Source organism: Acinetobacter gyllenbergii (genome assembly GCF_001682515.1).
GTDB classification, from domain to species: Bacteria; Pseudomonadota; Gammaproteobacteria; order Pseudomonadales; family Moraxellaceae; genus Acinetobacter; species Acinetobacter gyllenbergii.
Genome location: NZ_KV575266.1, coordinates 172096 through 229766, shown reverse-complemented (window position 1 = coordinate 229766; position 57671 = coordinate 172096). Strand labels below are relative to the sequence as shown.

The following is a 57671-nucleotide window of genomic DNA, read 5'->3' as shown; positions in this document are numbered from 1 at the left end:
ATAGGTCTATCTTTTCTTGTTGTTTTTTGTTCTTAAGCGACATAAAAAAAGCACTCTCAAAGAGAGTGCTTTCAATTTATCCAGAAGATAAATTATTTAACCATGTCAGCAATTGCTGCACGTTCTTCTTCAAGCTCATTCAACGTGAAGTTGATGCGCTCACGGCTGAACTCGTCAATTTCTAAGCCTTGAACGATTTTGTATTCACCGTTTTCAGTGGTTACAGGGAAACCGAACATTACGCCTTCTGGAATACCATAAGAACCGTCAGATGGAATACCCATTGTTACCCATTTGCCATTTGTGCCCAATGCCCAATCACGCATATGGTCGATTGCAGCGTTTGCAGCTGAAGCAGCTGAAGACAAACCACGCGCTTCGATGATCGCAGCACCACGTTTACCAACAGTTGGAAGGAACACATCTTTGTTCCATGCCGCATCGTTGATTTTGTCTTTTAAGCTTACGCCATTTGCAGTTGCAAAACGGTAGTCAGCATACATTGTTGGAGAGTGGTTACCCCAAACAGTCATGTCTTCGATGTCAGAAACTGCAACACCTGCTTTTTGAGCAAGTTGAGTTAATGCACGGTTGTGGTCAAGACGTAACATTGCGGTAAAGTTTTTCGCTGGAAGATCTGGAGCAGATTTCATTGCGATGTATGCATTGGTGTTTGCTGGGTTACCAACAACCAATACTTTAACGTCACGGCTCGCAACTTCGTTGAGCGCTTGGCCTTGACCGATAAAGATTTCGCCATTCACTTTCAACAAGTCAGCACGTTCCATACCAGGACCACGTGGGCGAGAACCAACTAATAACGCATAGTCAGCATCTTTAAATGCAACTTTAGGATCATCAGTCCCGATCATGCCTGCCAATAATGGGAAAGCACAGTCATCAAGTTCCATCATCACGCCTTTAAGCGCTTGTTGAGCTTTCTCAAAAGGAACTTCAAGCAATTGTAAAATTACTGGTTGATCTTTACCTAACATTTCTCCGCTTGCGATACGGAATAATAAGCTATAACCAATTTGACCAGCAGCGCCTGTAACGGCAACACGAACGGGTTGCTTCATGTGATATTCTCCAATGAGATGCGTTTGCACGATTGAACGCTATTATTATTCAATCGAATTATCATAAACGGCAAAGATTGTACTCTAAAGCGAATACAGATGCATGTAAAAGAGAATGAATTTCAACGAAAGTCTAATAGAAAATACAAATCAAACTAGGTAAATACCTAGTAACTGCCTTTAATTGTAAATTCACTTGGGCAGCCCGTCACAATATGGCTTGCACACTGTTTGTATTGACCATTTTTCTGATAGCAGACCCGTATTTCAGTCAAGACCGAATCAAATCTCGATGACTGGCAAGTAAAGCGAATACCATTCGGCGGTAACGATGGATTGAGCTTGGTAAATTGCTGTCTCAAGCTTTCTTTTTGTACTTCTATCGTATTCGGGCTAGTCAAATCTGCGGGGATTTTTAAACGCTCTGCAAAGTTAATAATGGTTCTAAAATATTGACTGGCATTCATTGGCATACATCCACCCACATCCTGCCATAACTGCACACGTGCATTTTCATCAGGCATGACGCGCGCCACCACCTTGGCTTGTAAAGGTGAGAGTTTGGCAGACGTTTTGGTTGAGCAATCACGATTGGGCGGTACTTCAGGCAATAAACTTGCAATGGTCAGTGAATAGCCTTCTAGACATTTGCGTTGCTTTTGTCTTGACGAATCAAAAGAGCACGCGGCGGGTGTCATCTGCACATGCATCACATAGCCCGTAACATCTGAATTACTCGCAGCATGTAATGGCATAGCAAAAGACAAGACCAAATAACAAGCCAATGCCTGCAAAGATCTCATCAACTGCCCTGTGAGTAATTCGATTGGTTTCATCAAATGCAAAAACTTCATTATTTCACTTAAACATCTTGCTGTGTCTTAAGGCCCACTGCGTACAGGAATCGTGCTCATTCGTTTTTCTAACGATTGTGACCCCTGCCCTAACACCACGCCATAATGCGTGGCGTTGGTCATGACATGTTTAACATAGTCACGTGTTTCCAATAATGGAATGGTTTCAGTGTACTGATCTGCCGCCATATTCTGAGCATCCGGCTGCCAACGGCGCGCACGATTTGGGCCCGCGTTATAGCCTGCTGTTGCCAATACGGCATTACCGCTCAATTGACTTTGAATCATTGAAAGATAATAGGTCCCATAACGAATGTTGGTATTCATCTCACTCAGTGCCGCAGGATTATACGTTTCACCCATTTGTCTTGCGATCAGTTTGGCTGTGTTTGGCATAATCTGCATTAACCCCCCTGCCCCAACATGAGAACGTGCAGAGGTTACAAAGCGACTTTCTTGGCGCATTAAACCATAGGCCCACGCAGGATCAATACCAGCATTGTAACTATGACTGGTGACATTACTACGATGCGGCGTGGCATAGCGATAGGTATCGTTGTGGCGAGACGTGGTTCGATCCGCCGCATAAATCGCACGATCATACCAACCCATATCATGCGCACGTTTCGCTGCTGCTAAAAGCAGACCATCGTCGTGTTGTAAATAGGCCTGACGAACTGCCCAGTTCCATTCACGGTTAGTATAGTTGGCAGGCGCATTGACATCTCTGAGTGCAAAAGCACGTCTAAAATGAATATTTTGATTCAGACGCTGAATATCTTGGGTGCTTGGCTGCTCATTATAAGGCTGATGGTTATAACGTTCGCCTAGACGATCTTTTGCCAACAAATTATGGTAGTCATCCCCAGCTTGTGCCAATTTGCGATAGATCTGCTGCGCCGCTTGTTTAGAACCACCATCTGAACGCTGTTCCGATGCGCGTGCCAACCAATACTGCCAACGGTCTTCTTGCTTTTGCGTCACTGACATGGCATCAATCGCACGAATCAGACTTTCCCAAGCCCCGAAACGAATCGCCTGACGCGCATAAATTTCAGCTTCTTCTGGACTTAATGGATAACCATAACTTTGATCATAGGCATTTAATACTTCACGATTAAAGCCATTCTTCATCACGGTGGTGCCACCGACATAGCCAATGGTGCGATACAAATATTGTTGTACGGGTTGCGGAACATCCTGAGCAGCACGCTGTACATTGCCCAAGGCATTGGTTAAGTCACTATCTGCCACACGTCCCAAGGCAAAAATCAAATAGGCATAATCGGCATCATTGGCTTTCGGCGCACTCCACAGATAACCCAATGGATTGGCTTGAATTTGATTGAACTGTGCTAAAGAAAGATTCAAGCCTATGGTTTGAGCGGTTGCAATCGCTGGCCCAGACTGGCCTGCACGCAGCTGTCCCCATAAACGTTGTTGACGATCTTGGGCCGTCATCAGTGGACTAGACAACATCAGACGACCTAAACCATTACATGATTCAGGTTGGGAATTGGTAGCGAGCCAAATGTCTTTATATTCTGCAAAAACCAGACTATCCCCTGTTTTTGCACGAACTTGCGCAACTGCACAACTTTCTTCTTGATCTGGATTGGTCACATAACTCAGTACAGGCTTGGCATCGGCAAAGCTTCCGAGTTTGACTTTTTCTTCCACATAATCAGCAGAGAGTTTTTCTGCCATTGCCGATTGCGGATAACGTTGCGCAAAGCTGATAATCGAAGCAGCGGGCTGAAAGCCTAAATTGGTATTGAGCTTCCAATATTCGGGATAATAACCCAAAGCATCATTTTGCATGTCAGATTGGTACTGATCGAGCAAAGCAGAATTGCCCGCATTGGCAGCACGCAAAGCATCATTAAATTGTTCATCTAAAGCATAGACAGACGAGCAGGCAATCATTCCTCCCATTGCAATAAAACAACGGAAGCTCTTCTTGTTATTCAATTTACGAGTTAAGGTTGTTCTAAAATTATGCTGCTTTTTCATCTTCATCAATATCTATGCTCAATTTTGCCCAGCCATTATAGTGTAATAAGTCTCGCCTTCCACTATTGTTGTGTTATGTAAATTACTGATTCATATTCATTAAAATTCACGCAATTTTATTCACAAACTGTCCATTTTTGTCAGTTTTTTATTCTCTGCGTTCGATCTAAAATACTGCTATAATCCGCCGTTTATTTAAATCCACCTTGTTTAGGAGCCTGCATGACGGTTCAAACATTCACTCCCAGTGCTGTAAAAGCTGCTTCAGAAAACACTGTTACCCAGCCAATGCACACCACTGATGTTTCGATCAAGAAATTGTTTATTGAAACTCAAGGGTGTCAGATGAATGAGTATGACAGTCATCGTATGGCAGATTTGTTAGGTGATTCACATGGCTATGTGCTCACTGACAATCCAAATGAAGCAGACATTCTGCTCATGAATACCTGCTCGATTCGTGAAAAAGCGCAAGAGAAAGTATTCAGTGGTTTAGGTCGCTGGCGCAAACTGAAAGAACAAAACCCAGATCTCATCATTGGTGTGGGTGGTTGTGTTGCATCGCAAGAAGGTGACAACATTCAAAAACGTGCGCCTTATGTGGATATGATCTTTGGCCCACAAACGCTGCACCGTTTGCCGCAAATGCTAGATCAGCATCACGCTCAAATTGAAAAACCAAAGAAAGAAAAAATCAAATTGGTTGATATTTCTTTCCCAGATATTGAAAAGTTCGACTTTTTACCAGAACCACGTGTGGAAGGCTTCAAGGCATTTGTTTCCATCATGGAAGGTTGCTCGAAGTATTGTTCATTCTGTGTGGTCCCTTATACCCGTGGCGAAGAAGTGTCTCGTCCGTTGGATGATGTGTTGGCAGAAATCGCTGGCTTGGCTGAAAAAGGCGTACGTGAGATCAGCTTACTCGGTCAAAACGTCAATGGTTATCGCGGTGAAACCTTTGAAGGTGAAATTTGTACTTTCCCAGAATTATTGCGCTTAGTGGCAGAAATTCCAGGGATTGGTCGTCTACGCTATACCACTTCTCACCCGCTTGAATTCTCTGAAGATTTAATTCAATGCTACCGTGATTTACCGCAAATGGTTTCGCATTTACATCTACCCGTACAAAGTGGTTCAAACGATGTATTGCAAGCGATGAAACGTAACCATACGATTGATGTCTACATCGATAAAATTGCCAAATTACGTAAAGTCCGTCCAGATATGCATTTATCCAGCGACTTCATTATTGGTTTCCCTGGTGAAACCGATGCGCATTTTGCTGAAACACTGCAATTCATTAAAGATTTGGATTTCGATCATTCTTACAGTTTTGTTTACTCAAAACGTCCAGGTACGCCTGCTTCTGATTTACCAGACAGTACCCCTGAGCAAGTGAAAAAAGATCGCTTGGCTCAAGTACAAGAAGTGATTAAACGTTCGAGTATTGATAAAACGGATGCCATGCTCGGTAAAATTGAGCGTGTGTTGATTGAGAAAGTTTCTGATAAAGATCCAAATGTTTTGATCGGTACAGCAGACAATACACGTTTAGTGACATTTATCGGTGATGCCGCGTGGATTGGACGTTTCGCAGAGATTGAGATCACTGAAATTAAAACTTTGAATTTAGTTTACGGAGAACTCTTGAATCTTGAACCTGACGTGGCGTAATGTAAGGGTATTCCTACAGAGCAACAAAAAGGGTTTATCTTGACTGCAGCGATTCGACGTACAGTAACGTTCCCTGAAATTCAATTGGAACGTTTGAAAAGCATGCTCGGTGCGTATAACGGGCATTTAAAACAAATCGAACAACGTTTAGATGTCAAAATTACTCACCGTGGCGATGCCTTTTATCTCGATGGTGATATAGAAGCGGTCGAAAGAGCCGAAGCACTATTGCAACGGCTCTATCAAGAATCAGAAATTTCCTCACAAATTAGTGCCGATGTGATTCATTTGATGATCCAAGGTTCACAGACGGACCGTGAACTGATGGATGATTCAGATCAAGAACATACAGGCCTCGACAGTGTTTGGTTACAGACCCGCAAAGGGCGAATTAACCCACGTGGCGCCAATCAAAAACGCTATGTGCAACGTATTTTACAAAGTGATATTTCCTTCGGTATTGGCCCAGCAGGGACAGGTAAAACCTATCTGGCGGTTGCTGCCGCGGTTGATATGCTGGAACGTAATGAAATTCAGCGAATCTTGCTGGTTCGCCCAGCAGTTGAAGCCGGTGAAAAGCTCGGTTTCTTACCCGGCGACCTCACCCAAAAAATCGATCCCTACTTACGCCCACTTTACGATGCCCTGTATGAAATGCTGGGCTTTGAAAAAGTAGCTAAACTGATTGAACGCCAAGTGATTGAGGTCGCTCCGCTGGCCTACATGCGTGGACGTACCCTGAATCACTCATTCGTCATTTTAGATGAAGCACAAAACACCACACCTGAACAGATGAAGATGTTCCTGACCCGTTTAGGTTTTGGTTCACGTGCCGTGATTACGGGTGACGTCACACAAGTTGACTTACCACGTGGACAACAATCAGGTTTAGCACAAGCATTACGTGTACTTGAAAATGTCCATGAGATTCATATCACCCGTTTCCATTCACGTGATGTGGTTCGACATCAATTGGTACAAAAAATTGTTGAAGCTTACGAAGGTTGGGACAGTGAACAGCAACGCCTGTCTGCTGAAGCCCGTGCCGAACGCAAAGCCAAACAAGAAGCACTGATCGCAGAAAATGATTCTGCGGCAGATGCGCAACACATTTAGAAAAATCCCCCTCACTCCCTCTAAGATGCTTTAGTCGCATCTTAGGGGGACGATTTTAAGGATCTACTTTGAAAATCAATTTAAGTCTTCAACAAGACTTTCAAGCTGCGGAATTACCACTCAAACGTGGTCAAATCAAAAAAAATATCGAAACTGCACTGCGTCATGTCGGTTTTGATGTCAATTGTGAAATTGGAATTGCCTGTGTTGATCTAGCTGAAAGCCATGAACTCAATCTACAATACCGTGAAAAAGACAAACCGACCAATGTGCTGTCTTTTCCAAGTGATATTCCTGAGGAAATGCTCAGCTTACTCGATGCAGAACCTCTAGGTGACTTGGTCATTTGTATTCCTGTGGTTTTACAAGAAGCTGCAGAACAGCAAAAGACGCCAAGCGATCATTTCACCCATTTACTGGTTCATGGCGTTCTACATCTGCTTGGTTTCGATCATGAAACCAGTGAAACTGAAGCCGAAAAAATGGAAGCTTTAGAAATTGCGATTCTAAAAAAATTGGGAATCGCCAATCCTTACCAAGCCGATGAAAGCTAATCCAAGGTCCTATGTATATCGTTATTTTTAAAGCCACCATCAAACAACTTGATGCAACTTACTCAGAAATGGCACAAGAGCTGAGACATAAAGCCTTGAGCCAATTTAACTGCATCAAGTTTGAAGCGTGTAGTGAAAATGGTTTTGAAATAGCACTGTCTTACTGGAATAGTCTTGAAGATATCAAGCAATGGCAACGCGATGCAGAACATCTGGTTGCTCAGCGTTTGGGTAAAGAAAAATGGTATCAGGATTTTAGTGTCGAAATCTGCACAGTTGAACGTGCTTATTCGAGTCAAAATGGCTTGTGAATAAGCGCGAACTTATCCACATGTTGAATAAAAAAACGGCTGCATTCAGCCGTTTTTTTATTTATCAAATTTTAGAACTGATAACGTAGCGTCAAAGTGACATTGCGAGGTGATCCATAAACCATACTGTTATTCCCGATGCCTGAATAATATTTTTTATCAAATACATTATTCAAATTAATCTGTGCTTTGATATTTGAGTCGATATCATAGCCCACCATTAAGTTTGCTAAAGCATACGCATCTTGATTAATTCGTTGGCTACCTTCTCCAGTATAAAATTTACTCTTATAGTTTAGCCCACCACCAACACTCCATTGATCCCAGGTATATTTGGTAAAGAGGTTGGCGCTGGTTCTTGAAGACATGGTTTGAACTTCATTCCCTTTTGCATCTTTGGCATTGAAATGTGCAACACCAAAACTTAAGTTCCAGTTGTCTCGAATTTCACCGTCTAATTCAAACTCAACCCCTTTGCTTTCAACGCTATCTACACTACGGTAGGCTTTTTCATTCGATGAGCTACCATTGGGATTAGGTACAAAAACACCATCAATCTCTTCTGGGACATTATCCTGTAAGGTTTTAAATACCGACAAAGCCGCATTCAATTTGCCGTCTAAAAACTCACCTTTTAAGCCAGTTTCATAGCTTTTACCTTCTCTTGGATCAAGATATTGGCGATTTGCATCTCGTTTATCTTCTGGCTTAAAGATACTGGTATAACTGGCATACCAAGAGTATTGATCCAGAAAATCAAAAACTAAGCCTGCATAGGGTGTAACTTCATTATTAAATTCCCGATTACCTTCACCATTGTCACTTTCATACTTCCAGTTTGATAAACGTACCCCTGTAATTAACTTCAATGGCTCTAATAAGCTGAACTTGCCGGCAAGATAAGCGCCTGTTTGTGTGGTCTTATTTGGGGGTTGATACAAGTTATTATTCTGAATTGCACCGATTAATGGAATATTGGGATGATCAAAATCGAGCACAGCACCTGAAGCAATTGGAGGCGTTCCTGAGTACCATTTATCTTTCTTGCTTTGGTTATACATAAAGCCTGCAACAACTTCCTGCTTTAAACCACCCAACATAAAAGGTGCTGAGAGATAGGTATCAATATTATTTTCTTTGGTCTGGGTGGCATCAGACCAAGTCATGAAAGAGCCGAGTGTATTGGTTGCTTTATCTAACTTCCCCCATGAATAGAGTAAAGCCGTGTCTTGTTTTACTTCTCGATAAGCATAGTTCACATTCAAATTGATATCGTTAAATAGATTCTGCTTCAATGTCGCAAACGCCGTGGTGGTATCGGTATTCCAGTAAGTCCAATCCGAACTCACCGATTTAGAACGATCGAAATGAGTTCGGGTACCATCGGTGTAAAATGCGGGCAATCCGCCCCAACGAACACCATTTCGCTCCAGATTCTGATAACCCGCACCGACTGAAAGGTACGTCTTATCCGTAATATCCGCATCCACAACCGCATAGACGACATTATTGGTTTTTTCGTAGCGATCCATATAAGAATCCGTATCCTCATGCTTCACCACGACACGACCACGGACACTGCCATCTGCATTTAATGGCGTTGAAATATCTGCTGAACTTGACCATGCATTCCATGAGCCCAAAGAAGTGCTGACATTCCCTGTCAACTCTTTCGCGTTGGCATGTTTTCGAATCATGTTAATTGCAATTGCAGGATTCCCAGCACCTGTCATCAAGCCATTTGCACCTTTCACCAGTTCAACTCGATCATACATGGTTAAATCAGGGTCATTGGCTTCCATCCCCACATTGCTTGGAACGCCATCAAACAGATAATAGTCGACGTCAAAACCACGCGCTGTTGGATATTGACGTTCATCCCACTGATTCACCGTCACGCCCGTGACGTTATTTAACATGTCCTGAAACGATGTAATATTGGCATCATCCAAATACTCACGGGTGAGAACTTTGACAGATTGTGGTGTTTCTCGAAGCGATAAATTGAGTTTAGTCGAAGTATTGGTACTTTTAGCGGTATAGCTTTTCTTTCCTTCCGTTGTAGCCAGAGCTCCTTCATCTGCTTTTACTGTAATCGTTGGCAATTTTGCATTTTCTTTAGCCTCATCTTCTGCAAATGCCAAGGTCGGTAATAAGATTGCAGCCATCGCCAAGACCAAAGGGCGGGCTTTAAACAGATTTAAAGTTGGAGGTTGATGCATGAAATATATCCTTATTGCAAGGGAGCGGTCTTGAAAACATGCATCTCATTCCCCCGATAAATTTTAAGAAGGATGCATTTGTTTTCAAAAGGAGAGTTAACCAAAAACATATTGCAAATGATAATTGTTTTTATTATCAATTCAAGTTTCAAGCAATAAATTTACTTAATTGTTTTTATTGGATTTAAAAAAATATTTAAGACAATTAAAAAGTAATCAAATGATTTTTATGAATATTTATTTTTTAGTTTATCCATCATTATTTTCCAATAAGAAGTGCCCCTTAATTAGTGCACTTCAAATTCGGCATCGATGGGATCAAAACGCCAAGTCCGAATGATACGTAACTCAGAGATTTCTTTTTTCATACTGACATCAAATGCGCCAAAAGGTGCACCACGGCGTACCGATGCTTTAGCTGCTTCATCCAAGATTGCATGACCAGAACTTTCAATTAAGCGGATTGCCCGAATTCCTCCTTCAGCATTCAAAATCACCATTAAACGCACTTCACCCGCCAAGCGTTGTTGTTTGGCTTGATCGGGATAATAGCGATTCCCGTATAACTCGACTTTTTGGCGAAATTTATCTAAGTAAGCAGCAGATGCGTCTTGTTTGGCCTGAATCCCATCAACCGTTTTAATCCGTTGTTTACGGCTAAAATTCTGTTGGCGTTGTAAATATTGCGCTTCTAAGCTCGCCACCATGGCAGCTTTGGCTTGAAACTGACTTTGTAAATCATCCAGCGTCTTTTTACGTTCGCTCTGCTCAGCTTGCTTTTGCCAGCTTAAAACCGTCATGAGCACTTTTTCTTCGAATTTTAATTCCCGTTTTTGCTGAATTTTTTCCAGACTTTCTAACTCTTTTTCACCAGTGGTCGCATCAGCTTGCATCGGTGCAGGCAGATCACTCGACATACGGTGTGCTTCGCGGAAGTCACCAGAACCTTTTTGATCCGCTTGCGCCAAAAAGTCTGCATCTTTCACTTTTTCTGCACTTGGACGAACAGTGACGGCAATTTCTTTGGTCGAGGTGTCAGAGGGTGATGGCATGGTAAATTGAATGGCCAGCACAGCCCCATGAAGCAGCATCGCCAAAGCGACTGCCCCAACAAAAATTGGATCTTGCCACCAATAAGGAGACAGTTCTGAACGCAAATTTATTTTATTCAACATGGCATTTAAGCGACAAAAAATGTCCCATCCCCAACGGTAGCACCGTATAAAAACCCAACCAATATTCAAATTTTTACAAAAATGTGATCCACTTATAGTTACAGTGTTTCCATACCATCATTTTATGAAAATGTAGCAATTAATTTTGCTACACTGCAAGTCAGAAATTTATTTTTATTTTTTAGTGAATACAAAGATTGTGGCATTGCTGTACTTATCAATTCACTTTCTGGAACAACTTTTATGCAAACGCTAATTTCATCCGTTGTTAAACGTCTACGTAAAGTTTACCAAAAAGCAGAAGAATTCATCGAAGAAGAAAGAGAATTTTCACTGTCACAAGTCTTTGTGAATGCCACCATGGAACGTTATGTCACCGAAAATGTGGGCATCATGCAAGACTTGCACGCCGACCTATATGATGGTTGGTTACGCTTATATACCACCCTTGATGTGAAAGGTCTGCATACCACCTTATCGGTTGATTTAAAGTTGATTCAAATGGAAATGAATCAAAATGTGCAACTGATGGTTTTTGAACAAATCAGCAATACCCAAGTGATTGAAGCCAAATTCAAAAATATCTTTCAAAAATGGGGCTTTTATGTGGCGATCTGGTATTACCAGAAATTCCGTGAAGAAGATCCGCTTGGCAAAATCTTAGAACATTTTGAAGTGGTCAAAGTCCAAGATGATTTACTTTATCTGGATTTAAATCGTTGGTTAGGTAAAAAAGCCAGCATTATCGAAACCTTGAGTAAAGTCCATGTCAATCGCGCACGTGTCCGCCCTGCCGAGCTGATTGTTTGGGGTAATGTCAATCTTGCCGCAATTTTATCGCCATCCAACGAAGATGACTTTGACGAAGACGATTTAAATGATACTGAAGTCACTCCGATTCAGCAAAAAGACAAAAAAGCATAAATCAGTTCAATTCAGGTGGCATATCATTGTAGATGAGATGCCACTGCACTACACATCTTCATGATTTATACGAAAAATTAACAAGCGCTTAGTAAAAAACCTGATCTTTTCTTCATAATCTACAGGCATAATATCTTTAAATCGTAATGATAAATGAGTAGTTCAATTCAGGATTGCTCAAAGGATATAGTGTTATGACAAAGAAATTATTGAACGTACTTGGTCTTACTTCAGCTGCCATTTTCAGTGCAAGCATCTCTAGTCATGCCTTGGCAATGGCGCCTTTCCAAGCCAGTTATCAATTTAGCTACAACAATAAAAACCTCGGTTCAGCAACACGCACACTATCTCAGCAAGGCAATAACTGGACCTATCAATTCAGTGCCAAAGCAGGTGGTATTGCTTCTGCATCTGAAACCAGTCAATTTAGTTTTGCTGACAACAAAATCAATTCACAGAAATTTAGTCGTAGCAGTAAAATCTTGATTCACAACAACACAATGAGTATTAACTTCAATCCAAACACTAAGGTTGTGAACACCAAAAAAGATGACACGGCTCGTTCATTTGCATGGCAAGCGGGTGCCTTGGATGAACTCAATGCTGAGTTGCAAATTCGTGAAGACTTAAAAAGTAATGCATTGAAAACCAAATATCTGATTGCCGATGCAAAAGCATTGGATGAACGTCGCTTTGTGAAACAAGGCACTGAAAATGTCAAAACTCCTTATGGAACATTCAGTGCCATTAAAGTGGTGATGCAGCATGATAAACCTGAACGCAATACCGTATTCTGGTTAGCACCAAAACTTGACTATTTACCCGTCAAAATGGCGCATAACGATGGAAAATCATCATATGGTCTGCTTTTAACAGGCTATTCAGGTAAAACAAACTAAGCATCTGGTCAATTTTGGCTTGCATTTTTTTTGATGCTTTTTAAAATATGCCTTTGCTTGAACAAGCATCCGTTTAGAGGATTCTCCCGTGTACGCTTTAGAACAGAAAATCTTAAATGAAGGTATCGTTCTATCTGATCAGGTTTTGAAAGTTGATGCTTTCTTAAACCACCAAATCGATCCTGTGTTAATGCAGCTGATTGGTAAAGAGTTTGCCGCTCGCTTTAAAGATGCAGGTATTACTAAAATTATTACCATCGAAGCTTCAGGTATTGCACCTGCAATCATGGCAGGTTTAGAACTTGGCGTTCCTGTTATTTTTGCGCGCAAATACCAGTCATTAACACTGAAAGACGACCTTTACCGTTCTAAAGTGTTCTCGTTTACCAAACAAACTGAAAGTACCATTGCGATTTCCAACAAGCACATTAGTTCAAGCGATAAAGCGCTGGTGATTGATGACTTCTTGGCCAATGGTCAAGCCGCGCTGGGCTTAATTGATTTGATTCATCAAGCCAAAGCTGAAGTGGTGGGTGTCGGTATCGTGATTGAAAAATCATTCCAGCCAGGCCGCGATGTATTGCTGGAAAAAGGCTACCGCGTTGAATCGCTAGCACGCGTTAAATCTTTAGAAGGCGGCAAAGTCACTTTTGTCACTGAATAAGATTCAGCACTCAGAAAAAAGCGGATGAAAACTCATCCGCTTTTTTATTTAACAACAATCCCAGTTGTATAGCACTTTGGAAAAGTCTCGTTTCTTTAGATCTTCTGGATGAATAAAGAAATTCCCCACACCCGAATCACCCCACATAATCTCGTTTTCCGCATCATCGGTATCGAGCTGAAACAGCAGCACATAATCTTGAACTTTTTCATTATATTGACGTGGATCAGTTTGGGTAAAATACGGATAGCCACCTAAACGATGTCCACTTGCGGAAGCCAATTCATCATAAGGCTCGATAAAATCATCTTCAAAATCACCACCGTCAAATTGATCTTCAAAATCATAAAGGTCTTCAACCCCTAAAATTTTCGGCGCAAAAGCGAAATCACCCAAACTGATCGGCTGAGTGCTTAAAGCAAACTCAATCGAGTATTGTCCGGTAAATGGCAAATAATCATCTTCGCCCAATTGAACCTCAGAAAAGTCCTGTTTTAATTGTGATGCATCCTCAAGCACTTGATCAAAGTACAACACTTTAAAACCTGATTGCTGCTGTTGGTCATCAAAGTTCATCCCATACAAATCATCGGCAGCGATATAGAACTGTAAAATCCCCTGATTAGGAAAGTCAGGTAAATTGGGGATTTCGGCAAAATTAAACTGTGCTAGCAAAGCCAATGGATTGCCATTCGAATCGACTGGATAAGTCACATCCAGTGGTAAGTAAGGTTGTCCCCCAATTTTACTTTGCCACAAAGTTAATTCATCGCTGGGGGTGAGTTGCATGGTAACTGTTGGCAGAATAGTCGCCGAGATTTTTTCTAGGTAGGGCTGCACACTGTTCGGCAAAGTTTCTGGTTTAAAATTCATTCTGTTGGTTATCCCTCTACTTATTTATAGAATGTAATATAAAACAAGTAAATAAATTCAGATAGCGGTTAAACATCCTTCTGCGACAATAACTGACGCTCAATTGCAGCATTATTTCTGATAAGATGAGCCCAGGCAAAATCTGCGGTAGGAATGACAATGCGTACATATTTAGACCTTTTACAACATATCCTTGACAATGGCGGCGACAAAGGTGACCGCACAGGCACAGGTACACGTTCAGTATTTGGTCATCAGATGCGTTTTGATCTTTCCAAAGGCTTTCCACTGCTCACCACCAAGAAAGTCCACTTCCGTTCGATTGTGATTGAGCTGCTTTGGTTCCTCAAAGGCGATACCAACGTTCAGTATCTCAAAGACAATAAAGTTTCCATTTGGGATGAATGGGCTACCGCAGAACAAACAGCACGTTTTGGTCGTCCAGAAGGTGAACTTGGCCCCGTCTATGGTCACCAATGGCGTAACTTTGGCGCAACCCAAAATGAAGATGGCAGCTATCAGCAAAATGGTTTTGATCAGATCAAATGGTTGATCAATGAAATCAAGACCAATCCAAACTCACGTCGTTTGATTGTGTCAGGCTGGAACCCAAATGAAGCCGGCAAAGTGGCATTACCACCTTGCCATACCCTGTTCCAATTTTTCGTACAAGACAACAAACTGTCCTGCCAACTGTATCAACGCAGTGCTGACGTATTTTTAGGTGTCCCGTTTAATATTGCCAGCTATGCCCTGCTGACTCATATGATTGCACAAGTCTGTGGTTTAGGTGTCGGTGACTTTGTCTGGACAGGTGGCGATACGCATCTCTATGCCAATCACTTTGAACAGGCACAGTTACAGCTTAGTCGTGAGCCACTAGCGTTGTGTCAATTAAAACTCAATCCTGAAATTACCGATATTTTCGATTTTAAATTTGAAGATATTGAAATTGTTGGGTATGAATCACACCCAGCAATCAAAGCACCTGTCGCAGTTTAAGTAGAGAGATATAAAAATGGCATGGCAAGGCACTGAAGTTGTCCACGTAGTCGCAATGGATAAAAATCACTGTATCGGCAAAGGTAATGCTTTACCGTGGCATATCTCGGCTGACCTAAAACACTTTAAAGCCATCACCCAAGGCGGTGTGGTGATTATGGGACGTAAAACCCTTGAATCGATGGGACGCACCCTGCCGAATCGTGTCAATTGGGTGATTACTCGTGATCCTGAATGGCAATTTGAAGGGGTTAAGATCGCGCATAGTATCGAAGATGCACTCAATGCCGCACTTACAGACGTGCAACATTCAGAAAAAGCCGCCTTATTTATTATTGGAGGTGGAGAGATCTTTACTCAGACACTGGCTATTGCCGACCGCCTCGAGTTAACTCATGTGGATCTGGATGTTCAGGGCGATGCACACTATCCAAAAATCAGTGAAGATTTTCGTAAAGTAAACGCAGAGCAACATACTGATGAAAAGTCTGGTATCGCTTTTGAGTTTGCCACCTATCAAAAATAAAAATGGATTGCATCGGCCATGCATAATATTGGATCACGAGAGTTTTTCATCGCTTTAGGCGTCGGGCTTTTACATAGCCTATTTACTTTATTCGTGGTTCTTTCAAGTGTCTGGCTCTGTCTAGCCTTATGGATTCAACAGCCACTCGGTTCATTCTTTAGCCGAGTCAGTATTATTCTGTGGAGCCTGTTCGCACTCAGCTTAATTGGCGTCTATGTCAGCGGTCATCTAGTGAGTCGCCGCACCGATATCATTATTTATTGTGTCGCCTTTGCGTGTGCCTTAGTCTGGTATTTTTCCTTAGAGGCAAGACAAGATCGGGATTGGAATCCTGAAGTTGCAGAACAACTGAGTTATGAAAAGAATGGGGATCTGGTCAAGCTGCATAATGTACGAAATTTTGACTGGCATGCCGATGGCAGTTATGACATTCATTGGGAAGATCGCAGCATTGATCTGAATAAAATTACGGGCATCAATGTCATTACCTCCTACTGGATGGGTCCACAAATTGCCCACACCTTAGTGAGTTTCGATTTTTCTGATCAAAAACCGTTGGTGTTCTCGATTGAAATCCGTAAGGAAAAAGGTGAAGACTTTTCTGCAATTGGTGGCTTTTTCCGTAAATACGAACTCAGTCTAGTGGCTTCCGATGAAAAGGATCTGATCTATACGCGCAGTAATGTTCGTCATGAACAAGTCTATTTATTCCCGATCAGAATGCCTGCAACTGAGCGCAAAGCCCTGTTTATTGAATATCTGCATAAAGCAGATGAACTCCGTGCAGAAGCCAAATGGTATAACACGCTGACCAGTAACTGTACCACACTGGTCTTTGATATGGTTCAGGCAATTAATCCGCAGCGCTTACCCAAAGATTACCGCCTATTGGCCTCAGGTTATTTACCGAACTATCTCTACGATCTAAAAGCCCTCAATCAAAATTACAGCATGAATGAATGGTATCGCTTGGCACACATCAATCCCCGTGCCGAACAATATGAACAACAGCCGAACCAAAGCAGTGAATATTTTTCGGATGTCATTCGTACAGGCCTTCCCAAGACTGAGTGATTTTTCCACTCATTTTATTAAAAACACCTGAACATTTACAAAAGGATACGCAATATCCTGCTCCACTCCATGTTGTTTTACTCTAATACCGAGCATAGAAACACAATGATTTGGACTTAAATTTTATGTTAAAACCTTTTTTAACAACATGTACTTTGGCAATCGCCGTAGCAATGACGGGTTGTTCAACCACAGAATCTCTCCAAACCTCACCCAATGCGTCTCAAAAAGAAAGCATCAACCTCTATGGCCGTAACTGGATTGCTACTCATATCAATGGTGTCGAGGTCAAAAGCAATGATCTTTCTAGCAAGCGCCCTGCAATTCAATTTGATGCCAAAGGCAAACGTTTCTTTGGTGCAGATGGTTGTAACCAAATTCAAGGTAGCTTTGAAAGCCAAGGTTCTATCTTACGCCTCGGCCCAATTGCTTCAACCATGATGGCGTGTATTGGACAAGATAACAGTGCGCTCTCACGTCAATATAGCAATGCATTGGCAAGCACAACCAACTATGAACTCAAAGGCCATGAGCTTAAATTCATGGATGCATCCGGCAAAGTACTGGTCAGCTTCGTTACCGTAATTCAGCCGCTTCCGTAATTTACAGATCACAAAAAAGTAAAAGCTCGTTGCGAACACGGGCTTTTACTTTTTGAGCACTTCGTTTACTTTAGTAACATTCTTAAAATTAAAAATTGGGGAGTCTTATGCAACAAGCACTATTTGGTGGTGGATGTTTTTGGTGTGTCGAAGCCGTGTTTCTACAACTCAAAGGTGTAGAGAAAGTGGTGAGTGGTTATGCAGGTGGCATTAGTCAAAACCCGACTTATGAACAGGTCTGCCAAGGCACGACTCAACATGCTGAAGTCGTTCTGATTGATTTTGATGAGCAGCAGATCAGCTATACGCAATTGTTAAATGTGTTTTTTACCACACATGATCCAACGACACTCAATCGTCAAGGCAATGATATCGGCACACAATATCGCTCGGTGGTGTATTACTTCAACGAAGAGCAAAAACAGCAGGCTGAACAGGTCATTCACGGTCTAGAAGATGAAGGACTGAATATCGTCACTGAGCTCAGCCCAGTACCGACGTTCTACCCTGCGGAAGAGTATCATCAGAACTTCTTTGCACGTAATCCATCACAAGGTTACTGTAACTTTAGCATTCCGCCTAAGCTATCCAAATTACGCGCCAAGTATCTTGATCTACTCAAAGATGCCTAAGCACAAAAAAAGCAACTCATTGAGTTGCTTTTTTATTGATATCACGTGTTGTCTTAGTTTTCACTGACGAACGCAATATCACTTAAACCTGCTTCACTGGCACGAGACATGACTTGTGCAACCGTATCATATTTTGATTCTTTATCTGCACGTAACTGCACAGTCGGTTTTGTCTCTGCTTGACCCGCTTCTTGGAAACGTTTCTCTAGCTCGTCTAAGCTAATGATCTGCGCATCCCAAGCCACCTCACCTTTATCATTAATACTAATGGTAATGGCTTTTGGTGGTGGATCGACAATTTCAGCAGTGGTCTTTGGTAAACTTAGTGGAATTGATGGGTTAGCAACCGTTGCTGTGACTAAAAAGATAATCATCAATACCAACATAATGTCGATCAGAGGAATGAGGTTCATCTCATTCATGCCACTGTCGTGGTCTTCACCCAATTGAAAGCCCATCTTAAGCTTGACCTCCAACTAAACTTTGTTGTGTGGTTTTAGTTTCAGTCTTTACCGTTGTTTCTTGCTGCAACATGGTATCGATTAACAAGCTATGTGCTTGATCTTGTAAATCATGCGCCAAGCCACGGTTAAAGCGTACACAGATGTTGTAGGCCATCACCGCAGGAATCGCAACTGCAAGACCCAGACCAGTCATAATCAAGGCTTCACCTACTGGTGTGGCAACCTGAGCTAAGCCAGCTTGACCACTCTTACCTACCGCAACCAAGGCATGGAAAATACCCCATACCGTACCAAATAAGCCCACGAACGGCGCAAGTGAAGCGATGGTTCCAAGAACTGATACGCCTTTTTCTGCTTGAGATTTCTCTGCAGAGATTTGGCGAAGCAATGCTTGTTCAGCCACAGCTTTACGTTGTTCAAATGACAAAGGCTGTAACTTCGCTTTGAGCGAAGCCAAAGCTTGTACCAGTTGCTTATAAGCCTGTTGTTTTAATTGGCGTGTTCCTAAAATGCGCAGAATGAAAATAGTCCACGTCGCAATCGACATTGCTAAAAGGATGAAATACAGTGTTTTACTTACTGCATCTGCATGTTGCCAATAAACTGAAAAGTTCATATACGAACTCCTGATTTAATCTGTCGCAAGGACTCAAATTTATTAAGGACTAAGATCAAACGGTTGCTCTGCTCGAATCGGGTAAGCAACACCATTTTCCATATACGGTTTAAATTTCGCACTTCTGACAGCACGTAAAACTTTTTCATCTAAATTCGGGACACCACTGCTACGTGTAATACGTGCATTGGTAATTTTACCTTTTTCATCCGCCTCAATCAGGACCATCACTGAACGTGTTTGGTTATCCAGATCTTTGGCTGTGACAGATAATTTTGGTGAACGACTCCACTGTACGCCTGAACCACCAATCGATACACGTTTTGGTGTTGGATCTGCAGCAGGTTGAGGTTTCACAACTTCCTGAACTGGTTGTGGTTTTTCAACCACTTTTTCAGTCACAGTGGTCACAACCTTGGTTTCCACCTTTGGCTCAATCTTTTGTTCAGTTTTTTGAAGTACAGGTTTTGGCGCCTCTTTGACCTGTTGAACCTTTTCAATCTTCTTCGGTGGCGGTAAAGGTTTTTCAACAACCTTCACTTCCTTCACTTCTTTTTTAGGTTCAGGTTTTGGCTTTTCTTTCGGTTTTGGTGGTTCAGGTTTTGGCGGTTCTTTAATTTTAACGAACTTCACCTTAAGCGGTTCTTTCTCGATTGGTCTTAACTCAATCGTTTTCATGTGGCTCACCGCCCACAGAACTCCTACATGTCCAATCACAACTGCAACTAAGGCAGCGATGATTTTCTTTTTCATCGGGTGTGGCGTGTTGAATGTAGCAGGAGATTGACTCATAAGAATCTAAGTACCTAATAGATGGTGACGCTTTCAAAAAAACGATTTCACTCATCGGATAGAACAATGAAAGTGCCGTAATAATAAATGAGAAGTGTTTTCATTTGCAACTGTTTTTTCTTGTATATTTGCTAGCCATTGAAAAATAGACATAAAAAAACATGCCTTGCGGCATGTTCTCTTTACATACTGTTACATGGCAATTGATTAGAAAACTACGGTCTTGTTGCCATCCACAATGATACGATCTTCCAAGTGCCATTTGACGGCACGCGCCAAGACATTACGTTCAACATCTTCACCCAACTCACGCAATTGCTCAACGTTATAATCGTGGCTAACACGCTCAACATCTTGCTCGATAATTGGACCTTGATCCAGATCAGCCGTCACATAATGTGCAGTCGCCCCAATCAACTTCACCCCTTTCTCATAAGCTTGCTTGTATGGGTTCGCACCAACGAAAGCAGGTAAGAATGAGTGGTGAATATTGATGATTTTCATTTCCCACTGAGCAACAAAGTCTTCACTGAGAATTTGCATATAACGTGCCAAGATTAACAAGTCATTGCCCTGCATCATCTCATTAATCTGCGCATAAGCTTCGACTTTATTGTCTTTATTCACAGGCACCACATGGAATGGGATACCAAAGTTTTCAACCGATTCACGTAAATCTGGATGGTTAGAAATGACTTGGGTAATTTCACATGGTAATGAACCACGCGCATGACGCCATAACAGCTCTAATAATGCATGATCAACTTTAGAAACCAGAATACCGACTTTTTTCAATTCACCGACGAAATTCAATTTCCATTGCATGTTGTAGCGTTCTGCAACATTGGCAGCAAAAGTCTGCATCAATGCTTCTTTACGCGATTGCAAATGATCAAGCTCAAACTCAACACGCATGAAATAACGCCCGCCTTGAGCTTCTGTTGCGTACTGATCAAGTGCGGTAATGTTTGCTCCCTGATGATACAAAAAGCTCGATACGGCTTGCACAATCCCCGGCTTGTCTTCACAAGTAATCAGTAATCGTGCTGTGTGGGCTGTAGTCGTGTTCATTTGGTTAATATCACTTATTCGAATCAAATTAAAATCAAGCCGAGCATTCTAACCCTTTTTTGCTATTGACTAAATAGCTGCTGACGATCTATTCATCATCATTTTTAAGATTGGATAAGCTGGCAAATAAATCTGATGGCCCTAGTGATTTCAGTAATTGCTCATAAGTTTGACGACTTTCACCCATTAAATACGGGCCTTCCAAGAACACCATTTGGCGTAAGGCCTGCCAAACCCACTTTTCTTCAAGGCGGTTATTATCGCTAATATGCCCCGACATATATAAAAAGTTGGTCCAGTTAGTCAGCACAATCCACAAGTTAATGATCAAAGCTTCAATTTCTGAATCCGTCATCTTCATCAGACCAGCATCCACAAAGGCACGATAAATTTTTTGCCCTTGCTGCATCACCTGCCCTGCAAAACGTGGATAGATTTTGCGGAAGTCTTCATTATTTTCAACCAGATGATAGACATCGCGGTGAATAAAACGATAAGCCCACAACTGATTACTCAGCACTTGGAAATAACTGATTTTATCGTTGGCATTCAATGGGCGATCCGTCGGCAAGGCCAACATTTCCAGGGTTTCTGCCTGATACTGTTGTGCCAGCTCCTTAATAATTTCCTGCTTATTACGGAAGTGATAATACAGATTGCCAGGGCTAATCCCCAACTCAGCCGCAATGTGATTGGTGGTGACCGAACGCTCTCCACGCTCATTAAACAACTGCAAACTGATTTGCAAAATTCTATCTTTTGTTTTGTTCGGTTTAGCGTGCGACATTGAGTTTAACCATCTATAACATTATCAATAGGTTATAAAACAAACCTATAAAGCGACTTGACACTTTAGAGTATTTACTCTAAAAATTAAAAAATAATAAGCTTTCTTTTGGTCTACTCCTATGAACAGTCAAACAAAAACAACCGCTATGACACCTCATGTTGATGTAAAACGGCTGCATGATTTGCTTGAACAGCAAAAAGCAGCTTACCAACGTCATCCTGTTCCAAGCGCCAAAGAACGTATTGAACGCTTAGCCCGTCTTAAAAGTATCTTGGTAAAATATCAAGATCAATTTGCTAACGCAATTAGTCAAGACTACGGCAATCGTGCCGTAATGGAAACCAAAATTGGCGAAGTTCTGACTTGTCTAGAGCATATTAAATACTATAGCAAGAACCTAACTGAATGGATGAAACCATCTAAACGCCATATCAGCATGTTACACCAACCAGCCAAAGGGTGGGTAGAATATCAGCCACTCGGTGTTATTGGGGTGATTGCACCGTGGAACTATCCTTTATTACTTTCTGTTGGCCCACTGATCTGTGCCTTGGCAGCGGGTAACCACGCTATGATCAAAATCTCAAGCGCATCGTCAAACTTTGGTTATGTGCTTGAAAATGCATTGGCTGAAGCCTTCCCTCAAGAATTGGTCGCTGTTGTAAACGGCGGTGGTGTTATTTCAGATGCATTCAGTCATCTGGCATTCGATAAGATGATTTTCACAGGTTCAACCTCAGTGGGTAAAACCGTGATGGCTGCTGCAGCAGAGAATCTTGTCCCTGTGATTTTAGAGCTTGGCGGAAAATCGCCTGCACTGGTTCATTCAGCCATGAACATCCGTGATGTGGCGCAGCGTATTGCCGTGGGTAAACTCTGGAATGCAGGTCAGACTTGTGTTGCACCTGACTATATGTTCTTGCCTAAAGGCAAAACAGCAGAGTTCACCAAGCACTATAATGACTTTGTAACCACCATGTATCCGACTTTGCGTGACAATAAAGACTACACTTCAATTGTGAATGACAAACAGTACAACCGCCTGCAAGGCTATTTGGAAGATGCTCGCGATCAAGGTGCGACAATTGTTGAACTAAATGCCAAAAATGAGTCTTTAACAGAAGTTCGTAAGATTGCACCAACCTTATTAACAGGTGTGACCACGGAGATGGAGATTATGCGGAATGAAATCTTCGGTCCGATTCTGCCTATTTTAGAATATGAACATATCGAAGATGCATTGCAATTCATTAATAGTCGCCCTCGCCCCTTAGCGTTCTATTACTTCGACATTGATAGTGCACGTGCGGATTATGTGGCTAGCCGCACTCACTCAGGGCACTTCGGGATCAACCAGACGCTGACTCATGTGGCACAGGATGACCTGCCATTTGGTGGTATTGGCGCATCAGGTATGGGCAAATATCACGGTAAAGAAGGTTTCTTTAGCTTCTCACATGAACGCTCAATGATGTCGAATCCTGTCAGCCCTAAACTTTACAGTTTAAAATTCATCCTTCCGCCGTATAATAAAGCCACGCATAAACTGCTTTTGAAAACACTATTTCGTTAAGCTGGTTAAGGCATGAGCTATCACACCAGTTCATGTCTTGTTTTTACCAAATTCGCTTGTCTTTTAATCGTATTTTTGGTATAAAACGCCCCTTGAATGATTTCATCCGTTTACTTGAATGGCTAGTTGCACGAAATTGTGCTGTATAAACTAGCAATGGAGTTCACCATGTCTAAGGTTTGCCAAGTTACCGGCAAGCGTCCTATCGTTGGTAACAACGTATCGCACGCAAACAACAAAACCAAACGCCGGTTCGAGCCGAACCTGCACCACCACCGTTTTTGGTTAGAAAGCGAAAAGCGTTTTGTACGTCTTCGTCTAACCACTAAAGGTATGCGTATTATTGATAAATTGGGTATCGAGAAAGTTGTTGCTGATCTCCGTGCTCAAGGTCAAAAGATCTAAGGAGTCTGAACAATGCGTGATAAGATTCGCCTCGTTTCTACAGCTGGTACTGGTTATTTCTATACCACTACTAAGAACAAACGTACTATGCCGGAAAAAATGGAAATCAAAAAATTTGATCCAAAAATCCGTCAACACGTAATTTTCAAAGAAGCTAAAATTAAATAATTTTAGTTCTTTAAGAAAAACGGCTTCATTTGAAGTCGTTTTTTTTGCCTAAAAAATAGAAACTACAATTTACATGATTTTTTTTGATAAATAAAAAAATTGTCATCAACAAATTCGATTTTAGTTGTTACACTTTATTTGTTGTTTTCTTGGCATGCTTTATGCTCATTTATTTCTACCTTAACCGCAACGATTAAGGAACTCAAATGCCACATGATGTTGATTTAATTATATTACTTGCTGTTGGTTTTGGTATGGCCCTTATTTTTGGCTATATCGCAGCTCGTTTACGCTTACCTCCTTTAATTGGCTATCTCGTTGCCGGCATTATTATTAGTCCAAATACGCCTGGTGTGGTCGGCGATATCCAACTGGCCAATCAGTTAGCCGAACTCGGGGTGATGTTCCTCATGTTTGGCGTGGGGATGCATTTTTCGCTTAAAGATTTACTGCAAGTACGCCGTATCGCCCTTCCTGGTGCAATTTTGCAAATTGCGGTCGCGACTTTACTCGGCATCGCCGTTTCCATGTTTTGGGGGTGGAGCTTCGGTGCAGCACTGATTTTTGGTTTAAGCTTATCTTGTGCCAGTACCGTGGTGCTCCTGAAAGCATTGGGTGATCGCGGCTTACTTGATTCCGTTAACGGAAAAATTGCCGTTGGCTGGCTTTTGGTTGAAGATCTGGTCATGGTCTTGGCCTTGGTACTGCTACCTGCAACAGCCGTGTTGCTCGGTGGTCAAGCATTACCAGGGACAGATACCTCACAAAGCATCTGGATCACCATTGGCATTACCCTGCTCAAAGTCACTGGTTTTATCGCCTTTATGCTGATTATTGGTAAACGCTTAGTACCAATGATCATGCAGTTCGTGGCACGTTTAGGGTCGCGTGAACTGTTCACCCTTACCGTTGTTGCCGCCGCAGTTTCAATTGCCTACGGTTCTTATGCCGTGTTTGGGGTATCAATGGCACTTGGTGCATTCTTCGCAGGGATGGTGGTCAAAGAGTCTGACTTTAGTCATCGTGCCGAAGAAGAAACCCTCCCCTTACGTGAAATCTTCTCGATTCTATTCTTTGTTTCGGTCGGCATGCTGTTTGACCCGAGCATTTTGGTTGAAGAACCATTACGTATTTTAGCCGTGGTTGCCATCATCATGGTCGGCAAAACACTTGCTGCAATGGCTTTGGTCCTATTCTTCCGTTATCCAATCAACACGGCCTTAACCGTCGGTGCCAGTTTGGCGCAAATCGGTGAGTTTTCCTTTATCTTGGCAACACTCGGCTTATCGTTAGGTTTATTGACGCCTGATGCACAAAACCTGATTCTTGCCGGTGCATTGTTTTCGATTACCCTCAACTCATTTGTGTTCTCTGCGATTGAGCCGGTACAACGCTGGATTCGTGAGCGCTCGCATTTGGCCCGTATGTTAGAACGTAGTGGTGACCCATTGGCCATGTTGCCAGATGAGGTTGATCAAGCTTACCTGCGTGATCAGGTGGTGATTATCGGTTATGGTGGCGTTGGTCGTCGTATCAGTGAAAATCTGATGCAACAAAATATTAAAGTGGTGATTGCTGAAGAAAATCGTGAAATCGTAGAAAAACTACGTGAACAAGGCATTGCAGCCGTCAGCGGTGAAGCGACTGAACCGAATGTGTTAATTCAAGCCCATATTCAACATGCCCGTTTACTGGTGATTTCACCAATGGATATTCTAGACATTCACCGTATTGTCGATATTTCCAAACAGCTTAATCCTGAAATTCAGGTCTTGATCTGTGCAGAAAGTAAAGAAGAAGCAGTGGTGATTCGTGAAGAAAATATTGGTGAAGTGTTCTACGCCAAAGAAGAAATGGCCAAAAATATGAGTCATCATATCCTCAGTCAAATCGAATTGGCGCATCAGTCTGAAGCCCATTAACTGGTTTGAAAGCACAAAAAAGCGTACTTGAAGTACGCTTTTTTGTTTTTGAGATCAGCTCAAATGTGTTGGCTGTTCATCTACCACTTCTGCTTGCCACTGATTCATCTGTTTTTCTAACAGACCAAACAAAGCCGCTTGAATCATGTGCTGTGCAACTGTTGGAGTCTGATCACCCAGAATTGCTTTTACTTCGTCACTAAACTGAATCTTGACCAAAGGTTCATGTTCTTCAGAACCCGCATTGCGCAAAGCCAGCTCACCACCTTCGAGTTGAACCAATTCAAGAACGGCTTCTTGATTACCAAATAATTCTTTTAACTGTTGCATTGACATAAATTTTCTCCATGCTTCAACATGGTGGCAAAGTATTTTGCGCTCACGTCTTATTTATATAAGTACTGTTGGCTTAAATTTCAAGTCATCTTCAAGATTTGACTTAGAACTCCACCATTTCATTACGAAAACCATCAATTAAATGACTTAACTCACGGTGCCATTCACGTAAGATTTTCGCATCAGGTAACCACGCTTGTGGGCTTTGTGTGACTTTAATAATCAGATTTGAAGAAGTTTCATTTTCAGGTTCTGGTGCTGTTGGCTCGGGTGCGTATTGACACATACGGTATGCACGTTTCAACTCTGCCACAAAACCGTCTTTTGCCAATTGCTGTAACACCAGCACTTCCGGTGAAACCTGCCCTTTATCTGCCATATGCTCTTCAATCGACTTAAAGGTGGGCTGCAAATCATTGAGACGGTAATAACGAACCAATTCCTGCAAGAAGGCTAAAATTGCGCCGTGTAAATGAAATACTGCTGCCTCACGGTAAGCCTGTGCCTGCTGAATATGTTCAGTTTGCTCAGCTTGTTGACATGCAAGACGAGCAAAATACAGTTTCTGATTGGTGCGATCAGCATGATAACGAGCAACACGAGACATAATATTTTCCTTCAAGATCCTTTCGCTTGGTTTGGGGTCTGTTGATATTTCACAGATGCGTGCGACAGAGGGCATTTTTTAGATGCTACAAGGCAGGTCTTATGTAATTTAGTTATTCTAAATAAATAAGACATAACGCAGTAGCAGCAAAAAATGTCCCTGTCCCGTAGGGTTATGGCTAAAACATCCATAAACTGCGTTATGAAACTTAACAAGGGAGTCGCCATTGTCTTCGTTTCATGCCTTGTTTATGTCATTTTAGCCGATAACGCAACGCATGGCTGAAATATCAATAGACCCTACTTAAGATTAAATGCTTTAATGATAAAATCAATATCTTTTGAGCCTGTCCATGCGCCATATTCAACAAGCCATACTGAGCTTAATATGCTGTATGGCCATTCCCATCGCTTATAGCTGTGAACCTGCTGGTTTAGACTGGGAAAAGCTCTATGCCGATTACGATCTCAATCGTGATCAAATGATCGATCAAAATGAATGGAAGCAACTGATTCATTTAAAAGACCAACCTGTTGCTTGGCAGAAACAGGTATTCGCAATTGACCCCAAACGAATGAAAATTTTTAAAGCACTCGATCAAGATCAGAATGGCTTAATCGACCAGCAAGAAATCAACAATATCTATGGCTATTTCATCAACCCTTGTCAGGGCTGGGGACAAACATGGGGTAAATAAGATTGAGATAAGTTACTCAATCTCCAGCTCAATCGAATAAAGTTTTCGCTTGGCCATGACTTGAAGCGGTGGATCAATCGGACGAATATTACGAATGACCCAAGCCAAATAGCCTTCATTCCAAGCCGATGCACAAGCGGCTTCCACTTCATCCACTCGCCAAGCATGTACGGTTTCGATATCGACCAAGGCAACGGCCAATCCCAACTCTTCATCCCCATCATTCAAAAGAAAATTTTGATTCTCGACAATCACCACATCTTTCAGTGGCAAAGTTTCAGGTTGCCATGAGCGAATCTCAAGGGTTTTAAGCCCTTGTACAATCCGCTCAGCACTCGGAGCAACAATCGATAAAGCCGTATATTGCTTTAACATTGATAATTAAGCTTTGTCATCCGCAGCTTTGACACGAATACCTTGGCTCTTTACTTTCAAGGTATTTAAACCTTTGATCGCTTTAATCGCTTCACGTGGATTTGGCATTTCAACAAAACCGAAACCTTTCGATTTACCCGTTGCTTCGTCTTTGACCACGACACAAGACTCAACTTTTCCATATGCTTTGAATAAGTCGAGAATTTCTGCATCAGTCACATTACGGTCTAAATTACGAACTAAAATTTTCATGCTAAAGCCTAAAAGATGATTCACTGTTTATGCAATGAATCAAAAGAAATTGAATCTCGCTAGTTTAATCGAAATCAAGGCCAAAACCTAAATTGATTGCGCTAGTACGAGAACGATTGCTTTGTCCATAGGCACGTGGAATATCTCGATGAATCTGAACATCAACTAAATGTTGAGGTAAATCATTGAGGAAGTAGCTTTCTATTTTTCTTCCTAGCTCGTCATATTGATCCTGCGACCATAAATTTAAATTTTGTTTGGTCAAAATCAATTCATCTTCGGCACGGGTTAAGGCCACATAGAGTACACGGCGTTCTTCTTCGACATCATCAAAATCGCCTTGTGCGCGTGCATGAGGATATTGATTCGGAGAAACATGCGGGACATAACAGACTTTTTGTTCAGCCCCTTTGGCTGAATGGATCGTAATGAGCGTGACTAAATCTTGATCTGGGGTTTTATCAATTTCTGAAATGGAAATTGGATCCAATACATATTCTTCTAAGAACTCACCGAGAGAGTTGTGTTTGCGTGCCAATTGCTTAACCAGATCAAAGTCTTTGACACGGCGAGTCCAGTCTTTGGTTTTATAATTATTTTCCAGCTGTTCATTTAATGCATCTAGTGCCAGACCGATACAGGCTTCGACATGTTGCTGTAACACATCCAGTTGCATCAAAATCAAAATCGCTTGTTGTGGCACTTTGCCGTGTCGCTCTAGACGTTGGCAACGTGCTTCGATATCAGGAAGCTGAATCAACTCCTGTGCCAACTTACTGGCACCGACATCGCCTACACCATCCCAGAGTGTTAGGAAACGCATCCAGGCCAAGTCATCCTGCGGGTTAACACTGACCCGCAGCAGACTGAGTACGTCTTTGACATGTGCTGATTCTAAAAGCTTCACCCCACCAATAAAACGATAAGGGATATTGGCAGCGATGAGTGCACCTTCTAGATAACGCCCACTAAAGCCAGAACGCAGCAGTACCATGTGCTCTGCCCAAGCCGCACCCTGCCTATGACGACGATTCAAATCTTGAATAATCCAATTGGCCTCTTCAAACTCATTACTCAAGATATGCAATTGTGGCTTTAGACCTTTACCACGGTATGCTTGCAGATGCTTGTCATATTCAATTTGGCTCTGCGCTAGCAGCCAGTTGGATAAATCTAAAATACCTTGGGTCGAACGATAATTCATTTCCAAAGTCAGGACTTCAGCATCCGGTACGCGTTCTTTAAAGTGATGGATATTTTCGAAGTCAGCACCACGGAAGCCATAAATAGATTGTGCATCATCTCCCACACAAAACAATTTGACCTTGCCCACTAAAGGTTGCAGTAAAGCCCATTGCAGTGGATTGGTATCCTGCATCTCATCGACCAATAAGGCTGAGCAGAAACCCGTGACCCATCTCACCAACTCAGGTGAGTTTTGCAAATGCACTGCCACGATAGATAGGATGTCATCATAATCCAAAAAGCTCCGTTCTTGCTTACGTTGCTCATAGGCTTTCATCAACTCGGCAATCTGCGCCTTATACTCCAGCGCTTGCGGTAACTGTTCAACCAAAGCATCCGAGAGTTTGGTTTTGGTATTCCGCGCATAAGAATACAGATCACATAGCTCCGCAGCCTTTGGCAACACATTGCCCTTATCTTTACCACGCAATAGGCGGAACATCAGCAATTGATCATCTCGATCAATAATACTGAACTGGGTCAAACCAAAAGCGCGTGGGTTACGGCGCAAGAGATACATACAAAAGGTATGGAAAGTTGAAGCACGTAAACCTTTAGCCTGTATCCCCATATGCTGTTCCACCCGTGTGACGATTTCGCTTGCCGAACGTCGGGTAAAGGTCAAGATTTGAATCTGTTGTGCGGGTAAGCCCTGATCAATCAGATATGCTGCTCTGGCGACAATGGTTTTGGTTTTACCACAGCCCGCCCCTGCCAAGACCAGACAATTTTGTGCAGCCGTGGTGGCTGCCTGTTTTTGTTGTGGATTCAGTTCATCAATTAGCTTGGCAAGCGTCATACAGTCGGTCAATTAGAAATGAAGGACTATTTTAGCAGACTAAGGCTATCGAGATGTTTTCCGCTACAAAAACAAAAAGAGCATGTAAATACATGCTCTCGCTTTGGGATGTGTCGCTTAAACTGTAGTTGAACTATGCGGTAATTGTTTAATCGCCCCTGCAAAGGTCAAATAATTAATCCCTTGGAACAAAATATCAATCGCAAGGAACATCCCCAATACCCAGAAAGGTGAATCAGGCGAAGATAAAATCAAAATCCCAGTTAATAGGGTTAAGATGCCTGAGAACAGTACCCAGCCCCAACCTGAAATCGGTCTGAGAATAAAGGCATTCACGCTACGGATAATTCCCGCAATAATTAAGGCAATCGCCAAGAAACTGGTGAGTACCACGGCAGTAATCACGGGGGTGGTAAAAGCAAAATAACCGGCTGCCAGATATAACACCCCAAACAAGGCCCATAACCAGCGCGTGCCCCCTTTAAATACCATAAATGCAGCGACAAAATGCAAAATACCACCCAACATCATCAGCACACCAAATAATAAGACCGCCGATAATGTCGCAAAGGGTAAGGCTGCTAAAAGAACTAAACCAAAAACGACCAATAATATGCCTAAGAGCAGATACCATTTACGATCAGCATGCAGCTGATTGCGAATTAGATCGTTACCCACTGTTTTCATCATTATTTACTCTTTTATCATCAATGTTATATCCCTATATTGATCGTGTTTTTCACTGAGTTCTGTATAAGGCATGTTGAGAATTAATGACGGAATGTCAGAAAACGGAGCCTTTCTCTGATTTTTTTAAGTTGTATCCCTCTTTTCAAAGATATGGAGAAGTTGAAACTTATCCACAATTTATTTGATCCAGCCGATTTCTTGTGCAGTTAGTACGCTAATTACCGTTTGTTCTAAATCATTTGGCATTTTACTTTTGTGCTCGGACAACGGAATCCGTCCCCCCATAATTTCAGCTTTTACCTGTGGATAGAATGGTTGTTTATCCGCCTGCGCATAACCTATCGGGAAAAGAGGTTCACCATTGGCAAGACTATATTTATCGGCCGCACCAAAGCCATGCAATAACTCATGTGCCAACACCACATTATTTTGCTGTGCTTGTTTAACCGAAGCAAATAGATTGACCGATCCAATTCGCCCACGTTCCAGTGCTGTCGAGTGCTTGAGTTCCCGATTCAGTTTCGGGTCATAATAATTCAGATATAAGGTGAGACTGGGTGAACCATCAATAGATTGGTGCTGTTTCCATGCATAGAATCGGAACTTTAAACTCCATAGAATATTATTCAAAATATTCGCTTGCTCAGCCATTTTCGGTGGCGTTTGTTGTAACTCACGTCCTATCTGGATCATGAAATAACTAGGCTGTCCTCGATATTGCTGGCTGTTTTTTTCTAAATATTGCTTGACCTCGGTAAAGTTATCTTGCTGCAAACCCTGAATATACTGTTGTGTACTGGCAAGACCATCGGCATTAATCGGATGCAACAGTACATGAATCGGCTGATTCCAATCCTGATTTTGATCACGATAAGCATTGACTGCAACAACCAATAACACCAGCAGCAAACAGGCAACTCGAATATTTTTCCACATGAATTTCACCCCAATTCAAAATCATTGTTATTTTTCTTTATTCAATAAAAATGCCAGCAATCGCCAGCATTTTCTTTCATCTTAAAAAGTTAGCCTTCTACCCATTTTCCATCTTGGAACACCAAACTCCACTTGGTCTGCTTACCTTCAGCGGTCTCAGAACCTACATATTGCGCTTGATTCTTACGGCTGAATTTCACGACCGTTGGATTACCTTCAGGATCGACATCTGGCGCTGCTAACAAGAACTGGTATTTTGGATCAAGCTGCTCGGCAACACTGCGTAATTCAGCCACTTTCGGTGCACGCGTTTCACGGATTTTCGGGAATTTGCTGGCAGCCAAGAAGAGACCTGCTGCACCATCACGTAACACAAAGAAATCATCATGTTTGGCTGAACGTAAGTGTTCCATTTTGATTGGATCAACACGCGGTGGTGCGGGTTGGCCACTCTTCAATACTTTACGGGTATTGTCACAGCTTGAACAAGCGAAGTACGGACCAAAACGACCTGTTTTCAACTGCATTTCGCCATCACATTTATCACATGGAATGGTCGGACCATCATAGCCCTTGATCTTGAATTCGCCTTCTTCAACTTCGTAGCCATCACAATCTGGGTTATTACCACAGACATGCAATTTACGGCCACCGTCAACCACATAACTGTCCATTGCGGTACCGCATTTAGGACAACGATGTTTCGACATCAAATCAGCAGTTTCAGCACCATCATCATCCGACAAAGCGGCTAAAGACTCGACTGGGGTTAAGTTCAGTGTGCCTTTACAACGTTCTTTCGGCGGCAAGTTATAACCCGAACACCCCAAGAAAACACCCGTGGTTCCAGTACGGACTTGCATTGGGCGTGAACATTCTGGACATGGCACATCCGCCACTTCGACAGGCTGATTACGACGCATGCCGCTTTCACCCTGCGCATTGGTTAAACGCTTTTTGAAGTCACCATAGAACGTATCCAGCAATTCTTTCCAGTTCCGCTCCCCCATGGCAACACGGTCTAACTGGCCTTCTAAATCTGCAGTAAAAGCATAATTCATCAGGTTATTAAAACTTTCATCCAGACGGTCGGTGACAATCTCGCCCATCTTCTCGGCAAAGAGACGACGGTTTTCCAGTTTGACATAGCCACGTTCTTGAATAGTCGAAATAATCGCAGCATAGGTCGATGGACGACCAATGCCTTTTTTCTCTAATTCCTTAACCAAAGAGGCTTCGGTAAAACGCGCAGGTGGCTTGGTAAAGTGCTGGCTCGGATCAAGCTTTTCTAACTTGAGCACTTCACCTACTTTTACCGCTGGCAGTAAAATATCATCATCGGACTTGTTCGCACCACGCACGCGAGTAAAGCCATCAAAAACCAAGGTTCGGCCTTTAGCTTTTAACTCAACATTTGACGCTTCAACGGTTAAAGTAGACGATAAATATTCTGCTGGTGTCATTTGGCAAGCGACAAACTGACGCCAGATCAAATCATATAAACGTTGCGCATCACGCTCAACTCCAGCAAGTTTGTCACCCGTTAAGCCAACATCAGATGGACGAATCGCTTCATGGGCTTCTTGTGCCCCTGCTTTATTGCCGTAACGATTTGGCTTGGCTGGTAAATATTTATCACCAAAATTTTGCTGAATATGATTACGCACCATATTCACAGCGTCATCGCTCAAAAAGGTTGAGTCGGTACGCATATAGGTAATAAAACCACCTTCATACAAACGCTGCGCCAACATCATCGTTTTCTTTACTGAGAAACCTAAGCGTGTACTGGCCGCTTGTTGTAAGGTTGAAGTAATATACGGTGCACTTGGATTAACCTTGGTTGGTTTATCTTCGCGTAATGCAACTTTATATTCCGCATCTTTTAATACGTTCAATAACGCATCAGTTTCTGCTTTATTTTTTAGTTTAAGGGTTTTGCCCGCTTGCTTAACCGCTTCAAGGCGAATGTCATCTTTCTTAGAAATAGTGTCTGCAAACACTTGCCAATATTCTTCAGGAATAAAGGCACGGATTTCACGTTCACGCTCGACCACCAGTTTCACTGCAACTGATTGCACACGACCTGCCGATAAACCACGGGCAATCTTTTCCCAGAGCAATGGCGACACCATAAAGCCCACTACACGGTCAAGGAAACGACGTGCTTGCTGCGCATTAACTCGGTTTAAATCGAGGCGTGTTGGCTGTTTAAACGCTTCTTGAATGGCATTTTTGGTAATTTCGTTAAAGACCACACGATGGTAGCGACTGTCATCGCCACCAATCACTTCTCTTAAATGCCAAGCGATCGCTTCCCCTTCTCTATCCAAATCCGTTGCGAGATAGATTGCATCAGCATCTTTGGCGAGTTTTTTTAGTTCGGCAACGACATGTTCTTTGCCTGGAAGCACTTCATAATGCGCAATCCAATCATGCTCTGGATCAACCCCCATACGGTTGATGAGTGCAGACTGTGCTTTTTCAGCTTTCTGTTCATCGGTGAGTTTGGTACGGGTTACGGGCTTCTTTTCAGTGGATTTCGCCCCGCCTCCTGTCGGTAAGTCACGCACATGACCCACCGATGACTTCACCACATATTGTGAACCCAAATATTTATTAATTGTTTTCGCTTTTGCAGGCGACTCCACAATCACTAAGGCACGTTTCTTTGCAGCAGATGCGGGAGCTGCTGTGCTTTCTGAAGCAGAGCGTGGAGTTTTCGCCATAATAAATCGTTTTTCCTATGTTTAATCAGTGAATTAGCGCTGTGCTAGTTCATGTAAATAAGCTTTCATATCTTCAAGCTGTGTGGCTTTCAGGTCTGTTTCTTCATCCCAATACAGCCCGACACAGTTTGCCTGCATATCAATAGCATAAACTCCTTTTAATGCAATGGTTAAATCATTAAATTTCTGATCACCTTGCACCACCTGAAGCTTGCCATCCACCACTCGAGCACGCATCAAAGCTAAACGAGCATCTGGAATAAGCACACTATAATAGGCCACCATGCTGGCACGCTTTTCCGATGCCATTGGAATCTTGGTCCATTCTGGCGCGGCAATTAAACGTGGATGTAATCCCATTTTACGCGCCTGATCACGCATCATGCCCAATGCCTTTTCTCGTGGGCTGACGCGCAAGCCAAAAATCGAGCCAAGTACAAACAGTACAATCGCTACCGTGATCCAAATTCCAATATTACTCATAAAGTCGCCCAAAACTTCCTTTTATTAGCGTTACATAAGTTGAATCCAAAAGGCAAGTTACAATATAAAAAATAATCTAGATTCAACCAATCCTTTAAAACAAGCCATTTTCAGACTGTTAAAAGGTGAAAACTTAAAATGCTATAACCCACTTATTTTATTCACTAAGCGAGAGTTTTCCGAATTGGTCCAAATGCGCATCACCCCAATGTTTTAATGCAACAATAATTTGTTCCAGACTACGGCCTAAATCTGTTAAGCAATATTCAACTTTTGGCGGGACTTGGGGATAAACCTCTCGATGCAAAATGCCATCCTGTTCGAGTTCACGCAGCTGATTGGTCAGCATTCTCTGGGTAATACTTGGGACACGCTTGCGAATTTCATTGAAACGCAAAGTGCCTTCATTGAATAAATGCCAGAGAATCACGCATTTCCACTTGCCGTCAATCAAACTGATCGCAGCTTCAACTGAACAGCCTGGGGAGCAAGCAAAACTGGAATGTCGCATTTTTGCCATTTTACAGTATCCTTTTTGACACTATGAGCGTTATTTGTCTGTAGTCACCAAAATTAAGCTTAGGTTATGCTGAAACTCGAATCAAGTGGAATCCAATCCAGAGGAAACATAACCATGAAAGCTGTGGCCTATCAACATGCGGGTGACATTACATCAGTAAATGCACTGGTCGATATTGAAATGGATATACCAACGGCACAGGGACACGATTTGCTAGTGCGTGTACAAGCGATTTCAGTCAATCCTGTTGATGCCAAAATCCGAAATCATAAAAGTGCTGAAGCGAATCAGTGGAAGGTATTAGGCTGGGATGCTGTCGGGATTGTTGAAGCGATTGGCGAGCAAGTCACCCAATTCAACATCGGTGACCAAGTCTGGTATGCAGGTGCACTCAACCGACAAGGCAGTAATAGTGAATTACAATTGGTTGATGAGCGTATTGTTGGGCATGTTCCCCAATCACTCAATGCAAGCGAAGCAGCAGCACTGCCTTTAACTGCAATTACCGCATGGGAAATGCTGTTTGATCGATTAGCGGTTCCTCAGCTTGCTACTGAGAAGACCACGATTTTAGTGATTGGCGGTGCAGGTGGCGTGGGTTCAATGGCCATTCAGTTGTTGAAACAATTAACCAACCTCACGGTCATCAGTACTGCATCTCGGCCAGAAACGTCTGAATGGGTCAAGCAATTAGGTGCAGATTATGTCTTGGATCATCGTCAAGCTTTAGCGCCACAAATTCAGCAGCTCGACTTAACAGCCCCTTTATATGTATTTTCAACCACGCAAACCGACCAGCATCTCGCTGATATTGCCGAACTGATTGCAGCACAAGGACATTTTGGATTAATTGATGATCCCGAGCAGCTCGACATTAAAATCTTTAAATCCAAGTCGGTCTCGGTGCATTGGGAATTTATGTTCACGCGCTCTATGTATCAAACGCAAGATATGATCAAACAGAGCCAATTGTTGAATCAGATTGCAAGCTTAGTTGACGAGGGGAAAATTAAAACCACAGTGAGTCAAATGCTCTCCCCCATCAATGCAGAAAACCTGAAACGTGCGCACCAACAAATCGAAAGTGGCACCACCAAAGGGAAAATTGTCTTGCATGGCTTTTAAACGCATCACATTCATACGACTACGATGCGAAGTCTGGGCTTCGCATTGCTCATATCTTAATAATGCGGCGGGCGATTGCTCATCGGATCAAAAGGCGCAATGCCTTCAGCCAAGTCTGAGGCCTCAACACGTTGATAGAGTATCTGCATTTGCTTTTTCAAATCTGCAATTTCTTTGGTCTGAATCGCGAGTTGATCATTCAATTGTTCAACTAAATCGTCCAAAAATGCAATTCGGACTTGCAAATCTTCAATGGGTGCGGAAAATGACGCGTGATCATCAAATTTTTGTGGTTTAGTCATTTCAGACCTCATCTGAACTTTTAGGAAACATTATGGCCTATATTACTTTAAGGGATGTCCATCTCGCATTTGGCGGACCTGCCTTACTCGACGGCGCGAACTTTAATCTGGAACGTGGCGAGCGAGTCTGTTTAATTGGTCGTAATGGCGAAGGTAAGTCTACTTTATTAAAACTGATTGAGGGAAGCTTGTTACCCGATAACGGTGAAGTTTCGATTCAAAATGGTTTAACTGTTTCAATGTTAGCCCAAGATGTGCCAATGGACTCAGGCAAAGTCGCCGACATCGTTGCCGATGGTGCTGGTGAAGCTGCCATTGTGTTGAAAGAATACCATGAAGCCAGTGATGCTTGTGTCTTAGGCGATATGGACGCTTGCGACCGTATGGGTATGTTACAGCACAAACTGGATCAACTGGATGGTTGGGCATTAGAAAACAAGGTTAACTCAATTCTAAGTAAAATGGGACTTGATCCTAATGCCGATCTAGCTGATTTATCAGGTGGTCGTAAACGCCGTGTGCTCTTGGCGCGTGCCCTACTAACTCAACCTGATGTTTTATTGCTGGACGAACCAACCAACCATTTGGACGTGGAAAGTATCGAATGGCTAGAAAAGTTCCTGCTCGATCAAAACAATCTCACTTTATTGTTTATTTCGCATGACCGTTCATTTGTGGACAGTATTGCGACCCGCATTGTCGAACTTGATCGTGGTATTTTACGTGGCTACGAAGGTAACTATTCGCGCTATCTCGAACTGAAAGCGCAGCAAATGGAAGCTGAAGAAAAACAAAATGCTTTATTTGACAAAAAGTTAGCGGAAGAAGAAGCTTGGATTCGTCAAGGGATTAAAGCGCGTCGTACCCGTAATGAAGGTCGTGTCCGTGCCTTAAAAGACTTACGTGAGCAGTCTAAAGCACGTCGTTCACAACAGGGCAAAGTCAGTATGGCAACGCAAGAAGCCAACCGCTCTGGTAAGTTGGTGTTCGAGATTGAAAACTTAAGTGTCGGCTACGACAACAAAGTTCTGATTAATGATTTCTCTGCAATCGTATTACGTGGCGACCGTATCGGTTTGGTCGGTGACAACGGTGTCGGTAAAACTACCTTGATCAAAGCCATTTTAGGCGAGATTGAACACGGTGGGTCAGTGAAAACTGGTACGCAACTAGAAGTTGCTTATTTTGATCAGTTGCGAAATGCACTCGACTTGGAAAAAACCGTGATGGCCAACGTGTCTGAAGGTTCCGACTTTGTTGATGTGAATGGTAACCGTCGTCATATCTATAGTTATCTGCAAGACTTTTTATTCTCACCAGAACGTGCCCGTACACCTGTTAAAGCTTTATCAGGCGGTGAGAGAAACCGTATTCTGTTAGCAAAACTGTTACTCAAGCCATCAAATTTGATCGTGATGGATGAGCCAACCAATGACTTGGATATGGTGACACTTGAGTTGCTTGAAGAAATGCTGTCTGACTACAAAGGCACGTTGTTACTGATCTCGCATGACCGTGCTTTCATGGACAATGTCGTGACTTCAACTTGGGTGTTTGATGGTAAAGGTCAGATTGATGAATACATCGGTGGCTATCAAGATTACTTGGAACAGCGCCCTGACCAAAAAGTGGTTGACCAAAAAAGTGATGTAAAAAAAGCACAAGCCAAAGCTGAAGCAGCGGCTGCCGCAGCAGCACCGAAAAAAGTGAAGCTCAGTTATAAAGATCAGCGTGAGCTTGAACAACTGCCTGCTGAAATTGAAAAACTGGAAACTGAACAAGCAGCATTATCAGAAAAATTGGCGGATGGCTCATGGTTTGTTTCAGATGCCAATGCTGCAACTGCAGCCAGCCAACGTTTAGCAGAAATTGAAGAATTGCTGTTGGAAAAGCTAGAGCGCTGGGACATTTTAGAAAATATGTCGAAAGGCTAAATATGCGTAGATAAAGGCTCCTAATGGAGCCTTTTTCTTATTCAGTATCATGTAAAATCCAATCGAATAGACTGCATTTATCGTAGCTCTTTTGAAGCCGTATAAGTCTTTATTTCATCAACTTCGGATGCCTCGACCAAAGATAGATTCTTGGTTTCAGGGGCCCATAAAATCGAAATAATAGTTCCAAACACAAGAATACACACCAGTATTAGCATCGTGGCAGTCATGCCGATCTGCAACAGACTGATCGGAAGAATAAAGGTACTTGCTGCCGAACCAAAGCGACTCACCGCTGTGGCGATCCCAATCCCACTAGAACGCACTTCGGTCGGAAAACTTTCTGCGGGAAAAACACCAACTAAATTACTCACTGCAGATAAAATCATCGTAAAAGCAGCGAACAAGAGTACCAAGGCCCAATTCAAACTTGCAGGCAATATTGTAATCAACAACAAACTGACTGAAAGCAGCACAAAGGCATAGATTAAAAAACCGCGGCGGGAAAATTTGTAGGTACAGTAAATACCGATCACGGCACCGAGTAGCAGCATCAAATTGAGGATCGTTTCAGTGGTGAAATCATTAGATAACTGCATTAACTCTAAAATCATCGGCAGAAAGGTATAGATTGCAAAATACGGCATCACAATGCAGGTGAAAAAGATGCAGTTAAACAAGGTCCGTTTAAGGTATTTTTGACTAAACAATAATTTAATACTGGAGAAATTATTTTGCTGTGCCACCTGATCTGTTTCACTCTCAATCGTGACATGTGCTCCAAAATATTTATGCACAATGGCTTGCGCTTCTTCTTTTCGTCCATGTTGCATCAACCACCGTGGCGATTCGGGTGTGCCGATTCGCGCAATTAAAATAATTGCAGCAGGGATAGCTGTCGAGGCGAGTAAATAACGCCATGTGTCAGGTCCAATATCTAAATCAATTACAAATTTTGCAATAAATGTTGCCAATACATAGCCAAATGTCCACACCACACTAAATGAGCCTAAAATTGCACCACGACTTTGTTTAGGTAAAAATTCCGCCAACAATGCATGTCCAACGGTATAGTCCCCACCCAGCCCAATCCCCATGAGCACGCGACACAGAAACAGTTCTAAAGGCGTAGAAGCATAGAACTGGGCAATCGAACCAATCAGAACTAAAATGAAGCTAATACAAAAGATCTTCTGCCGACCTAATTTATCTGAAATAAATCCAAAAAATAAACTTCCGACAAATAACCCAATTAGAACAGCACTTCCGATTGCCCCCTGCCAAAAGGAATCTAGCTGCATCAGAGGTGTAATTAAAGTGAAAACCATTCCAATCAAACCAATGATATAACCATCGGTTAAATGTGCGCCGAAAGTTAAAGCCGTTATTTTCAAATGAAATTTGTTCAATGGCACATTATCAATATTTACGGTATTCATATACGCTCCCATTCCATGGAGTAAAATTGAATAATTCTTCTATCCAAACATTTAAAAAGTGATGCTGACTCCAGCAAAGCTAGATCCCAATCCAATTTGATTGAGTTCTAGCCTGATGAGCTGATCAAGCAAGGCCACCCAGCAAGATGTACTTGATGTTTTGATATTCTTCTAAACCATACTTTGAGCCTTCCCGACCAAAGCCAGACTCTTTTACACCACCAAAGGGTGCTACCGCAGTCGAAATAATGCCCTCATTAATGCCCACCATACCGACTTGCAGTTGCTCGGCAACCCACCATGTTCGTTTCAGATCCTTGGTATAGAAATATGCAGAAAGTCCATATTGAGTATTGTTGGCCAGAGCAATCGCTTCTTCATCTGATGTAAAGGAGAAACATACTGCGACAGGCCCAAAAGTTTCCTCATGCGCAACCAGCATTTGGTCATTGGCATGCTGAATAATCGTGGGTTCATAAAAGAGCCCACCGAGCTGATGTGCTTTACCACCCGTCACAATTGATCCACCCTTGGCAACAGCATCATCAATATGACGCTGCACTTTTGCTATCGCAGCCTGATTAATTAATGGCCCTTGCGTTACACCGTCTACAAAACCATGACCGACTTTGAGTTTCTGAACCTCTGCCGTGAGAAGTTCAACGAATGATTCATAGACCTTTTCATGAATATAAAAGCGATTGACACAAACACAGGTCTGCCCCGTATTTCTATATTTTGATGCCATTGCACCCTGAACCGCCGCCTCTAAATCAGCATCTTCAAACACAATAAAAGGTGCATTTCCACCAAGTTCAAAAGAGGTTTTCTTTAAGGTATCTGCTGCTTGGCGCATGAGTAGCTTTCCAGTCGCAGTTGATCCTGTAAAACTAATTTTCTTCACTTTTTCTGAGCTTTGTAAGGTTTTCCCAATCTCTCTAGCATCACCAGAAACAACATTAAATACGCCTGCTGGAACGCCTGCTTGCTCTGCCAAAACAGCAAGTGCAAAAGCTGAAAGCGGTGTTTCTTCCGAAGGTTTTAAAATCATGCTGCATCCTGCTGCCAATGCAGGAGCGACTTTACGCGTGACCATGGCCAAAGGAAAATTCCAAGGGGTAATCGCGGCGACCACACCGACAGGCTCCTTGGTGACCATGATTTTGGTTTGTGCCTTAAATGTGGGGATAATATCGCCGTAATTACGTTTCGCTTCTTCAGCAAACCACTCAAAGAAACTGGCTGCATAGGCTACCTCACCTAAAGCCTCAGCCAGTGGTTTGCCTTGTTCTTCAACAAGAATCTCGGCCAATTGCTGTCGATATTCAAGCATCAATTCGCCCCAGCGTTTCAGGATTTGAGCGCGTTCGGCAGCCAATGTTGTTTTCCATGTCGCCAAAGCTTGGTCTGCCGCTTGAATCGCTTGTTGCGTTTCTTCTGCTCCACAATTTAAAACTTGAGTAATGCGTTGTGCAGTTGCTGGATTAAAAACGGGATAACTATTCGCTTGACTCGCTAACCATTGACCATTAATAAAACTGGTATTTTTCTTTAAATTTAGCATCTTATTATACCCCTACATCCACAAAACAGCCTTTAGCCTCACGCGAAATACGTGGAATCCGTTTCTCACTGGTGTAATCATTAATCAGGTCGCAAGGGGTATAATTACGATCAATTTCATATAATTCATCTTCGTTGAATTGAGTCTCTAAGGCTTGTATTGCGGTTTTAAATTGATCTACGTTATCAGCGCCTACCAACATACTGTGAATGCCAGGGCGCTGCAGTACCCAAGCCTGTGCAACCTGTGCCATGCTCAATTTTTTGTTTTCAGCAACTTTGCCCACAGACTTTACAATTTCAAAACTCACTGCATCGTTATACATCTGCTGGGTAAAGAAATCGGTGCTATTGCGGGTTGAACTCAGTTCACCACTTAAAATGCCACGGGCTAAGGGACTGAATACTGAAACGCCAATCCCTTGATCCATACAGAAAGGAATCATTTCCCGTTCTTCTTCCCTATAAGCACAATTCAATTGCAATTGCATATTGATCGGTTTGACAAACCCATTGCGTTCACATGAAATCAAGATTTTTGCCAACTGCCCAACCGTCATGGTTGAAACACCAAAATAACGTGCTTTTCCAGACTTAATAATTTCATTCATCGCTGACAGTGTTTCATCAACAGGGCTATCGACATCAAAGAAATGCAACATATAAATATCGACATAATCTGTCCCAATACGCTTTAAAGATTGATCGATGCTACTGAGGATATTCTTTCTGGAATGCCCGACTTGATTAATGCCTCCACCTGTTCCATAGCCAACTTTGGTTGTAATCACCAGCTCATCACGATTAACCAGTTTTTGAATGATTCCACCAACCACTTCTTCGCCTTTTCCAGCCGAATAAAAATCAGCAAGATCAATAAAATTGACACCTGAATCCAGTGCATATTTGATGATTGGTGCGCTTTGCTCAGCATTGAAAATCCAGGGTTTCCAAGAAGATGAACCCATATTCATGGTGCCTAAACATAGGCGCGAAACTTTTAAACCTGAATTGCCTAAATTGATATATTCCATGGTCTTAAACCTTAATCTTTAGGGGTATAAAATGGATTTTTGATTGTTTTAAGTGCGACTAAATCATTCTTTAGCGGTAAATGATTCAATGCGGCATGAATCGCCCGAGCACAGGCCTTATAATTATTGCGATACACTTCATCCAAATCATTGCAGTTTGGATTGACCCAGTTCGCAGTGACTATGGCCCACTCATCTTCCGCTTCTACAGGAAAAACGCCTGACACAAGTGCTTCATTGATGGCCTTGGCAATCCCTGCCTGTGAGGCGCCCCATGTTGCATTTGCATGCAAATCCCCTTGGATTTCCGCTTTATTGACATACAAAGTCATTGGTTTTACGGGGATATTCGGTTGTGCAATCACCATAAATGGGCAATGTCCTTGAGAAGGTGAAGAGAGGCTATTTGTAAAAGCCTGACCCACTGGCCCGCCACGCGGACCAATTAAAATATTGATATGTGAGGCATTGACTCCGTCACCTTCAAATCCTTCACCGATATAAACCTCAGCAGTTAACTTATCCATGTACTTTCCTTGAGCAAATAAACTGCTATTACCATCCCTCGTTTTAAATAAAAATAAAATGCAAATTAATTCACAACACTATTAAAAAAACTAATATCAAAAAAACTCACATCACTGTGAATTAACTTCATAGTAAGCATGCAATATTTATTATAAATAACAGTAAAAATATGATTAATTAATCCAAAATCAGGAAATTAAAATTTAATTTATTTTCAAGGATAGAAAATGTTAAAAATAAAATCAGCACAAATTAAAACCCTACTCTTTATAGGTAGTTTAGTGCTAAATCAAACCATTTATTCTGGTATAAAATTTGGCGAACCAACTTCAAACTTGGGGCAGTTAAATATTGGTGGTGCAATCCGTGGTAAGTATGTCTATGACCATGATGCTAACCCGACTAGTAGCAAATTTTCTTTTAGTGATGCCATCTTACGTCTTGATTATGACTCGCCCAAGCTCATTGGCGCGTTAGATTATCGTCTATATGAATATTATGGTCATGTTGGCGATGCCAGCTGGTTAACGGATGCTTGGATCGGATACAAACTAGACCATCACCACAAGATTATTGCAGGTTTGAATCCAGTCCCATTTGGATTGGATCGTTATTGGGGAAATACCTTTTTTCTTGGCATTGCCAATGTGATGGGGCTGGAAGATGTCCATAATGTTGGAATCAACTATCAGTTTAAAACAGCTAAGAATCAACTCTCCTTGGCCTTCTATCCCATTGATGGCGGCAATTTTAGAGGGCATTCAAAAGATGCGCGACGCTTCAGTATTAATATGGTCAATGCAGATGATGCTGTTGAAAACGGAACTAATACCCAAGAAAAAAACATGGTCATTGCCCGTTATGCATACTCTTCAAACTATGCTGACCTCAACTACCAAGTTGGTACATCGGTTTGGTATTCAAGCATTGAAAATAAAAATTATTCCAGCACAGGATCACGTCAAATATGGTCTATTTTTGGCGATTTTAATTATCAAAACTGGAATAGCAAATTGCTGTTTGGTCATCAAGATATTGCCAATAAAGACCGCTTGAGTCCTGATCATATTAGCTTAGGCGGATTTGACTATTCCTATAATTCAGCAACGCAAGGCGACTTTTTTTCTACAGAATTGAGCTACTTACTCCCATACAGTTTTGAATATGTACAATCCATTCGCCCCTATCTCAATATCAGTGGTTATATCAACAAAAGAAATAGCAGCACAGATAGTTATAGAGTTATTCCAGGTATTGCATTTAAATTTAAAGACCTTGCCATTCAAGCAGAACATTTAATCGGTAAATATGACCCTTATCTTGGCGATCAAAATGGTTTAGCACAAGGAACAAATAATAATTGGAATCAAAAAACATATATTTCACTTGCTTATTATTTTTAACTAACCAATAGAATATTCCTTATTTAAATTATAAAAATTATTTTTATAGCTAAAAGCACCTCATACAAAATATACGCTATGCTACACTGAGTACAATGGATTGTGATGAATATGAAGCACCACTTCAGGACAAGAGTGGTCATCTTCATCTTATAAAAATCAGGGATATGATCAAAGGACCTATGGATGCGACAATTACCTCCCATGAACGCTTTACGCATCTTTGAAGAGGTGGTCAAGCATTTAAATTTCTCTCATGCAGCCCAGTCGCTCTGCCTAACGCATGGGGCTGTCAGCAGACAAATCAAATTACTAGAAGAGTATTTAGGTGTTCAGCTTTTTTTGAGATCACCCAAAGGAATCGAACTCACCGCTCATGGCCTTGAGTTCGCAAATGATATGCAAGTTGTGTTTGATCAAATTGAAGTCTCCACCCTCAAATTTAGGGCAAAAAACATTCGAAGCAAACTCAACATCGAAGCGCCACCAACCTGGTGTAATCGAATATTGTCACCAAATTTAAAAAATTTTTTGCTTGTAAACAAAGATTATTCTTTTACCGTAAACTACACTCAGGATGCCGAAAGTCATGAAGTTGCTGTAGATACAGATATTCGAATTCGCTTTGGTCTCGCCCCCTCCAACCATTGTCAGAGCAGTCTACTTTTAAAAGAAGACTATGTGATGGTGGCCAGCCCACAACTCTTTAAAGAGGGGCTCGCCCCGAATATTCAAGATTATCCGCTCATTCATGTCTTATATAATCGTAAAAGGCTAGATACATGGCAGATCTGGTTACAGCAAAACCACGCTGTTAATTTAATCGATTCACATTGCGCCATTGAGTTTTCAACCACAGAGCAAGTGATTCAAGCTGCTGTTGCGGGTTATGGTATCGCCATCATTGATAAACCCATGATTCAAAATGAACTGCATACTGGTCTGCTCAAGGCAATGATCGAGACTGGAATCCAAAGCAAATATGGTTACTGGATTGATATTCCCTTGAACAAAGCCACTCTTCCCAAAGTTCAGATTTTCAAATCTTGGTTAGAAAATTTATTAATACAATAAGTTTCCAAGCCATTCCGGCGGCGATGCTTTATTGCTAAACACCCTATGTTTTATTTTAGTTTTAAAGTCGCCACCTACACTTCATGCTACACTGCTGCAAAATTCAACGTTATTCTTTTTCGAATTTATGAGTCAAAAACAGCCTTATACCCCTGGCGAGTTTCAATGGGCTTTTTTATTGCCCAAATATTGGAAAATCTGGATCGCCATTACGTTTTTAATGCTATTGGCCGTCTTACCTTGGGCAATTCAATGGCGCTTGGCCCATGGCTTGGCGGCTTTGTGCTGGCGCTTACTCAAATCACGCCGTAAAACTACACTCCGGAATTTAGAACTCTGTTTCCCTGAGTGGTCACCAGCTGAGGTTGAAGCACAAGCAAAACAGGTGTTTGTGGATATGATGCTCGGTGTATTTGAAACCCTCAATGCATGGTACTGCCCGAAGTGGTTTAAAGGTCGCCACAGTATTGAAGGTCTAGAACACATCACCAATGCAAAAGCACAAGGCAAAGGTGTGTTGTTACTGGGCACACACAGTACCCTACTCGATGCAGGCGGTTATATTTGTGCTCAATATTTCGAGCCTGATGTAGTGTATCGCCCACAAAACAATCCGTTGTTGGATATGCTGATTTATCGTTGCCGCGCCACCATTTATCAACATCAAATTGACCACGATGATATGCGGGGTTTGATCCGCCGACTCAAAGATGGCGGTGCGATTTGGTATAGTCCCGATCAGGACTTTGGTTTAAAACAAGGCGTGATGGCACCCTTCTTTGGTGTTCCTGCTGCAACAGTGACTGCACATCGTCGTTTACTCAAAATCTCGAAAGCCGTTGCGATTCCCTTATATTTCTATCGCTATGGTGATGTACGTAATCCACAATATAAAGTGCTGATTGAGCCAATTGTGGAAAATATGCCAAGTGAAGATGAAGTCGATGATGCGATTCGCGTAAATCAAATCATTGAAGCTCAGCTTCGTATTGCACCAACACAATGGATGTGGTTCCACCGTCGTTTTAAAACCCGCGCCGAAGGTTACGACAAAATCTATTAAGTTAAAAAAAGCCACTTTATTCATATATAAAGTGGCTCTTTTCTAAAGCAATAACAACAATTAATTCGGGAAAATCACCCCAGTATTTAAATCAAAATAGGTTGGGGTATTGCTATACACTGAACCCAATTTGACATTAATAAACCAGCCTAAATTGCCTTGATCTTGTAAACGGTTTTGAATCTCACTCGGAAGATCAAGCTTATAAATCGCATCTTCTTTAAAGACTTTTGATTCAATGCTCGTCGTACTAACGCTATCACGTTCAAATAAATAACCTTTGGTGTTAAAGAATGCAATCGCATTGTCCTTATCAATCAAATGATAACCCTCAGCCGCTTGTTGCTTCAGTAGCAAATCAAGCTTAGTTGGGTTGTCATCATAGAACCCTGCCTCTGTTTTTGGCATCTCAAAATAACGATAACTATAAGTTCCATTATGGGTACTGCTATTCACACAGGTCGGCACATAAAAAGTCCCATTGCTAGCACCATTATTGGTAAAAGTACTGCCTGCATAAATCAATTTACAACCTTGCGCTCCAAGTTCATTAAAGGCTGCCATAATATTGGTTCGGTTTGCATTACCACTCACAATAAAGCGATTGTCATAATTATAAGTTGCTGACTTTTTATCGTTTTTAACAAATAAATATTTATAGGTATTGCTTGGCTCTTCACCTAAAGAAGACTTATACGCAAAGCCGAGCGCACCTTGCTTTTTAATTTCCGCTAACCAGAATAAATAGACATTGGCGACGACATTGGTTTTTACATCTACAATTTTATAGCTATAAGTATCAGTTGAAGCATTATTTTTCACATATAAGTTTTTAGGTTCAGGGAAGTCACTATTGGCTTTTTTTACATCCAAAGACGTAGCTGCCAAAGCAAAACCTTGACTACCTTGCGTATTGGCTTGCGCCAAGAAGTTCGTCCAAGAACTTTGATTATCGAGTAGACGATAACTTGCGGTGGCTTTACTCACAGTCGGTTTTAATAAGCTATAGCCTTCGACATTGGTACGGGTATAACAGGTCACGGTTTTCGATGGGTCGACTGCGTCCATATAGGCTTGAATATCTTTGATCGTTGCCGTTTCATTCACGGCACACATCCCATTACCCTTAAAAGCATAAGCCCATGCGCTTCCATTACGGTATCTATCCGTATATTTCACTCGATTCGCTGTCGTTGTACCGCTAGTTTCTGTCGGAGCGATCTCGGTAATCAACGCATCATCGGAAGCAACATCGTAATTTTTAATCACAGCACCTGTGCAATCCTCTTTTTCAAACTGACGTGTTTCGGTGGTAAAGCGAACACTATTCGCGGAAGTCTTATGCACTGTTAAATTTGAACGGCGTCCTTCAAAGCAAAAACCTCCTAACCATGAACCCACAAAGCGATCAGCCACGACTGGGGTTGGTGTCGGTGTCGGCGTTGGAGTTGGTGTCGGTGTCGGCGTTGGGGTTGGTGTCGGAGTCGGCGTTGGTGTCGGAGTCGGCGTTGGAGTCGGGGTCGGTGTTGGGGTCGGCGTTGGAGTCGGGGTCGGTGTTGGCGTTGGAGTCGGGGTTGAATCTGAATCGTTATCAGATCCACAACCTACCAAGATTGCGCAGGTTACGCTCAGTGCTAATTGTGTCCATATATTTTTCATTGCATCACCCTCTGTGTGATTTTTTCACATATTTGTGTATGTGAAAATTTAACACTTTTATACTTGAGTGCAAATATGTTTATGCGTAAATTAATAACGAAAGGTCAAAATCATTTTTTATGGATGGTTGGAATGTATGGATACACAAGCAAGCCTAGCAAAACAATTTAGTGCCTTATCGAAAGAATGGCGTGCATGGCTAGAAGAAAATTTAGATCGTGGCTGTAACCCAGTCGACTTGGCTAACATCTTGTTACGAGAAGGATTGATTGATCTGAATCAAGATTTTTCTGTGCCAATACAAGCTGAAGAACAGCATTACGCAGTACTTGAGAAAATCGCAACAGAAAAACAAACTCAACTCAGCAGTACATTTACGCCAGAACAAAAGAAATGGCTGGCTCAAGCAGTACTTGATGGTTTAAGCAAAGCCGAAATTTATTATTCATTAGTGAAACAAGGCTTAAGTGAAATTGATATTGCCCTCGAATGGGTCCAGTTAAAACAACATCCTTATTTTCAAATTGCTCAAGAGCAGCATTTCCTACTCAAAAAACGCAATTGGTTACTCAACACTCTCGATCATTTTGCCCGTTTGAATCCTGATTATCAGCAAATCAAGCGAATTTCAAAACCGGAGTTTCCTGATTTTATTCAACATTATTACAGCCGAAACCTGCCTATTATTCTGACCGATGCCATCCAGCATTGGCCCGCCTTACACAAATGGTCACCGCAATATTTCAAACAGACTGTCGGTATGCAGGAAATTGAAGCCCAGTTTAATCGTGAACAAGATCCTTTATTTGAACGTAACTCGATTCAACATAAAACCAAAATGCAGATGAATGATTTTGTTGATTTAATTGAAAAAACTGAACATTCCAATAATTTTTATATGACCGCCAACAATGCCAAGGCCAGCCAATCCAGTTTGGCCGTATTGTTTCAAGATATTGGTCATTTTCATGGCTATACTGACCATGCTCAAGTTTATGATCGTAGTTTCATCTGGTTTGGTCCCAAAGGCGCTTTTACCCCGCTACATCATGACTTAACCAATAACTTTTTAGTGCAAATTTATGGACGGAAAAAAGTCACCCTGATTCCTGCAATGCAAACACCACATCTCTATAATGATGTGGCTGTGTTTAGTAAAATTGCCGATCCTCATCGTCCTGATCTCCTTGAGTCATTCCCTGATTTTGCCCATAGCAGCAAAATCGAATGTATTCTCAATGAGGGTGAAACCTTGTTCATTCCACTGGGCTGGTGGCACTGTGTCGAGAGTTTGGATATCTCTATCAGCGTTTCCTTTACTCATTTTAATATTGATAATGCTGGAGCTGAATCCTTTCCATCTCCAAGTGGGCATTAAACCATGTCAACGAATGACCTATACCGAATCTGTTCTTAAGGTGCTTTAATGGTAAAACCAACAGACCAAGCCATCCTAAACACAACCTCATCTGCATTAAATGCACAAGGTGTTATTCCGCAAGATGCAGAAACCACCTTGGATAGCATTTATCCGATGATGCAACATATCGCACGTTGGTTAATTCATTCAGGTGTCGGCTATACCGATTTCGTGGCGGCACTCAAACCGATTTTTTACGAGCAAGCCTTGCTTGAATTAGATCGAATCAAGCAGAACAAGACTGATTCAGCAGTCAGTTTATTATCTGGACTGCATCGAAAAGATGTCAGCAGTTTTAGGCAGCAAGCTAATCAAACTGCCACAGAAACACCAAATTTCGCCATTAGTGTTCCTGCCCGTGTCATTGCCCGCTGGATTGCACTTGATCTTCCAACTCAAATTCCTGTTTCTGGTGAAGAAAATAGTTTTGAAGCCTTAGTCAAGCATATTTCAACAGAAAAGCATCCGCGCTCGATTTTGTTTGAACTACAACGCTTAGGTGTGGTTGTGCAAATCGATCAAGATGTCATGTTACAACAACATAGCTTTACCCCAGATAATCAAATGCAAGAGAGCAAAGCACTGTTCTCTGCGAACCTTAGCGATCATTTGGCCGCAGGGATTGATAATTTTATTAGTGAAAAACCATTTACCCATCTTGAACAAGCCGTGCATGCCGAAAAATTAACGGCTCAATCGGTTGAAGCACTTCGAGAGTTGAGTATCGAACTGTGGCAAGACATGGCAAAACAACTCTTAAATGCCGCGATTCATCATTGTGATCAAGACCAAGAAAAAGCTGATGCACATTATCAATTCCGATTTGGCGTTTACCAGTACGATACCCAAATAAAACTACAAGTGCCTTATATTTTTAAGGATAAATAACCATGAGAAGCTTATTGTGCCCTCTCGTTTCTCTCATTTCAGTGCTTAGCTTAACTGCATGTGGCGAAAATTTTTCAGTCGCGAATGTGAGTTTAGGTGGCAGTGGATCTGGTACACAAAAACCTCTACCAGGCGGTGGTGGCAATGGTGGGAACTCTAATCCATCTACAGGCGATAAAGATGAAGCCTATGAATATGTGGTAACGATTCCTCATGAAGCACAAGATACTTGTTTCGGCATTCAACGAAGTCTGCGTTTAATCGACTCAGGGACCAAACAGACATTGCCTACAGGTCGAATTCAATCCCTTAAGACCACACCACTACAAATTGAAATTAAGAACACGACACCCAATTATATCTATCAATTGATACCGCTTTGTCGACCTATTGAATATCAAATTGGCCAAAATGTATTATTCGAGGGTCAATCTCTCAGGTGCGACGCAGATCAAGATGAATTACAAGTTTTACGTCCATTTGAAACTCGTCGCTATGAACTTGATCTCACCTTTGCAGAAACAGAGCTTCCTTTCGTAGTAAATTACAACGCCTTTTACCAAACCGAATTACCAACAGCAAATACCGCATGGGAAAAATGTGATGCAGCTAAAATCACAATCCCTATTCATAAACGTCGAATTGTAAAAGTCATTGAAACGTCAGATCAACCAACCGAGACTCTGCCAGAGATCCCAAAGGGAGAAAAACCAGAATAAGAATTTAAAAAATTAAAGCCCGAGTTCTGCATCCTGCAAAACTCGGGCAAATGAGGTTGTGCTTTCAAACTACTTTTATTATCCTGCGTCCATCGCATGCATCATATCCATGATGACTTTTCCATCTCAGCGTCGCTATCCTTAAGCGGAAATCCATTCCTGCGTCCTTGTGCTGATGTATTTAGAATAAACCTTTTACCGATTCCGTACTATTCGTTGCAGACTTAAATCCATGTACGAAATAACGTACATTAATTAGTTAAACTTTAAAATTAAGCCATTGTACAAGTCTCTCTCAGCTAACATCAGTTTTACATTCGTTGCTTATGCGGTTGAGCTAAAGAATCAGTCACTGCTTTTTCTTCTTGCTCAGCCTTTTCAATACCCTCTTGTATCGCTTCTTGCGCTTCTTGTTCATCCTCTGCGGTTTGCTCTAACGCTTGCTGCTGCTGTTCGAACACCCGTCCTGTTTGTAAGACCACATACACAGGAAAATGATCTGAACCAATATGCGGCAGGCGTTTCATATCGACCAGACCAAAATCGGTACTATGAAAGATATGATCCAGCGACCATCTTAAAAGAGGATAATCTGCATGAAAAGTATTCATAAAATAGCGCCCGACTCGAGGATCAAGTAAACCACTGATACGCTGAAATAACCGCGTTGTTCTTGACCATGCGACGTCATTTAAATCTCCCATGACGATACAGCTCTGATCAATATCTTTAATCTGATCCCCCACAATCAGCAACTCCGCATCTCTTAAAGTCGAGTCCTTGGCCTCGGTTGGACTCGGTGGTTTAGGATGTAAACAATACAACTGCACTTGTACGCCTGAAGGTAATGTCACCGCGGTATGAATTGATGGAATTTCATCACTTAGAATAAATTTAACTTCGGTATCATTTAAGGCTAAACGGCTATATAAATGCATGCCGTACAAATTTTCTAAAGGCACGGCAACACGAAACGGATAATCTGCTTCAATTGGACTCAGCGCTTGCTGCCATTCCGCATTTGACTCCAATGTGAGCACCAAATCTGGTTTTAAAATTTCAATCTGTTCAAGTAATAGATGATACTGATGATTAGGCGTGAGCACATTCGCAACCAATAAGGAAATTTGCTGCTCTGGATTCAATTGCGCCTTTTTGACTTTTTTGACTTGCTTGCGCCATAACGGGGTATAAGGCAACACCATTTTAAGCTGATAAGCAATCGCCGCCACTAAGCCAAGAAAGAGCAGTTCAGTGCTCAAACTCCACTCGGAAAGCACAAATAACATCGCAAAAAATGTGATGATGCCCAGTGCCAATATTTGTAATCTCGGAAAGTCTGCACCCCGAAACCACCATTCATCTCTGGGGATCAAAGACCAAAATGAAAGCCATATCACCAGCGCTGCGCAAATCTGAATCCATATCATGTTCATTTTTCTCTTTGGGGTAGCATAGATTTACAATAAAGTTTCCGCTTTATCAATTTTCTATCTAATATAAACAAGATATTCCACTCAATAAACGCACTGTTTTATTTCAGTAAAGCTTGCAGTTGTGGGCACTTTTGATACACTCAAACCCCTTTAAATTTTTTTACATACCGAGGCACAATGACATGAAAGTAGGTCTGGTCGGTTGGCGTGGGATGGTTGGTTCTGTCCTGATGCAACGTATGGTTGAAGAGAATGATTTTGCTCATATCGAGCCATTCTATTTCTCTACCAGTAATGCAGGTGGCGAAGCACCTTCATTTGGTGGTAAGACTGCCCCAGCACTTATGGATGCAACAGACATTAACAGTCTGAAGCAAATGGATGTCATTTTAACCTGCCAAGGTGGTGATTATACCTCTGAAGTTTTCCCTAAACTGAAAGCTGAAGGCTGGAATGGTTACTGGATTGATGCTGCATCTACACTGCGTATGGCAGATGATGCAATCATCGTGCTTGATCCAGTCAACTTAAACGTGATCAAAGATGGTTTGGTCAACGGGACTAAAACTTTCGTTGGCGGTAACTGTACCGTTTCATTGATGTTGATGGGCTTAGGTTCACTGTTCCAAAATAATTTAGTGGAATGGGCGACTTCAATGACCTATCAAGCAGCGTCTGGTGCGGGTGCGCAGAACATGCGTGAGCTGATCACGGGCATGGGTTATTTGTATAACAATACTCAAGCATTATTGGATGACCCTAAATCTGCAATTCTTGATATTGACCGTCAAATCGCAGAATTACAGCGTGGCGAAGGCTTCCCGAAAGCAAACTTTGGCGTGCCATTGGCGGGTTCATTGATTCCGTATATCGACAAACAACTCGAAAGCGGTCAATCGAAAGAAGAATGGAAAGGTCAGGTTGAAACCAACAAGATTTTAGGTAACCAGCAAATTGTGCCGATTGATGGCCACTGTGTACGTATTGGTGCAATGCGTTGCCACTCTCAAGCAATCACATTGAAACTGAAAAAAGATGTGCCACTTGATGAAATCGAAGACATGATTCGCAACTCAAGCCAATGGGCAAAAGTAGTTCCGAATACACGCGAAGCGTCAATGACTGATCTGACTCCAGTTGCAGTTACAGGGACTTTAACTGTTCCTGTCGGCCGTTTACGTAAACTGAATATGGGTAAAGAATACCTCGGCGCATTTACTGTAGGTGACCAATTACTTTGGGGCGCTGCTGAGCCATTACGTCGTATGCTCCGTATTCTAGTTGAATATAAGAACGCCTAAGCAAAAATCCCTAAAAATCAAAAGCCGATCACATTTGATCGGCTTTTTTCTTGCGATGAACGATGAATAATTTACAATTCATTTACATCACGGTAATGTATACTTTTTCCAGACGATAACATCACTTTTTCATGGATCGAGATGACTGTTTATAACAAATTAAAAATTGCCATTTTAGCCATCATTTCTTCGCAACACCTTTATGCAATTACACTTGATCCAATTCAAATCCAGTCTGCACCCGGCGAACTTTTGTATGCAGAAATGAGCTTTCATCAGGCAGATGCCAACTCCAAATTAGATGTGAGTTTAGCAACGCCTGAAGATTTACTAATGCTTGGCGCGGCACACCAGCCACCATCCAGCCTGAATTTTTTTACCCGTCGAAATAACCAAGGTGAAGGGGTTATCGTCATTACTTCATCCCGTCCAATAACGGATGCTGAGCTAAATATTATTTTAAAAATTCAGGAAGACGGTGCATCTCATCTAAAGCATATTCGCCAACCAATGCGTCAAATTGCCAAAGCACCGATCGCAAAGAATGCCAATGAACAATCATTGACACCCAAATTTATTGTCAGTGAAAAAGATATCGCTTTAAACCTACCTGAAAGTACCCGCTTTAATGTTGCGAATCCAAATCCTCAGCCACAGAATTTAAAACAAGAAACGCTGTTGAATGCACCTTTTACGCTGCCACCTGTCTTAGAAACATCAAAACCAAATTCGACAGCAACAGCCGCCAGTGCAGTTGCAATTGCTGCACCAGTTAAAGTAGAGGCTGTAACCACTGCTGCTCCCCCATCACAGCCCGTAACACCCGTCGCTGATACTGTAAAACAGCCGCTAGCGGCAACTCCAATGAAACAGGAAGATGCTCAAACTGCGAATGCGACGACCAGCACTAAGCAAAATGCGGCATTGGATGAGGAATTAAAAGTAGCTGAGCTTAAACCGACCGAAACCAAAGAAAAAACTAAAACACAGGAACAGGTTCAAGAAACGGTTCAGACCACCAAGAAAAAGCCTGCTACAAACTCAGCGCCAAGCAATGACAAACCTCAACAGCATTTGGTGCAACGCAATGAATCTTTATGGAGTATTGCGCAACGGATTGCGGGACAAACACAACAGCCTGTTGCTCAGGTCATGAATCAGATTAAAGCACAAAATGAACACGCCTTTATTGGGGGAAATGCCAATCGACTCAGACAAGGCTCTCATTTAAACTTTAATCTTACAGCAACGTCGGTACAGCAAAATAAAAATACCCAGCAAATTGCGGTGCAAACACAACGTCCGACCACAGGAAAAACGAAATATCGTTTGCAACAAGCTGAAATGTCTCTGGTGGCTGAAAGTCATCAAGATTCCAGTACAGGAAGTGCCAAGAAAGACACATTACAGCAAAAAACCAGTGCTGACTTATCATTAAAAGTTATGACAGCACGAGAAAAAACCGTTACATTACAAAGAAACGTAACACAGTTAGAATTGGCACTACGTCACAAGGAACAACGTATTCAGCTGTTAAATGCACGGCTTGCCGAACTGCAAGATCAGTTGAAAGCGCAACAGGACACTAAAAAGCCAACACGCTAGGTTGCGAGAATATTCTCATAAATTTGCATAAAAGCGGCTCTATCTTTAAGGGGTATAGATCATGTCAACTATAATCATTGTACTGCTGGTCATTGTACTGATTGTCGCCATCGTTTTAAAAAAACGTGAAAGCAATCAAGCCAATGCTGCACCGAAAAAAGGTGCCAGCAAAACGGCAAAAAAAGCAGCGACACGATCTGCTTCACGAACCACATTAGTCCGTGAGGAACAGGAATATGCCCCTCCAACCACGACTGAAATTTCTGAAAGTTTGCGCCAGAAACTTGAACAACAAATTCAAAACGGTAATTTCCAGTCTGCCGAAGCACAAATCAATCAGGCCCTAAAGCAAGATAACGCTCAACACGAACTGTATCTGTATTTACTTGATATTCATTTAAAGCAAAAAGATGATTTGGCAATTGATCAATTGATCAAACATATTCATGCCTTGAAACTTGAAGATATTGCACAAGCAGCTGAAGCTAAACATCGTGAATACGAACAAAACAAACAACCTGATTCCATTGATTTTAATTTAGCATCTCATCATTTTCAGCAACCATCTGCAGCTGCTGAGCCTCAAATTCAAAATAATGTTGCGGACTTTGATGCACTGGTTCAAGCCCCAGCAGCACAATCATTTGATGACTTGCAGTCTGAATATGCAGCACCTGCAGAAGAAACCAAACCTGTAGAGGCAGCGCCTGAAATTCAGCCTTTAGACTTTAATTTCTCGTTTGAGCAGAAGCCAACTCCTGAAGCTGCACCTGCCCCAGTTGAAGCACCTGAGAGCAAAGAACAGCCTCCACTTGAGTTTTCATTTAACTTAGAACCAACAACGCCGCCAAGTATTGAAGAAACAAAAGTTGAAGAAGCAAAACCAGCACTTGACTTTAACTTTGCCAACTTAGAAGTTGCATCTCAACCGATTGAAGAAAAAGCACCTGTAGAAGAAACGGCACCAAGCCTAGATTTTAACTTTGAACCTACAGTAGCAAAAACTGAACAACCTACGTCACTTGAAACCGCAGCGTTTTCATTTGATGTTGCTGAACCTGCCGCAGTTGAAACACCACCTGAGCCGATCGCTCCTGTTACTGCACCATCAGCAACGATTGCGATTCATGACCCATTGGTACAGTCTTTCCCTGATCTACAACAGCTTGATGAAGCCCAACTGAATTTAGAGCTTGCAGAGCAGTATATTGAACTAGGTGCCTATGATTCTGCCCGTGAGTTGTTAAAAAACAATCAGGCATTCAATGCAGAACAACAGCAACGTTCAGAAAATTTACTGAATAAAATAGCTTCCTGAATTTGATCAGTCTAATATAAGCAGTCTCTCAGACTGCTTTTTTTATGATGAAAACAATCGCTTTAATTTATATGGGTGGGACGTTTGGTTGTATTGGCGAACCCTTGATGCCAATGCCTGAACAGGATTTTTTGCCTTTATTAGCGAAGGTGATTCCAGCACATTTACAGGTTGAATGTTTTGCTGCGCCCAGCAT

At 42.1% G+C, this 57671-nt stretch carries 57 protein-coding genes (1 of these 57 running past the window's edge); 29 read left to right on the top strand and 28 right to left on the bottom strand.

The window, feature by feature from the left end; translation table 11 throughout:
• Positions 1–92 precede the first annotated feature (92 nt).
• The 3 genes from NG55_RS15180 to NG55_RS15170 form a co-directional block, all read right to left on the bottom strand.
• Positions 93–1079: a malate dehydrogenase gene (locus NG55_RS15180; protein WP_004655942.1), complete on the bottom strand. Its 987-nt coding sequence runs from the start codon at positions 1077–1079 to the stop codon at positions 93–95.
• Between the two features lie 167 nt (positions 1080–1246).
• Positions 1247–1933 carry a ribonuclease T2 family protein gene (locus NG55_RS15175; protein WP_016542460.1) on the bottom strand — a complete coding sequence of 229 codons (687 nt, stop codon included), beginning with the start codon at positions 1931–1933 and terminating at the stop codon, positions 1247–1249.
• Between the two features lie 27 nt (positions 1934–1960).
• Complete coding sequence (locus tag NG55_RS15170; protein ID WP_171069764.1) at positions 1961–3868, bottom strand: lytic transglycosylase domain-containing protein; 1908 nt, start codon at positions 3866–3868, stop codon at positions 1961–1963.
• Positions 3869–4168: 300 nt separating this feature from the next.
• On the opposite strand from NG55_RS15170, the gene miaB reads away from it, so the two are divergent.
• The 4 genes from miaB (at position 4169) to NG55_RS15150 (ending at position 7601) form a co-directional block, all read left to right on the top strand.
• Positions 4169–5620 (top strand): tRNA (N6-isopentenyl adenosine(37)-C2)-methylthiotransferase MiaB, encoded by a 1452-nt coding sequence (miaB, locus tag NG55_RS15165; RefSeq protein ID WP_065343708.1) that lies wholly within the window; start codon positions 4169–4171, stop codon positions 5618–5620.
• Between the two features lie 39 nt (positions 5621–5659).
• On the top strand, positions 5660–6736 hold the full coding sequence (locus NG55_RS15160) for a PhoH family protein (protein WP_004655946.1): 1077 nt from the start codon (positions 5660–5662) through the stop codon (positions 6734–6736).
• 68 nt (positions 6737–6804) lie between these two features.
• Entirely contained in the window at positions 6805–7290 is a 486-nt protein-coding gene (ybeY, locus tag NG55_RS15155; protein ID WP_065343707.1) for an rRNA maturation RNase YbeY, read from the top strand.
• 11 nt (positions 7291–7301) lie between these two features.
• The gene (locus NG55_RS15150; protein WP_065343706.1) at positions 7302–7601 is read left to right on the top strand and encodes an antibiotic biosynthesis monooxygenase family protein; all 300 of its coding nucleotides are present in this window, start codon (positions 7302–7304) and stop codon (positions 7599–7601) included.
• Positions 7602–7672: 71 nt separating this feature from the next.
• Here NG55_RS15150 and NG55_RS15145 read toward each other — a convergent pair whose 3' ends face one another.
• On the bottom strand, positions 7673–9823 hold the full coding sequence (locus NG55_RS15145; RefSeq protein WP_065343705.1) for a TonB-dependent siderophore receptor: 2151 nt from the start codon (positions 9821–9823) through the stop codon (positions 7673–7675).
• 287 nt (positions 9824–10110) lie between these two features.
• Positions 10111–10998 carry an energy transducer TonB gene (locus tag NG55_RS15140; RefSeq protein WP_065343704.1) on the bottom strand — a complete coding sequence of 296 codons (888 nt, stop codon included), beginning with the start codon at positions 10996–10998 and terminating at the stop codon, positions 10111–10113.
• A 243-nt stretch (positions 10999–11241) separates the two neighbouring features.
• Here NG55_RS15140 and NG55_RS15135 point away from each other — a divergent pair, with 243 nt between their 5' ends.
• The 3 genes from NG55_RS15135 to NG55_RS15125 all read left to right on the top strand — a co-directional run bounded on the left by NG55_RS15135 (position 11242) and on the right by NG55_RS15125 (position 13485).
• The gene (locus NG55_RS15135) at positions 11242–11922 is read left to right on the top strand and encodes a hypothetical protein (RefSeq protein WP_016542453.1); all 681 of its coding nucleotides are present in this window, start codon (positions 11242–11244) and stop codon (positions 11920–11922) included.
• Between the two features lie 194 nt (positions 11923–12116).
• Positions 12117–12821, top strand: a complete 705-nt coding sequence (locus NG55_RS15130; RefSeq protein ID WP_016542452.1) for a DUF3108 domain-containing protein — start codon at positions 12117–12119, stop codon at positions 12819–12821.
• An 88-nt stretch (positions 12822–12909) separates the two neighbouring features.
• Positions 12910–13485 (top strand): xanthine phosphoribosyltransferase, encoded by a 576-nt coding sequence (locus NG55_RS15125; protein WP_005239835.1) that lies wholly within the window; start codon positions 12910–12912, stop codon positions 13483–13485.
• Between the two features lie 48 nt (positions 13486–13533).
• On the opposite strand, the gene NG55_RS15120 is transcribed toward NG55_RS15125, so the two are convergent.
• Positions 13534–14358: a YwqG family protein gene (locus NG55_RS15120; protein ID WP_016542451.1), complete on the bottom strand. Its 825-nt coding sequence runs from the start codon at positions 14356–14358 to the stop codon at positions 13534–13536.
• A 159-nt stretch (positions 14359–14517) separates the two neighbouring features.
• On the opposite strand from NG55_RS15120, the gene thyA reads away from it, so the two are divergent.
• From thyA to msrA, 5 genes are all read left to right on the top strand, one after another.
• Entirely contained in the window at positions 14518–15360 is an 843-nt protein-coding gene (gene thyA, locus NG55_RS15115; protein WP_016542450.1) for a thymidylate synthase, read from the top strand.
• A 16-nt stretch (positions 15361–15376) separates the two neighbouring features.
• On the top strand, positions 15377–15886 hold the full coding sequence (locus tag NG55_RS15110) for a dihydrofolate reductase (protein ID WP_065343703.1): 510 nt from the start codon (positions 15377–15379) through the stop codon (positions 15884–15886).
• 18 nt (positions 15887–15904) lie between these two features.
• Entirely contained in the window at positions 15905–16960 is a 1056-nt protein-coding gene (locus NG55_RS15105; protein WP_016542448.1) for an Lnb N-terminal periplasmic domain-containing protein, read from the top strand.
• Positions 16961–17085: 125 nt separating this feature from the next.
• The gene (locus NG55_RS15100; RefSeq protein ID WP_016542447.1) at positions 17086–17562 is read left to right on the top strand and encodes an META domain-containing protein; all 477 of its coding nucleotides are present in this window, start codon (positions 17086–17088) and stop codon (positions 17560–17562) included.
• A gap of 107 nt (positions 17563–17669) precedes the next feature.
• A complete protein-coding gene (gene msrA, locus NG55_RS15095; RefSeq protein WP_016542446.1) occupies positions 17670–18194 on the top strand; it encodes a peptide-methionine (S)-S-oxide reductase MsrA in 525 nt (174 codons plus the stop codon).
• Positions 18195–18247: 53 nt separating this feature from the next.
• Here msrA and NG55_RS15090 read toward each other — a convergent pair whose 3' ends face one another.
• From NG55_RS15090 to NG55_RS15070, 5 genes are all read right to left on the bottom strand, one after another.
• A complete protein-coding gene (locus NG55_RS15090) occupies positions 18248–18652 on the bottom strand; it encodes an ExbD/TolR family protein (RefSeq protein ID WP_016542445.1) in 405 nt (134 codons plus the stop codon).
• Between the two features lies 1 nt (position 18653).
• The gene (locus NG55_RS15085) at positions 18654–19274 is read right to left on the bottom strand and encodes a MotA/TolQ/ExbB proton channel family protein (RefSeq protein ID WP_016542444.1); all 621 of its coding nucleotides are present in this window, start codon (positions 19272–19274) and stop codon (positions 18654–18656) included.
• A 42-nt stretch (positions 19275–19316) separates the two neighbouring features.
• Positions 19317–20066 carry an energy transducer TonB family protein gene (locus tag NG55_RS15080; protein WP_016542443.1) on the bottom strand — a complete coding sequence of 250 codons (750 nt, stop codon included), beginning with the start codon at positions 20064–20066 and terminating at the stop codon, positions 19317–19319.
• A gap of 207 nt (positions 20067–20273) precedes the next feature.
• Positions 20274–21137, bottom strand: a complete 864-nt coding sequence (gene purU, locus NG55_RS15075; RefSeq protein WP_016542442.1) for a formyltetrahydrofolate deformylase — start codon at positions 21135–21137, stop codon at positions 20274–20276.
• Between the two features lie 88 nt (positions 21138–21225).
• On the bottom strand, positions 21226–21924 hold the full coding sequence (locus NG55_RS15070) for a TetR/AcrR family transcriptional regulator (RefSeq protein ID WP_004655980.1): 699 nt from the start codon (positions 21922–21924) through the stop codon (positions 21226–21228).
• Positions 21925–22045: 121 nt separating this feature from the next.
• Here NG55_RS15070 and NG55_RS15065 point away from each other — a divergent pair, with 121 nt between their 5' ends.
• From NG55_RS15065 to NG55_RS15050, 4 genes are all read left to right on the top strand, one after another.
• Complete coding sequence (locus NG55_RS15065; protein ID WP_016542441.1) at positions 22046–23500, top strand: coniferyl aldehyde dehydrogenase; 1455 nt, start codon at positions 22046–22048, stop codon at positions 23498–23500.
• Positions 23501–23668: 168 nt separating this feature from the next.
• Complete coding sequence (rpmB, locus tag NG55_RS15060) at positions 23669–23905, top strand: 50S ribosomal protein L28 (protein ID WP_004649871.1); 237 nt, start codon at positions 23669–23671, stop codon at positions 23903–23905.
• Between the two features lie 12 nt (positions 23906–23917).
• Positions 23918–24073 (top strand): 50S ribosomal protein L33, encoded by a 156-nt coding sequence (rpmG, locus tag NG55_RS15055; RefSeq protein ID WP_003654787.1) that lies wholly within the window; start codon positions 23918–23920, stop codon positions 24071–24073.
• A gap of 206 nt (positions 24074–24279) precedes the next feature.
• Positions 24280–25995, top strand: coding sequence for a cation:proton antiporter (locus NG55_RS15050; protein ID WP_016542439.1), 1716 nt, complete (start codon positions 24280–24282; stop codon positions 25993–25995).
• A 54-nt stretch (positions 25996–26049) separates the two neighbouring features.
• Here NG55_RS15050 and NG55_RS15045 read toward each other — a convergent pair whose 3' ends face one another.
• Entirely contained in the window at positions 26050–26331 is a 282-nt protein-coding gene (locus NG55_RS15045) for a hypothetical protein (protein WP_065343702.1), read from the bottom strand.
• 103 nt (positions 26332–26434) lie between these two features.
• Positions 26435–26938, bottom strand: coding sequence for a DUF6586 family protein (locus NG55_RS15040; protein ID WP_004655987.1), 504 nt, complete (start codon positions 26936–26938; stop codon positions 26435–26437).
• A gap of 352 nt (positions 26939–27290) precedes the next feature.
• On the opposite strand from NG55_RS15040, the gene NG55_RS15035 reads away from it, so the two are divergent.
• A complete protein-coding gene (locus tag NG55_RS15035) occupies positions 27291–27635 on the top strand; it encodes an EF-hand domain-containing protein (RefSeq protein WP_065343701.1) in 345 nt (114 codons plus the stop codon).
• Positions 27636–27647: 12 nt separating this feature from the next.
• Here the strand turns inward: NG55_RS15035 and NG55_RS15030 are convergent, their stop codons facing one another.
• From NG55_RS15030 to NG55_RS14995, 8 genes are all read right to left on the bottom strand, one after another.
• On the bottom strand, positions 27648–28010 hold the full coding sequence (locus NG55_RS15030; protein ID WP_065343700.1) for an ASCH domain-containing protein: 363 nt from the start codon (positions 28008–28010) through the stop codon (positions 27648–27650).
• 6 nt (positions 28011–28016) lie between these two features.
• Positions 28017–28262, bottom strand: coding sequence for an RNA recognition motif domain-containing protein (locus NG55_RS15025; protein ID WP_004802550.1), 246 nt, complete (start codon positions 28260–28262; stop codon positions 28017–28019).
• Between the two features lie 64 nt (positions 28263–28326).
• Positions 28327–30306, bottom strand: coding sequence for an ATP-dependent helicase (locus NG55_RS15020; RefSeq protein WP_065343699.1), 1980 nt, complete (start codon positions 30304–30306; stop codon positions 28327–28329).
• A 117-nt stretch (positions 30307–30423) separates the two neighbouring features.
• Positions 30424–30996, bottom strand: coding sequence for an HdeD family acid-resistance protein (locus tag NG55_RS15015; RefSeq protein WP_065343698.1), 573 nt, complete (start codon positions 30994–30996; stop codon positions 30424–30426).
• Positions 30997–31173: 177 nt separating this feature from the next.
• A complete protein-coding gene (locus tag NG55_RS15010) occupies positions 31174–31932 on the bottom strand; it encodes a hypothetical protein (protein ID WP_065343697.1) in 759 nt (252 codons plus the stop codon).
• An 89-nt stretch (positions 31933–32021) separates the two neighbouring features.
• Complete coding sequence (gene topA / locus NG55_RS15005; protein ID WP_016542433.1) at positions 32022–34661, bottom strand: type I DNA topoisomerase; 2640 nt, start codon at positions 34659–34661, stop codon at positions 32022–32024.
• 33 nt (positions 34662–34694) lie between these two features.
• On the bottom strand, positions 34695–35144 hold the full coding sequence (locus NG55_RS15000; protein ID WP_004656002.1) for a hypothetical protein: 450 nt from the start codon (positions 35142–35144) through the stop codon (positions 34695–34697).
• A gap of 157 nt (positions 35145–35301) precedes the next feature.
• On the bottom strand, positions 35302–35664 hold the full coding sequence (locus NG55_RS14995) for a winged helix-turn-helix transcriptional regulator (RefSeq protein WP_023270855.1): 363 nt from the start codon (positions 35662–35664) through the stop codon (positions 35302–35304).
• 114 nt (positions 35665–35778) lie between these two features.
• Between NG55_RS14995 and NG55_RS14990 the strand changes: the two genes are divergently transcribed.
• The gene (locus NG55_RS14990) at positions 35779–36789 is read left to right on the top strand and encodes a zinc-binding alcohol dehydrogenase family protein (protein WP_065343696.1); all 1011 of its coding nucleotides are present in this window, start codon (positions 35779–35781) and stop codon (positions 36787–36789) included.
• A 56-nt stretch (positions 36790–36845) separates the two neighbouring features.
• Here NG55_RS14990 and NG55_RS14985 read toward each other — a convergent pair whose 3' ends face one another.
• The gene (locus tag NG55_RS14985; RefSeq protein ID WP_016542429.1) at positions 36846–37091 is read right to left on the bottom strand and encodes a SlyX family protein; all 246 of its coding nucleotides are present in this window, start codon (positions 37089–37091) and stop codon (positions 36846–36848) included.
• A 32-nt stretch (positions 37092–37123) separates the two neighbouring features.
• Here NG55_RS14985 and NG55_RS14980 point away from each other — a divergent pair, with 32 nt between their 5' ends.
• A complete protein-coding gene (locus NG55_RS14980; RefSeq protein ID WP_065343695.1) occupies positions 37124–39025 on the top strand; it encodes an ATP-binding cassette domain-containing protein in 1902 nt (633 codons plus the stop codon).
• A gap of 77 nt (positions 39026–39102) precedes the next feature.
• Here the strand turns inward: NG55_RS14980 and NG55_RS14975 are convergent, their stop codons facing one another.
• The 4 genes from NG55_RS14975 to fae form a co-directional block, all read right to left on the bottom strand.
• The gene (locus tag NG55_RS14975) at positions 39103–40464 is read right to left on the bottom strand and encodes an MFS transporter (RefSeq protein WP_065343694.1); all 1362 of its coding nucleotides are present in this window, start codon (positions 40462–40464) and stop codon (positions 39103–39105) included.
• 124 nt (positions 40465–40588) lie between these two features.
• Positions 40589–42028 carry an NAD-dependent succinate-semialdehyde dehydrogenase gene (locus NG55_RS14970; RefSeq protein ID WP_065343693.1) on the bottom strand — a complete coding sequence of 480 codons (1440 nt, stop codon included), beginning with the start codon at positions 42026–42028 and terminating at the stop codon, positions 40589–40591.
• 4 nt (positions 42029–42032) lie between these two features.
• Positions 42033–43061: an aldo/keto reductase gene (locus NG55_RS14965; protein ID WP_065343692.1), complete on the bottom strand. Its 1029-nt coding sequence runs from the start codon at positions 43059–43061 to the stop codon at positions 42033–42035.
• Positions 43062–43072: 11 nt separating this feature from the next.
• Positions 43073–43588, bottom strand: coding sequence for a formaldehyde-activating enzyme (gene fae, locus NG55_RS14960; protein WP_065343691.1), 516 nt, complete (start codon positions 43586–43588; stop codon positions 43073–43075).
• A 228-nt stretch (positions 43589–43816) separates the two neighbouring features.
• On the opposite strand from fae, the gene NG55_RS14955 reads away from it, so the two are divergent.
• The 3 genes from NG55_RS14955 (at position 43817) to NG55_RS14945 (ending at position 47129) form a co-directional block, all read left to right on the top strand.
• Complete coding sequence (locus NG55_RS14955; protein WP_065343690.1) at positions 43817–44992, top strand: hypothetical protein; 1176 nt, start codon at positions 43817–43819, stop codon at positions 44990–44992.
• A 186-nt stretch (positions 44993–45178) separates the two neighbouring features.
• Positions 45179–46066 carry a LysR family transcriptional regulator gene (locus NG55_RS14950; RefSeq protein ID WP_065343689.1) on the top strand — a complete coding sequence of 296 codons (888 nt, stop codon included), beginning with the start codon at positions 45179–45181 and terminating at the stop codon, positions 46064–46066.
• Between the two features lie 127 nt (positions 46067–46193).
• Positions 46194–47129: an LpxL/LpxP family acyltransferase gene (locus NG55_RS14945; protein WP_023270864.1), complete on the top strand. Its 936-nt coding sequence runs from the start codon at positions 46194–46196 to the stop codon at positions 47127–47129.
• A gap of 60 nt (positions 47130–47189) precedes the next feature.
• On the opposite strand, the gene NG55_RS14940 is transcribed toward NG55_RS14945, so the two are convergent.
• Complete coding sequence (locus tag NG55_RS14940; protein WP_065343688.1) at positions 47190–48788, bottom strand: PT dipeptide repeat lipoprotein; 1599 nt, start codon at positions 48786–48788, stop codon at positions 47190–47192.
• A 136-nt stretch (positions 48789–48924) separates the two neighbouring features.
• Between NG55_RS14940 and NG55_RS14935 the strand changes: the two genes are divergently transcribed.
• Genes NG55_RS14935 through NG55_RS14925 form a run of 3 tightly spaced genes read left to right on the top strand, consistent with a single transcriptional unit; the run spans position 48925 to position 51815 of the window.
• Entirely contained in the window at positions 48925–50166 is a 1242-nt protein-coding gene (locus NG55_RS14935) for a cupin-like domain-containing protein (RefSeq protein WP_016542424.1), read from the top strand.
• A 48-nt stretch (positions 50167–50214) separates the two neighbouring features.
• Positions 50215–51096, top strand: a complete 882-nt coding sequence (locus tag NG55_RS14930; protein ID WP_065343687.1) for a DUF6502 family protein — start codon at positions 50215–50217, stop codon at positions 51094–51096.
• 2 nt (positions 51097–51098) lie between these two features.
• On the top strand, positions 51099–51815 hold the full coding sequence (locus NG55_RS14925; protein WP_065343686.1) for a hypothetical protein: 717 nt from the start codon (positions 51099–51101) through the stop codon (positions 51813–51815).
• A 311-nt stretch (positions 51816–52126) separates the two neighbouring features.
• Here the strand turns inward: NG55_RS14925 and NG55_RS14920 are convergent, their stop codons facing one another.
• Positions 52127–53245, bottom strand: coding sequence for an endonuclease/exonuclease/phosphatase family protein (locus tag NG55_RS14920; RefSeq protein WP_016542421.1), 1119 nt, complete (start codon positions 53243–53245; stop codon positions 52127–52129).
• A gap of 188 nt (positions 53246–53433) precedes the next feature.
• Here NG55_RS14920 and asd point away from each other — a divergent pair, with 188 nt between their 5' ends.
• From asd to NG55_RS14900, 4 genes are all read left to right on the top strand, one after another.
• Positions 53434–54552 carry an aspartate-semialdehyde dehydrogenase gene (gene asd / locus NG55_RS14915; RefSeq protein ID WP_016542420.1) on the top strand — a complete coding sequence of 373 codons (1119 nt, stop codon included), beginning with the start codon at positions 53434–53436 and terminating at the stop codon, positions 54550–54552.
• Positions 54553–54693: 141 nt separating this feature from the next.
• Complete coding sequence (locus NG55_RS14910) at positions 54694–56157, top strand: FimV/HubP-related protein (protein ID WP_065343685.1); 1464 nt, start codon at positions 54694–54696, stop codon at positions 56155–56157.
• A gap of 61 nt (positions 56158–56218) precedes the next feature.
• Entirely contained in the window at positions 56219–57475 is a 1257-nt protein-coding gene (locus NG55_RS14905) for a FimV domain-containing protein (protein ID WP_065343684.1), read from the top strand.
• A 44-nt stretch (positions 57476–57519) separates the two neighbouring features.
• Positions 57520–57671: the 5' portion of an asparaginase domain-containing protein gene (locus NG55_RS14900; RefSeq protein WP_171257985.1), read on the top strand. 817 nt of this gene lie beyond the right edge of the window; only the first 152 of its 969 coding nucleotides appear in the window; the start codon lies at positions 57520–57522; its stop codon lies off the right edge, out of view.

Excerpts from the sequence above, each read along its gene's own strand:
- miaB (WP_065343708.1), top strand. The coding sequence starts at position 4,169 with ATGACGGTTCAAACATTCACTCCCAGTGCTGTAAAAGCTGCTTCAGAA.
- NG55_RS14910 (WP_065343685.1), top strand. The coding sequence starts at position 54,694 with ATGACTGTTTATAACAAATTAAAAATTGCCATTTTAGCCATCATTTCT.
- NG55_RS15180 (WP_004655942.1), bottom strand. The coding sequence starts at position 1,079 with ATGAAGCAACCCGTTCGTGTTGCCGTTACAGGCGCTGCTGGTCAAATT.
- NG55_RS14940 (WP_065343688.1), bottom strand. The coding sequence starts at position 48,788 with ATGAAAAATATATGGACACAATTAGCACTGAGCGTAACCTGCGCAATC.
- NG55_RS15035 (WP_065343701.1), top strand. The coding sequence starts at position 27,291 with ATGCGCCATATTCAACAAGCCATACTGAGCTTAATATGCTGTATGGCC.
- NG55_RS14935 (WP_016542424.1), top strand. The coding sequence starts at position 48,925 with ATGGATACACAAGCAAGCCTAGCAAAACAATTTAGTGCCTTATCGAAA.
- NG55_RS15090 (WP_016542445.1), bottom strand. The coding sequence starts at position 18,652 with ATGGGCTTTCAATTGGGTGAAGACCACGACAGTGGCATGAATGAGATG.
- NG55_RS15010 (WP_065343697.1), bottom strand. The coding sequence starts at position 31,932 with ATGTGGAAAAATATTCGAGTTGCCTGTTTGCTGCTGGTGTTATTGGTT.
- NG55_RS15085 (WP_016542444.1), bottom strand. The coding sequence starts at position 19,274 with ATGAACTTTTCAGTTTATTGGCAACATGCAGATGCAGTAAGTAAAACA.
- NG55_RS14905 (WP_065343684.1), top strand. The coding sequence starts at position 56,219 with ATGTCAACTATAATCATTGTACTGCTGGTCATTGTACTGATTGTCGCC.
- NG55_RS15040 (WP_004655987.1), bottom strand. The coding sequence starts at position 26,938 with ATGTCTCGTGTTGCTCGTTATCATGCTGATCGCACCAATCAGAAACTG.
- msrA (WP_016542446.1), top strand. The coding sequence starts at position 17,670 with ATGCAACAAGCACTATTTGGTGGTGGATGTTTTTGGTGTGTCGAAGCC.
- NG55_RS14950 (WP_065343689.1), top strand. The coding sequence starts at position 45,179 with ATGCGACAATTACCTCCCATGAACGCTTTACGCATCTTTGAAGAGGTG.
- NG55_RS15140 (WP_065343704.1), bottom strand. The coding sequence starts at position 10,998 with ATGTTGAATAAAATAAATTTGCGTTCAGAACTGTCTCCTTATTGGTGG.
- NG55_RS14925 (WP_065343686.1), top strand. The coding sequence starts at position 51,099 with ATGAGAAGCTTATTGTGCCCTCTCGTTTCTCTCATTTCAGTGCTTAGC.
- NG55_RS15120 (WP_016542451.1), bottom strand. The coding sequence starts at position 14,358 with ATGAATTTTAAACCAGAAACTTTGCCGAACAGTGTGCAGCCCTACCTA.
- NG55_RS15130 (WP_016542452.1), top strand. The coding sequence starts at position 12,117 with ATGACAAAGAAATTATTGAACGTACTTGGTCTTACTTCAGCTGCCATT.
- NG55_RS14980 (WP_065343695.1), top strand. The coding sequence starts at position 37,124 with ATGGCCTATATTACTTTAAGGGATGTCCATCTCGCATTTGGCGGACCT.
- rpmB (WP_004649871.1), top strand. The coding sequence starts at position 23,669 with ATGTCTAAGGTTTGCCAAGTTACCGGCAAGCGTCCTATCGTTGGTAAC.
- NG55_RS14945 (WP_023270864.1), top strand. The coding sequence starts at position 46,194 with ATGAGTCAAAAACAGCCTTATACCCCTGGCGAGTTTCAATGGGCTTTT.
- NG55_RS15000 (WP_004656002.1), bottom strand. The coding sequence starts at position 35,144 with ATGAGTAATATTGGAATTTGGATCACGGTAGCGATTGTACTGTTTGTA.
- asd (WP_016542420.1), top strand. The coding sequence starts at position 53,434 with ATGAAAGTAGGTCTGGTCGGTTGGCGTGGGATGGTTGGTTCTGTCCTG.
- NG55_RS15135 (WP_016542453.1), top strand. The coding sequence starts at position 11,242 with ATGCAAACGCTAATTTCATCCGTTGTTAAACGTCTACGTAAAGTTTAC.
- NG55_RS14970 (WP_065343693.1), bottom strand. The coding sequence starts at position 42,028 with ATGCTAAATTTAAAGAAAAATACCAGTTTTATTAATGGTCAATGGTTA.
- rpmG (WP_003654787.1), top strand. The coding sequence starts at position 23,918 with ATGCGTGATAAGATTCGCCTCGTTTCTACAGCTGGTACTGGTTATTTC.
- NG55_RS15045 (WP_065343702.1), bottom strand. The coding sequence starts at position 26,331 with ATGTCAATGCAACAGTTAAAAGAATTATTTGGTAATCAAGAAGCCGTT.
- NG55_RS14955 (WP_065343690.1), top strand. The coding sequence starts at position 43,817 with ATGTTAAAAATAAAATCAGCACAAATTAAAACCCTACTCTTTATAGGT.
- NG55_RS15030 (WP_065343700.1), bottom strand. The coding sequence starts at position 28,010 with ATGTTAAAGCAATATACGGCTTTATCGATTGTTGCTCCGAGTGCTGAG.
- NG55_RS15025 (WP_004802550.1), bottom strand. The coding sequence starts at position 28,262 with ATGAAAATTTTAGTTCGTAATTTAGACCGTAATGTGACTGATGCAGAA.
- fae (WP_065343691.1), bottom strand. The coding sequence starts at position 43,588 with ATGGATAAGTTAACTGCTGAGGTTTATATCGGTGAAGGATTTGAAGGT.
- NG55_RS14990 (WP_065343696.1), top strand. The coding sequence starts at position 35,779 with ATGAAAGCTGTGGCCTATCAACATGCGGGTGACATTACATCAGTAAAT.
- NG55_RS15020 (WP_065343699.1), bottom strand. The coding sequence starts at position 30,306 with ATGACGCTTGCCAAGCTAATTGATGAACTGAATCCACAACAAAAACAG.
- NG55_RS15105 (WP_016542448.1), top strand. The coding sequence starts at position 15,905 with ATGCATAATATTGGATCACGAGAGTTTTTCATCGCTTTAGGCGTCGGG.
- NG55_RS15050 (WP_016542439.1), top strand. The coding sequence starts at position 24,280 with ATGCCACATGATGTTGATTTAATTATATTACTTGCTGTTGGTTTTGGT.
- thyA (WP_016542450.1), top strand. The coding sequence starts at position 14,518 with ATGCGTACATATTTAGACCTTTTACAACATATCCTTGACAATGGCGGC.
- NG55_RS15080 (WP_016542443.1), bottom strand. The coding sequence starts at position 20,066 with ATGAGTCAATCTCCTGCTACATTCAACACGCCACACCCGATGAAAAAG.
- NG55_RS15015 (WP_065343698.1), bottom strand. The coding sequence starts at position 30,996 with ATGATGAAAACAGTGGGTAACGATCTAATTCGCAATCAGCTGCATGCT.
- NG55_RS15070 (WP_004655980.1), bottom strand. The coding sequence starts at position 21,924 with ATGTCGCACGCTAAACCGAACAAAACAAAAGATAGAATTTTGCAAATC.
- NG55_RS15170 (WP_171069764.1), bottom strand. The coding sequence starts at position 3,868 with ATGGGAGGAATGATTGCCTGCTCGTCTGTCTATGCTTTAGATGAACAA.
- NG55_RS14920 (WP_016542421.1), bottom strand. The coding sequence starts at position 53,245 with ATGATATGGATTCAGATTTGCGCAGCGCTGGTGATATGGCTTTCATTT.
- NG55_RS14930 (WP_065343687.1), top strand. The coding sequence starts at position 50,215 with ATGGTAAAACCAACAGACCAAGCCATCCTAAACACAACCTCATCTGCA.
- NG55_RS14975 (WP_065343694.1), bottom strand. The coding sequence starts at position 40,464 with ATGAATACCGTAAATATTGATAATGTGCCATTGAACAAATTTCATTTG.
- NG55_RS15065 (WP_016542441.1), top strand. The coding sequence starts at position 22,046 with ATGAACAGTCAAACAAAAACAACCGCTATGACACCTCATGTTGATGTA.
- purU (WP_016542442.1), bottom strand. The coding sequence starts at position 21,137 with ATGAACACGACTACAGCCCACACAGCACGATTACTGATTACTTGTGAA.
- NG55_RS14995 (WP_023270855.1), bottom strand. The coding sequence starts at position 35,664 with ATGGCAAAAATGCGACATTCCAGTTTTGCTTGCTCCCCAGGCTGTTCA.
- NG55_RS14965 (WP_065343692.1), bottom strand. The coding sequence starts at position 43,061 with ATGGAATATATCAATTTAGGCAATTCAGGTTTAAAAGTTTCGCGCCTA.
- NG55_RS15175 (WP_016542460.1), bottom strand. The coding sequence starts at position 1,933 with ATGAAGTTTTTGCATTTGATGAAACCAATCGAATTACTCACAGGGCAG.
- NG55_RS15145 (WP_065343705.1), bottom strand. The coding sequence starts at position 9,823 with ATGCATCAACCTCCAACTTTAAATCTGTTTAAAGCCCGCCCTTTGGTC.
- NG55_RS14985 (WP_016542429.1), bottom strand. The coding sequence starts at position 37,091 with ATGACTAAACCACAAAAATTTGATGATCACGCGTCATTTTCCGCACCC.
- NG55_RS15110 (WP_065343703.1), top strand. The coding sequence starts at position 15,377 with ATGGCATGGCAAGGCACTGAAGTTGTCCACGTAGTCGCAATGGATAAA.
- NG55_RS15100 (WP_016542447.1), top strand. The coding sequence starts at position 17,086 with ATGTTAAAACCTTTTTTAACAACATGTACTTTGGCAATCGCCGTAGCA.
- NG55_RS15150 (WP_065343706.1), top strand. The coding sequence starts at position 7,302 with ATGTATATCGTTATTTTTAAAGCCACCATCAAACAACTTGATGCAACT.
- topA (WP_016542433.1), bottom strand. The coding sequence starts at position 34,661 with ATGGCGAAAACTCCACGCTCTGCTTCAGAAAGCACAGCAGCTCCCGCA.